Annotated in this window: 56 protein-coding genes; 24 read left to right on the top strand and 32 right to left on the bottom strand. The window is 47.2% G+C overall.

What is annotated here, in order from left to right; translation table 11 throughout:
- Positions 1-124 precede the first annotated feature (124 nt).
- The gene (locus tag GO493_RS02450) at positions 125-352 is read left to right on the top strand and encodes a hypothetical protein (RefSeq protein ID WP_157304500.1); all 228 of its coding nucleotides are present in this window, start codon (positions 125-127) and stop codon (positions 350-352) included.
- A 166-nt stretch (positions 353-518) separates the two neighbouring features.
- Here GO493_RS02450 and GO493_RS02445 read toward each other — a convergent pair whose 3' ends face one another.
- The 3 genes from GO493_RS02445 to polA all read right to left on the bottom strand — a co-directional run bounded on the left by GO493_RS02445 (position 519) and on the right by polA (position 5283).
- Positions 519-1655 carry a C1 family peptidase gene (locus GO493_RS02445; protein WP_157304499.1) on the bottom strand — a complete coding sequence of 379 codons (1137 nt, stop codon included), beginning with the start codon at positions 1653-1655 and terminating at the stop codon, positions 519-521.
- A gap of 119 nt (positions 1656-1774) precedes the next feature.
- Positions 1775-2293 (bottom strand): GNAT family N-acetyltransferase, encoded by a 519-nt coding sequence (locus GO493_RS02440; protein WP_157304497.1) that lies wholly within the window; start codon positions 2291-2293, stop codon positions 1775-1777.
- 170 nt (positions 2294-2463) lie between these two features.
- Entirely contained in the window at positions 2464-5283 is a 2820-nt protein-coding gene (gene polA, locus GO493_RS02435) for a DNA polymerase I (protein WP_157304496.1), read from the bottom strand.
- 167 nt (positions 5284-5450) lie between these two features.
- Here polA and GO493_RS02430 point away from each other — a divergent pair, with 167 nt between their 5' ends.
- Positions 5451-5807 (top strand): arsenate reductase family protein, encoded by a 357-nt coding sequence (locus GO493_RS02430; protein WP_157304495.1) that lies wholly within the window; start codon positions 5451-5453, stop codon positions 5805-5807.
- Between the two features lie 63 nt (positions 5808-5870).
- Here the strand turns inward: GO493_RS02430 and GO493_RS02425 are convergent, their stop codons facing one another.
- Positions 5871-6971, bottom strand: coding sequence for a glycosyltransferase (locus tag GO493_RS02425; RefSeq protein ID WP_157304493.1), 1101 nt, complete (start codon positions 6969-6971; stop codon positions 5871-5873).
- A gap of 375 nt (positions 6972-7346) precedes the next feature.
- Here GO493_RS02425 and GO493_RS02420 point away from each other — a divergent pair, with 375 nt between their 5' ends.
- The 3 genes from GO493_RS02420 (at position 7347) to GO493_RS02410 (ending at position 9836) form a co-directional block, all read left to right on the top strand.
- Entirely contained in the window at positions 7347-7595 is a 249-nt protein-coding gene (locus GO493_RS02420; protein ID WP_157304491.1) for a hypothetical protein, read from the top strand.
- A gap of 195 nt (positions 7596-7790) precedes the next feature.
- On the top strand, positions 7791-8930 hold the full coding sequence (locus GO493_RS02415) for a formimidoylglutamase (RefSeq protein WP_157304489.1): 1140 nt from the start codon (positions 7791-7793) through the stop codon (positions 8928-8930).
- An 18-nt stretch (positions 8931-8948) separates the two neighbouring features.
- Positions 8949-9836, top strand: a complete 888-nt coding sequence (locus tag GO493_RS02410) for a YitT family protein (RefSeq protein WP_157304488.1) — start codon at positions 8949-8951, stop codon at positions 9834-9836.
- Positions 9837-10072: 236 nt separating this feature from the next.
- On the opposite strand, the gene GO493_RS02405 is transcribed toward GO493_RS02410, so the two are convergent.
- The 5 genes from GO493_RS02405 to GO493_RS02385 all read right to left on the bottom strand — a co-directional run bounded on the left by GO493_RS02405 (position 10073) and on the right by GO493_RS02385 (position 15467).
- The gene (locus GO493_RS02405) at positions 10073-10486 is read right to left on the bottom strand and encodes a lysozyme inhibitor LprI family protein (RefSeq protein WP_157304486.1); all 414 of its coding nucleotides are present in this window, start codon (positions 10484-10486) and stop codon (positions 10073-10075) included.
- A 139-nt stretch (positions 10487-10625) separates the two neighbouring features.
- Positions 10626-11909 carry a M16 family metallopeptidase gene (locus GO493_RS02400; protein WP_157304484.1) on the bottom strand — a complete coding sequence of 428 codons (1284 nt, stop codon included), beginning with the start codon at positions 11907-11909 and terminating at the stop codon, positions 10626-10628.
- Between the two features lie 53 nt (positions 11910-11962).
- Positions 11963-13198: a M16 family metallopeptidase gene (locus tag GO493_RS02395; RefSeq protein ID WP_157304483.1), complete on the bottom strand. Its 1236-nt coding sequence runs from the start codon at positions 13196-13198 to the stop codon at positions 11963-11965.
- Positions 13199-13278: 80 nt separating this feature from the next.
- A complete protein-coding gene (locus tag GO493_RS02390) occupies positions 13279-14184 on the bottom strand; it encodes a retroviral-like aspartic protease family protein (protein WP_157304481.1) in 906 nt (301 codons plus the stop codon).
- Positions 14185-14231: 47 nt separating this feature from the next.
- Positions 14232-15467 carry an aspartyl protease family protein gene (locus GO493_RS02385; RefSeq protein ID WP_157304480.1) on the bottom strand — a complete coding sequence of 412 codons (1236 nt, stop codon included), beginning with the start codon at positions 15465-15467 and terminating at the stop codon, positions 14232-14234.
- A 175-nt stretch (positions 15468-15642) separates the two neighbouring features.
- Between GO493_RS02385 and mqnC the strand changes: the two genes are divergently transcribed.
- The 3 genes from mqnC to GO493_RS02370 all read left to right on the top strand — a co-directional run bounded on the left by mqnC (position 15643) and on the right by GO493_RS02370 (position 18198).
- Positions 15643-16767 (top strand): cyclic dehypoxanthinyl futalosine synthase, encoded by a 1125-nt coding sequence (gene mqnC, locus GO493_RS02380; RefSeq protein ID WP_157304479.1) that lies wholly within the window; start codon positions 15643-15645, stop codon positions 16765-16767.
- A 210-nt stretch (positions 16768-16977) separates the two neighbouring features.
- Positions 16978-17604: a hypothetical protein gene (locus GO493_RS02375; protein WP_157304477.1), complete on the top strand. Its 627-nt coding sequence runs from the start codon at positions 16978-16980 to the stop codon at positions 17602-17604.
- Positions 17605-17652: 48 nt separating this feature from the next.
- Positions 17653-18198, top strand: coding sequence for a GNAT family N-acetyltransferase (locus GO493_RS02370; RefSeq protein ID WP_157304475.1), 546 nt, complete (start codon positions 17653-17655; stop codon positions 18196-18198).
- Positions 18199-18229: 31 nt separating this feature from the next.
- On the opposite strand, the gene GO493_RS02365 is transcribed toward GO493_RS02370, so the two are convergent.
- The gene (locus GO493_RS02365; protein WP_157304473.1) at positions 18230-19123 is read right to left on the bottom strand and encodes a hydroxypyruvate isomerase family protein; all 894 of its coding nucleotides are present in this window, start codon (positions 19121-19123) and stop codon (positions 18230-18232) included.
- A 366-nt stretch (positions 19124-19489) separates the two neighbouring features.
- Here GO493_RS02365 and GO493_RS02360 point away from each other — a divergent pair, with 366 nt between their 5' ends.
- Positions 19490-19807 carry a hypothetical protein gene (locus tag GO493_RS02360; RefSeq protein WP_157304472.1) on the top strand — a complete coding sequence of 106 codons (318 nt, stop codon included), beginning with the start codon at positions 19490-19492 and terminating at the stop codon, positions 19805-19807.
- Between the two features lie 335 nt (positions 19808-20142).
- Here the strand turns inward: GO493_RS02360 and GO493_RS02355 are convergent, their stop codons facing one another.
- Together GO493_RS02355 and GO493_RS02350 are read right to left on the bottom strand one after the other, a co-directional pair.
- Positions 20143-23007 (bottom strand): TonB-dependent receptor, encoded by a 2865-nt coding sequence (locus GO493_RS02355; protein ID WP_157304470.1) that lies wholly within the window; start codon positions 23005-23007, stop codon positions 20143-20145.
- A gap of 43 nt (positions 23008-23050) precedes the next feature.
- Positions 23051-23863 carry a GLPGLI family protein gene (locus GO493_RS02350; RefSeq protein ID WP_157304469.1) on the bottom strand — a complete coding sequence of 271 codons (813 nt, stop codon included), beginning with the start codon at positions 23861-23863 and terminating at the stop codon, positions 23051-23053.
- A gap of 209 nt (positions 23864-24072) precedes the next feature.
- Between GO493_RS02350 and GO493_RS02345 the strand changes: the two genes are divergently transcribed.
- The 5 genes from GO493_RS02345 (at position 24073) to GO493_RS02325 (ending at position 29167) form a co-directional block, all read left to right on the top strand.
- Positions 24073-25479, top strand: a complete 1407-nt coding sequence (locus GO493_RS02345; RefSeq protein ID WP_198315436.1) for a sensor histidine kinase — start codon at positions 24073-24075, stop codon at positions 25477-25479.
- Between the two features lies 1 nt (position 25480).
- On the top strand, positions 25481-26167 hold the full coding sequence (locus GO493_RS02340) for a response regulator transcription factor (RefSeq protein WP_157304466.1): 687 nt from the start codon (positions 25481-25483) through the stop codon (positions 26165-26167).
- A gap of 16 nt (positions 26168-26183) precedes the next feature.
- A complete protein-coding gene (gene pheS / locus GO493_RS02335; RefSeq protein ID WP_157304464.1) occupies positions 26184-27212 on the top strand; it encodes a phenylalanine--tRNA ligase subunit alpha in 1029 nt (342 codons plus the stop codon).
- An 88-nt stretch (positions 27213-27300) separates the two neighbouring features.
- A complete protein-coding gene (locus GO493_RS02330; protein ID WP_157304463.1) occupies positions 27301-28161 on the top strand; it encodes a 3-hydroxyacyl-CoA dehydrogenase NAD-binding domain-containing protein in 861 nt (286 codons plus the stop codon).
- Between the two features lie 19 nt (positions 28162-28180).
- A complete protein-coding gene (locus GO493_RS02325; RefSeq protein ID WP_157304462.1) occupies positions 28181-29167 on the top strand; it encodes an NAD-dependent epimerase/dehydratase family protein in 987 nt (328 codons plus the stop codon).
- Between the two features lie 207 nt (positions 29168-29374).
- Here the strand turns inward: GO493_RS02325 and GO493_RS02320 are convergent, their stop codons facing one another.
- The 12 genes from GO493_RS02320 to GO493_RS02265 all read right to left on the bottom strand — a co-directional run bounded on the left by GO493_RS02320 (position 29375) and on the right by GO493_RS02265 (position 42469).
- Positions 29375-30049 (bottom strand): hypothetical protein, encoded by a 675-nt coding sequence (locus tag GO493_RS02320; protein WP_157304460.1) that lies wholly within the window; start codon positions 30047-30049, stop codon positions 29375-29377.
- A gap of 56 nt (positions 30050-30105) precedes the next feature.
- The gene (locus GO493_RS02315) at positions 30106-31050 is read right to left on the bottom strand and encodes a UDP-3-O-(3-hydroxymyristoyl)glucosamine N-acyltransferase (protein WP_157304458.1); all 945 of its coding nucleotides are present in this window, start codon (positions 31048-31050) and stop codon (positions 30106-30108) included.
- A gap of 454 nt (positions 31051-31504) precedes the next feature.
- Positions 31505-32863: an oxygen-independent coproporphyrinogen III oxidase gene (hemN, locus tag GO493_RS02310; protein WP_157304457.1), complete on the bottom strand. Its 1359-nt coding sequence runs from the start codon at positions 32861-32863 to the stop codon at positions 31505-31507.
- Between the two features lies 1 nt (position 32864).
- Positions 32865-33581, bottom strand: a complete 717-nt coding sequence (locus GO493_RS02305) for a sulfite exporter TauE/SafE family protein (RefSeq protein ID WP_157304455.1) — start codon at positions 33579-33581, stop codon at positions 32865-32867.
- Positions 33582-33588: 7 nt separating this feature from the next.
- Positions 33589-34026: a FixH family protein gene (locus tag GO493_RS02300; RefSeq protein ID WP_157304454.1), complete on the bottom strand. Its 438-nt coding sequence runs from the start codon at positions 34024-34026 to the stop codon at positions 33589-33591.
- Positions 34027-34056: 30 nt separating this feature from the next.
- The gene (ccoG, locus tag GO493_RS02295) at positions 34057-35439 is read right to left on the bottom strand and encodes a cytochrome c oxidase accessory protein CcoG (RefSeq protein WP_157304452.1); all 1383 of its coding nucleotides are present in this window, start codon (positions 35437-35439) and stop codon (positions 34057-34059) included.
- Positions 35440-35450: 11 nt separating this feature from the next.
- Positions 35451-36575 carry a cbb3-type cytochrome c oxidase N-terminal domain-containing protein gene (locus GO493_RS02290; protein ID WP_157304451.1) on the bottom strand — a complete coding sequence of 375 codons (1125 nt, stop codon included), beginning with the start codon at positions 36573-36575 and terminating at the stop codon, positions 35451-35453.
- A gap of 42 nt (positions 36576-36617) precedes the next feature.
- Positions 36618-36782: a CcoQ/FixQ family Cbb3-type cytochrome c oxidase assembly chaperone gene (locus tag GO493_RS02285; RefSeq protein ID WP_157304449.1), complete on the bottom strand. Its 165-nt coding sequence runs from the start codon at positions 36780-36782 to the stop codon at positions 36618-36620.
- Between the two features lie 18 nt (positions 36783-36800).
- Positions 36801-38918, bottom strand: coding sequence for a cytochrome-c oxidase, cbb3-type subunit I (ccoN, locus tag GO493_RS02280; RefSeq protein ID WP_157304448.1), 2118 nt, complete (start codon positions 38916-38918; stop codon positions 36801-36803).
- Between the two features lie 46 nt (positions 38919-38964).
- Complete coding sequence (gene ccoS / locus GO493_RS02275; RefSeq protein WP_157304446.1) at positions 38965-39180, bottom strand: cbb3-type cytochrome oxidase assembly protein CcoS; 216 nt, start codon at positions 39178-39180, stop codon at positions 38965-38967.
- Between the two features lie 91 nt (positions 39181-39271).
- Positions 39272-41662 carry a heavy metal translocating P-type ATPase gene (locus GO493_RS02270; RefSeq protein WP_157304444.1) on the bottom strand — a complete coding sequence of 797 codons (2391 nt, stop codon included), beginning with the start codon at positions 41660-41662 and terminating at the stop codon, positions 39272-39274.
- A 96-nt stretch (positions 41663-41758) separates the two neighbouring features.
- On the bottom strand, positions 41759-42469 hold the full coding sequence (locus tag GO493_RS02265; RefSeq protein WP_157304442.1) for a Crp/Fnr family transcriptional regulator: 711 nt from the start codon (positions 42467-42469) through the stop codon (positions 41759-41761).
- A 66-nt stretch (positions 42470-42535) separates the two neighbouring features.
- Here GO493_RS02265 and GO493_RS02260 point away from each other — a divergent pair, with 66 nt between their 5' ends.
- The 7 genes from GO493_RS02260 (at position 42536) to GO493_RS02230 (ending at position 48361) form a co-directional block, all read left to right on the top strand.
- A complete protein-coding gene (locus GO493_RS02260; protein ID WP_157304441.1) occupies positions 42536-43123 on the top strand; it encodes a pseudouridine synthase in 588 nt (195 codons plus the stop codon).
- An 80-nt stretch (positions 43124-43203) separates the two neighbouring features.
- Entirely contained in the window at positions 43204-44079 is an 876-nt protein-coding gene (locus GO493_RS02255) for a YicC/YloC family endoribonuclease (RefSeq protein ID WP_157304439.1), read from the top strand.
- Positions 44080-44164: 85 nt separating this feature from the next.
- On the top strand, positions 44165-44674 hold the full coding sequence (locus GO493_RS02250; RefSeq protein ID WP_157304438.1) for a gliding motility lipoprotein GldH: 510 nt from the start codon (positions 44165-44167) through the stop codon (positions 44672-44674).
- Positions 44655-45671 (top strand): sensor histidine kinase, encoded by a 1017-nt coding sequence (locus GO493_RS02245; RefSeq protein ID WP_157304437.1) that lies wholly within the window; start codon positions 44655-44657, stop codon positions 45669-45671. The genes GO493_RS02250 and GO493_RS02245 overlap by 20 nt, the downstream gene beginning before the upstream one ends.
- A 24-nt stretch (positions 45672-45695) precedes the next feature.
- Positions 45696-46403 carry a response regulator transcription factor gene (locus GO493_RS02240; protein ID WP_157304436.1) on the top strand — a complete coding sequence of 236 codons (708 nt, stop codon included), beginning with the start codon at positions 45696-45698 and terminating at the stop codon, positions 46401-46403.
- Between the two features lie 270 nt (positions 46404-46673).
- A complete protein-coding gene (locus GO493_RS02235; protein WP_157304435.1) occupies positions 46674-47390 on the top strand; it encodes a sensor histidine kinase in 717 nt (238 codons plus the stop codon).
- Between the two features lie 215 nt (positions 47391-47605).
- A complete protein-coding gene (locus tag GO493_RS02230; RefSeq protein ID WP_157304433.1) occupies positions 47606-48361 on the top strand; it encodes a LytR/AlgR family response regulator transcription factor in 756 nt (251 codons plus the stop codon).
- Between the two features lie 38 nt (positions 48362-48399).
- Here GO493_RS02230 and GO493_RS02225 read toward each other — a convergent pair whose 3' ends face one another.
- The 3 genes from GO493_RS02225 to GO493_RS02215 form a co-directional block, all read right to left on the bottom strand.
- A complete protein-coding gene (locus GO493_RS02225) occupies positions 48400-49161 on the bottom strand; it encodes an SH3 domain-containing protein (protein WP_157304432.1) in 762 nt (253 codons plus the stop codon).
- Positions 49162-49181: 20 nt separating this feature from the next.
- Positions 49182-51152 carry a BatD family protein gene (locus tag GO493_RS02220; protein WP_157304431.1) on the bottom strand — a complete coding sequence of 657 codons (1971 nt, stop codon included), beginning with the start codon at positions 51150-51152 and terminating at the stop codon, positions 49182-49184.
- 110 nt (positions 51153-51262) lie between these two features.
- Positions 51263-51967 carry an SDR family oxidoreductase gene (locus tag GO493_RS02215; protein WP_157304429.1) on the bottom strand — a complete coding sequence of 235 codons (705 nt, stop codon included), beginning with the start codon at positions 51965-51967 and terminating at the stop codon, positions 51263-51265.
- Positions 51968-52057: 90 nt separating this feature from the next.
- On the opposite strand from GO493_RS02215, the gene GO493_RS02210 reads away from it, so the two are divergent.
- Positions 52058-52756, top strand: coding sequence for a YjjG family noncanonical pyrimidine nucleotidase (locus GO493_RS02210; RefSeq protein WP_157304427.1), 699 nt, complete (start codon positions 52058-52060; stop codon positions 52754-52756).
- Between the two features lie 67 nt (positions 52757-52823).
- Here GO493_RS02210 and GO493_RS02205 read toward each other — a convergent pair whose 3' ends face one another.
- The 5 genes from GO493_RS02205 to GO493_RS02185 are packed head-to-tail and all read right to left on the bottom strand — an operon-like array spanning position 52824 to position 55866.
- Positions 52824-53036, bottom strand: coding sequence for a hypothetical protein (locus tag GO493_RS02205; protein WP_157304425.1), 213 nt, complete (start codon positions 53034-53036; stop codon positions 52824-52826).
- A 17-nt stretch (positions 53037-53053) separates the two neighbouring features.
- Positions 53054-53710, bottom strand: coding sequence for a phosphatidylserine decarboxylase family protein (locus tag GO493_RS02200; RefSeq protein ID WP_157304424.1), 657 nt, complete (start codon positions 53708-53710; stop codon positions 53054-53056).
- Between the two features lie 28 nt (positions 53711-53738).
- Positions 53739-54626, bottom strand: coding sequence for a phosphatidate cytidylyltransferase (locus tag GO493_RS02195; protein WP_157304422.1), 888 nt, complete (start codon positions 54624-54626; stop codon positions 53739-53741).
- 43 nt (positions 54627-54669) lie between these two features.
- On the bottom strand, positions 54670-54891 hold the full coding sequence (locus tag GO493_RS02190) for a putative signal transducing protein (protein ID WP_157304421.1): 222 nt from the start codon (positions 54889-54891) through the stop codon (positions 54670-54672).
- Between the two features lie 24 nt (positions 54892-54915).
- Positions 54916-55866, bottom strand: coding sequence for a CPBP family intramembrane glutamic endopeptidase (locus GO493_RS02185; protein ID WP_157304420.1), 951 nt, complete (start codon positions 55864-55866; stop codon positions 54916-54918).
- Between the two features lie 96 nt (positions 55867-55962).
- Here GO493_RS02185 and dusB point away from each other — a divergent pair, with 96 nt between their 5' ends.
- Entirely contained in the window at positions 55963-57024 is a 1062-nt protein-coding gene (gene dusB / locus GO493_RS02180) for a tRNA dihydrouridine synthase DusB (RefSeq protein ID WP_157304419.1), read from the top strand.
- A 31-nt stretch (positions 57025-57055) separates the two neighbouring features.
- Entirely contained in the window at positions 57056-57625 is a 570-nt protein-coding gene (locus GO493_RS02175) for a helix-turn-helix domain-containing protein (protein ID WP_157304418.1), read from the top strand.
- The last annotated feature ends 46 nt before the right edge of the window (positions 57626-57671 follow it).

Below are 57671 nucleotides of genomic sequence, written 5' to 3'. Positions count from 1 at the left end.
ATTTTGGCATATGTGGAGGAAGATGTTACTTACTGTTTTATTTCTGACTGCCGGATTGAGTGTCCTGAAGGCGCAGGATAAGGTGTTTTTGTATCCGTTGACTAAGTCAGGTAAAAGTGTTCTTATGCAAGATCAGCGTGAGATTGAGCCGGTTAATATACCTTTTTATGGTGCTTTGGAGAGGGCTTTACAACCTTCGGTGAAAAGGCCGGTTAATGCCAACGATTACTATCAGCAACATTTTGGATTTTTCTGTAAACAGGAGTGGGTTTGGGAGAAGAAAACGCAGCTGCCGGTGAAGGTGAGATTGGGAAGTTACCAGGAGGCGCAGCGAATAGAGGGAAAGTGGTGAGAAGAGGTTGGAATGAGCTGCAGGATTGAAATAAGATGAATTATGTTGACGTTGTCAAATTAATTTGTTGACAAGGTCATGTTTTTAAAAAGAGATAGTTTTGTATATAAAAAAGGGGGTATCAGACGTTGATACCCCCTCTTTTTATGGATCAGTTAATTTAATATTATTTGATGCCCATTTTCTTTGCGATATCGGCAGGGATTGCTTTTTTATTCAGCATGATGCTAGTGGTCTTATAAGCAAAGAAGGGTTCTGAAGCGTAGAAATAACCCTTATCAGGATTGCCTGTGCCCCATGAATTTTTTACGCGGAAGAACACTTTACCGTTCTGGTCTTTGGACATACCAACGATAAGCATACCGTGATCGTCCTGGGTCTCGTAGTTGTCAAATGCTTTCTGGCGAAGTTCAGGAGTGATGGTCAGTTCTTTTACCGGGTCGGTGAATGCTTTTTGTTGTTGTTCGGGAGTGAGGCTTTCCCAGTCGGGGGTGATAGCCAGTCCCTGTGCAAAGTTGAAGCCTTTCTCGCTCACGTCGGAAGCCCAGGCAACGGTGTATCCGTTCTGGATAGCGTTTTCTGTGATGGCGGTGAGGTCGTTCAGGGGAACGTTATATACTTTGTCCCAGTTCCAGTTGTCCGGTACTTCCAATACGAACTGCTGGTAGTAAGGATGGTGTGTGAAGGAGGTTACCAGCACATAATCATCTGCGTTCAGGCCCAGTTCTTTAGCGAAGGACTGGGGGGTATATGTTTTACCGTTATACTCGAATTTTTCAGGAGCAGCGCCCATGTAGGCATCCAGGACGCCATCCAGTGCTTTGGTCCAGCTGGGGTTGATGGTGCCTGTTGCATCGCCGGTCTTTTTCACCATACCTTCCATTAATCCCAGCATTTCTGCGTGGTTGTAGGTTTTTACGCGGTTGCCGTCGTATATGCTCTGAGGTACCAGGCCGTATTCGCGGAGACAGAGCAGATCGTCAGGGAAGCCACCGCCTTCGCCAAAGTTGGCTTTTCCGTGCATGCGTACGTAGTTGGCAGCTTTCAGGGGATACATTTTCCTTACTACGTACATTTCACTCAGGTTGACATCTTTTCCTTTACCGTTACGGAGGGCTTCCGCCTGGAAGAAGGAAAGGCCGGAGAATGACCAGCAGGTACCGGTACGACCCTGGTTTTCAACATCTCCTGCGTCCAGGTTCTTCACAACTGTAAACTGGTAATTACTCCCTTCTTTGTTTGTGTTTTGCGCTATGGCCGCTGTGGAATATAAAGCGGCCAGGCATAAAGCCCATGTCTTCATTGTAATGGTGTTTTGCTTTTGATTTATAATAAGGGAGCTAAGCTAAGTTAAAGCCGTCATTTTTAAGGAACAAAGATTGATGAATGGGGCTTACAATAGATTGCAGGCCGGGGTTTTCATTAATCCTGCGGCCATTGATATTGCGCCCGGGTTATTTCCCAGCGCCAGAGTTGTTCCGGGGCTTCGCCGACGAAGTGCATACCTGATTTCTGCAGTACTTTTACGGCGGCATTATATTCTTCTTCTGTATGTGCTATTACTTTCTGGACGTAGGAATGATTGAATGCAAAACGTACCAGCGCCTGGGTGAGTTCTGTGCCATAGCCCTGATCCCGGTATGCGGGCGTTATTTCATATCCTATTTCCACAGTCCCGTTATTGTCCGGCCGGCCTTTAAAGCCGCCAGCGCCAATGAGGCGTTTATCTTCCTGGTGGACAACGAGGTAAAAGAACCAGCCTAACATGGAGGGGTCATTACGCAGTTTATCGTACGCAACCAGGATAATTTCGGGGTATTCTGTCCATTCTTCAGGAATATCTATGTCCAGCAATTCGCCCAGTACATCCTTGCCCTGCAGCAACGCTTCGAAATATTGCAGGGTACAAGATAAGAGTTGTAGACGGGAGGTCAGGATCATGGCCGAAAGCTAGTAAAGGGTTTTGGAAAATGCAATAGGGGAAGTACCTGAATTATTGATAAGGTGCAATGGCGCTGCAATGAGGATTTATTATGAGGGAAAGGGGCCGTAAAAAAAAATCGCTTTCGCCGGATTGACGAAAGCGATCTGTATAAGAATATGTAAAAAAATCAATGGGCCTCCAGCCAGTTGATGCCGGTACCAATTTCAACATCGACAGGAACGGACAGGGGTAAGGCGTTGCGCATGCCTTCCTGTATGAGAGGTTTGATCAGTTCTATCTCATCTTTATGTACATCAAACACAAGCTCGTCATGTACCTGCAGGATCATGCGGGAGCGAAGGTTTTCCTGTTGCAGTTTTTTGTGGATAGAGATCATGGCAAGTTTGATCATATCTGCAGCGGTACCCTGGATAGGCATGTTGATGGCGTTCCTTTCAGCATAGCCTCTTACCACGGCGTTGGAAGAGTTGATGTCTTTCAGCCAGCGTTTGCGGCCCAGGATGGTTTCAACATAACCGTTCTGCTGTGCAAACTGTACTTGTTTGTCCATGTATTCCTTAATGGATGGATATTGAGCAAAGTAATTGTCTATCAGTGTTTTGGCTTCTCCCCTGGCGATGCCCAGGTTTTCTGAAAGACCGAATGCGCTTACTCCATAAATGATACCGAAGTTGACACTTTTGGCGTTGCGGCGCATGTCTGAAGTAACGTCGGCAATATCTACCCCATATACTTTGGCTGCTGTAGCGGTGTGAATATCCAGTCCGCTCTGAAATGCTTCCATCATGTGTTTGTCTTCACTGATGGCGGCAATAATGCGGAGCTCTATTTGTGAATAGTCGGCCGAAAGCAGGGTGAATTCTTCATTCCTTGCCACAAAAGCTTTCCTTACCTCGCGGCCTCTGTCTGTGCGGATGGGAATGTTCTGGAGGTTAGGATTGTTGGAGCTGAGACGGCCGGTTACAGCTACTGCCTGGTTGTAGGAGGTGTGTACGCGGTTGGTGCGTTTGTTCAGCATGAGCGGGAGGGCATCTACATAAGTAGATTTCAGCTTACTCAGCTCGCGGAACACGAGGATATCTTCAACTATCTGGTGTTTGTTGGAAAGTTTCTGTAACACGTCTTCGCCGGTGGCATACTGGCCGGTGCGGGTCTTTTTGGCTTTGGGGTCCAGCAGAAGTTTTTCGAAGAGCACTTCTCCCAGCTGTTTGGGGGAAGCCAGGTTGAAACGTACGCCGGCTTGTGTATATACGCTTTCCTCTGCTCTTTTTATTTCAGTTTCCAGTTCCCGGGAGTAGTCTGACAGGGCCTGGATATCCAGGGCGATGCCTTCGTATTCCATATCTGTAAGTACTTTTACCAGTGGGTTTTCCACTTCATAAAATACTTTTTCTACTTTTTTCAGGGGCAGCAGGGGGGCGAATTTTTCTTTCAGCTGCAGTGTAATATCTGCGTCTTCTGCGGCGTAGTCTTTGATCTTTTCCAGTTCCACATCGCGCATGTTACCCTGGCCTTTCCCTTTTTTGCCGATCAGTGTTTCTATGGATACCGGTTCGTACTGGAGGTACTGAGCGCTGAGCAGGTCCATGCTGCGGCGGCCTTCGGGCTCTATGAGATAATGGGCCAGCATGGTATCGAACACGGGGCCTTTGATATCTACTCCGTACCATTTCAGGACTATCATATCATACTTGACGTTCTGCCCGATAAAGACGATATGTGTGGTATCGAACAGGGGGCGGAATTGATCTACGATCTGCTGTGCGGCGGCTCTTTCCGGCGGAACGGGCACATACCAGGCTTCGCCGGGTTTAAAGGAAAAGCTCATACCTACCAGGTCTACGCTGTTGGCATCAGTGCCGGTGGTTTCAGTATCGAAGGAGATTTCCTGTTGCTGCAGCAGAAGTGTTAACAGTTCTGCTCTTTTTTCAGGCGTTTCTGCCAGGAGGTAGGTATGTGGAGTGTTGTTGATGTTCTTTTCTGCAATGAGGATGCTTACGGGAGTCGCTTCAATTTCTGCAGATGGCGGTGGTGTTACGCCTTCTATTTCGTTGCCGAAGAGGTCCAGCTGTCCTTTGGGGGGAGTGGCATTTTCTACAGAAGCGTTTGCGAAGTTATCTCCCAGGATGCGTTTGCCCAGGGTTTTAAATTCCAGTTCTGTGAATATTTCGGAGAGTTTTTCTTTGTTGGGTTCTTTGATGCAGAAGTCTTCCTCATGGAAAGTTACCGGTACGCTGGTGATGATGGTAGCCAGTTGTTTGGAGAGGATAGCGCTTTCTGCGCCGGCTTTGATCTTTTCCCCCATTTTCCCGCCAATGGTATCTGCGTTTTCCAGTATGTTTTCGAGGGAGCCGTACTGGGCCAGCAGTTTCATGGCGGTTTTCTCTCCTACTCCGGGAATGCCGGGAATGTTATCTACTGCATCTCCCATGAGGCCGAGGATGTCTATTACCTGGTGTACGCCGGAGATCTGCCATTTGGCGCAGACTTCATTGGGCCCCATGATCTCTTCTTTGTTGCCCATGTAGGGAGGCCGGTAGATGAATACGTTGTCTCTTACCAGTTGTCCGTAGTCTTTATCCGGAGTGACCATGTATACGGTGTAGCCTGCATCGGCCGCCTGCCATGCCAGGGTGCCTATTACGTCGTCAGCTTCATAACCGTCCAGTTCCACTACGGGAATGTTGAAGCCGGTGATGATGCGTTTGATATCGTCCAGCGAGTCGAGGATGTCTTCGGGGGCATCCATACGGTTGGCTTTGTAATCGGTAAAAGTGGTATGCCTTTCGGTGGGGGCATGTGTATCGAATGCCACCGCCATATGGGTGGGTTTTTCTTTATTGATAAGGTCCAGCAGCGTGGAGGTAAACCCAAACTGAGCGTTTGTGTTCTTTCCGGTGCTGGTAAGACGTGGGTTCCTGATCAGGGCATAATAGGCGCGATAGATGAGCGCCATTGCATCCAGTAAAAACAATTTCTTTTGCATCTGTCAAATGTAGTTATGAATTGCGAAATAACTTGTCTGTGGTATGTATCGGGTTGAGTTTTTTTATTAGGATCAGGCTGACCCGGAGGGCCAGCCGGGGATTGGGGAAGTAATGAATTTGGCAGTTGATAAGAGCGGGCGGATATTTGCGTGCAAAGAACATCAACATGAAAAAAATATATCATCTGTCAACGTGTAGTACCTGTAAGCGGATACTTGAATCTACCGGGGCGAAGGAAAAGGGGTTTGTTCTGCAGGATATTAAAACGGAGAAGATTACTCCGCAGCAGCTGGAGGAAATGCATAAGCTGGCGGGGAGTTATGAGGCGCTTTTCAGCAGGCGTTCGCAGAAGTACCGACCTATGGGATTGCATGAGAAGGAGTTGACAGAGAAGGATTATCATGATCTGATATTGCAGGAGTATTCGTTTTTGAAGCGGCCGGTGGCGATAGTGGGGAAGCAGATCTTTATAGGAAGTGATAAGAAGACGGTGGAGGGGTTGGAAGCAGCGGCGGGGAAATAGATTGTTGCTCAAAAAAGAGGTTTCGACTTTGGCGAAACCTCTTTTTTGAGGCCGGCTAAAAAATTAATTCAGCGATTGTACGAACTCTCTCACCACAGTTTTATACTGTTCCATATCTTTTTCATGTTCAAAGGATTTGAAAGGAAACGCCTGAACGGCTGCCAGGGCTTCTTTCAGATCGAAGACATGTTGTGAGACGTTGTAGAAATACCCTTTTTTCATCAGGAACTTTCCGAGATATTCCTGTTCTGACTGTCCCGGTGTGGGGATCAGGATGGCCCTTTTATTCAGTTTTACGAGGTCCATCAGGGTGGTATAACCTGAGCGGCTCAACACCATACCGGAGGCCAGCATGGCTTCATTCAGCTCTTTTGCGTTGAGGTGGTTCACCTGCAGGATGCGGGGTGTGATCTGTTGTTTTTCCGGGGTACCGGGTTTACCGCTTACTATCAGTGCGCTGATAGGCATTTCCCTTACCTGTTCAAGTACCATTTTCTCCAGGTTGGAACGTTGTGGCTCCGGTCCGGAAATGAGTACCAGCAGATCGTACTGGCGGGATATGCCTGGCTGGTTCTCAAAGCGGCTAAGACAGCCCAGGTAAGTGGTTTTGACGGGTGGCAGTTTAGCCGGGTGGGCCAGAATGCCGGACAGGTTATTGGCGTCAGCATAGTCTGGTATCCAACAGGCATTGTATTTGCGGATATAGCTATAGTTAAGATGTTGCAGGCATTTTTCTATGATGCCGCCGAAAGGTGTTTTGATCAGAAGCTGATGGGATATGAATACTGTAGGGACGGTTTTGTGATACAGGCCGAAGCGATTGTCTGATATCACAGCATCTATATGATGTTCTTCCACTACCTTTTGCAGCCAGCGCTGCTCATATTTTATAGTTTTTATGATCTTGGGGATCTGCTGGATGATCTTCCAGCCAAAGAGCCAGCCTTTTTGTGCATACTGGATCCTGTACCCGGGGAGCGGCAGAATGGTCAGTTGCGGGAATTCCTGTTGCAAAAGGGCGGCGTGTTTGCCCTCAGCAGCAATAACTACGTTGCAACCTGCGTTTAATAATTCATGGATAAGCGGGATGTCGCGGGTAGCGTGCCCTAGTCCCCAGTCGAGCGGTACTACCAGAATTGTTTTGCGCGTAGATTTTGTGGACAAATATTTGAAATTTTTACGAATTTAGCTTAATTTAGAAATGCGCACTGTTAAGAAAAGGTAAACTCTGTTGCAGACTGGCATTACAATCGAAAGAATAAAACTATCGTATGATTAATCGAAAATGGCTGATTATCTTTTTTCTTTGCAGTAGCCTGAGTATAATTGGGCAGGGATGTAAGATGTTGAAAAAGAACGACTGCGGATGCCCTACTATGAATAAGAAACGTATGCATTGATTTGTAGTTCAATTTTTTAACTGAGGAAGTCCCACTGAAAAGCTTGTAACATCCATCTTGTTGAGCACGCCAAATCGCTTACACTCCTATAAGAAAACACCATTGAACCTAATTTTAGGGATTTACTCAATTTTTTATAATGAAACAGGTAGAGAGGGATTTATTGATTTTGCTGCATGAGGATCGTTATAACGAACAGCAGATCCAGCATGCAGTAAAGCAGATAAGCGATATGCTGACTATGGTAGAGACCATGGAGTACCTATGTAACGTAATGGAGGTTGCTGATTGTAATAAAAACCGTATTACCAGCAAACTGACAATTCTGCAAAGAGCATTTGCCAGGAAAGAGCATAAGGCTTTTGAATTCATCGTACATAAGAACTAACAGTGAACAATATCGCCAACTGATCGTGGCCAACTATTTTGGTCATGCTATAACCGGTGCCATTAAAACGGAGTAATCTGATACTGACGCCACGTTATTTGTATAACAGAAATATTAATCCGTATTTCATTCCACTGCGGAAGATCATATTTCGCAATTGATTCGTAGGTTTGCCGGCAAACAAATATTGTTGAGATGGCAGACTTTACGCTCCTGCATGATTATTTACTTCCTATTTCCAGATCCGGCCTGAATGATGACGAGGAATATGATGAATACCAGATTGGTAGCATTGCAGACCTGTATGAGGAAGGTTATACGCCGAACCTTGATATAGCTGATATTATCTTACTGGGCGTGGGAGAAGACCGTGGATATGGTCCCGGAAAGAAAGGCGGAGATGCTGCAGATATTGTGCGCAAGGAATTTTACAGTTTATATTACTGGCATAAAGATGTTCGTATAGCCGATGTGGGTAACCTGAGAAGAGGTGTGAAACTGGCAGATACCTATGCTGCATTAAGAACGGTGCTGGCAGAACTTATCAACTCCAACAAAACGATTATCATCCTGGGCGGATCACATGATCTGACCTACGCACAATACAAGGCATATGCTTCACAGAAATATGTGATAGAAGCGACTGTAGCAGATGCACTGATAGACCTGAAAGAAGAATCTTCTATCCCGGCAGACAGCTTCCTGATGGATATGCTGACAGAACAGCCCAATTACATCCGCCATTACAATCATCTTGGTTTCCAGAGCTATTATGTGCATCCACGTATGCTGGAAACGCTGGATAAACTTCGCTTTGACTGCTACCGCCTGGGTAAGGTGAGAGAGAACCTGGAAGAGATAGAACCTGTGCTGCGCAATACCGACCTTCTGAGCCTGGATATCAATATCATCAAACATAACGACGCTCCTGCCAATACTCTCTCCCCTAACGGGCTGGGAGGCGATGAAGCCTGCGCGCTGTCACGCTATGCGGGGATGAGCGGAAGACTCAGCACCTTTGGTATTTATGGGTACCGCCCGGAAAAAGACAGGGACCTTCTTACGGCAAGACAGATAGCACAGATGCTGTGGTATTTTATGGATGGCTGTTCTGTGAAGAACAAAGAAGCTATTTTGCAGGACAGGGACGCATTTTGGGAGTTTAACATTGTATGTGCAGATATTGACACTGTGTTCCTCAAGAGCAAGAAAACTGGCAGATGGTGGATGCAACTTCCGGGTAAGGATTTTGTACCTTGTGCGTACAACGATTACCTGCTTGCCAGTAACAATGAGATCCCGGAGAGATGGTTGAGGCACCAGGAAAGAATGTAGTAATATCCGATAAAATATATGCAGACAAGGGAAACCCGGGCTCGTATCAGCCTGGTCCAGAACATACAGGACATTGTGCTGATAGCAATAGGCGTATTGCTGGCAGCAGTAGGATTGAAAGGATTTCTTTTACCCAATGGCTTCCTGGATGGAGGGGTGACAGGTATTTCCCTGCTGATAAGCCGGTTGACCGGCTGGTCTATCTCCGTATTGCTTATCATTATCAATATCCCGTTCATTTTACTGGCTTATAAACAGCTATCGCTCAGCTTTACGATAAAGGCGCTCTGCGCTATTCTGGGCCTGGCAGCTGCGCTGGTATTTATCAGTATACCGGCTATTACAAGTGATAAACTGCTGATCGCCATTTTTGGCGGGTTTTTTCTTGGGGCAGGTATAGGATTATCTGTAAGAGGGGGTGCTGTGCTGGATGGTACGGAGGTGCTGGCGCTTTACATCAACAGGAAAACGGTGCTTTCTATGGGGGAAGTGATCATGTATTTCAACATTGTCATTTTCGGGTTTGCGGCGGTACTGATCAATGTTGAGACGGCGTTATATGCTATACTTACTTACCTGGCGGCTTCAAAGACAGTGGATTATATTATCCAGGGTTTTGAGGAATACATTGCGCTGACCATAATATCTCCTGAGAGTGAGCTGATAAGGAAGACGCTGACACTTAGTTTGCGTAAGGGAGTAACGGTGTTTAAAGGGCAAAGTGGTTTTGGGAAGAGAGGGGCTGTGGATAGTGAGATCAATATCATTTATACTGTGGTGACGCGATTGGAAGTGCATAAGATCATTGATGAAATTGAGAAGATAGATGAGAAAGCGTTTATTGTGCAGCATAATATTAATGATACGCGAGGGGGGATGATTAAGCGTAGGGCGACGCATCATTAGAAAGAGTTTTTATGCGTGGAGCGGAAGAACTGCTCAAAAAACCTACATGAACAGGGTTTACAAAGGAGGATGAAAATCCTTAATTCTCCAGCAAAACATTATGTTAATCGAATAATCCTGTCGGCTCATTTTCAATTACCTGAGCTGTATTTTCAGAAAAAAATTGGGTTCGCCTTTGGCGAACCCAATTTTTTTGAGAGGCGGAATTTTGTTTTGAGTGCGGGCCGGCTGCGTGGTCAGGAACGGGTGCTGGCCAGCAGTTCAATTACTCTTGTTCTCAGGTACGCAGCCTTATTATCAGTAACTATCATATCGTCATCGAGGCCTGAGAGAGTCAATGGTCTTTTCTTCTCTACACGAAGGTCAATATCCCTGAAATAAGCATCTTTCTTTTGCACCCACTGTGCCTGGGATACCTGCAGTAATTCACGGCGGTTGTTATCCAGTTTGCCGTACAGCTGGCGGTACACGGCGTCTAACAGGCTATCCATTGCTGCATAATACTGAAGGGCGCAGTTGTAAGAGCTCTTACCTTCAGACAGGCATTGCTGATAACGTTTTTCGAGAGAATCTACGGTTGTTTTAGTGGTTTGTGCAAAAACAATGTTCAGACATAGGCACAATGGCAGGGATAAGAAGATATGTTTCATAGGATTTCGACAGTTAGGGTCGCAATATATATCAAATATATATTATACAAAACAAGTGCTCAAAAAAAGGGATGGGGGTATCGGTTAGTGTTTTATGAAGGGAAGGTTTGGCCCATAGGGCCAAACCGTGATAATAAGCTTATATAACAACCAGCTCGTAGAAATCTTCAGGAGTGAAGTATTCTTTAGCCAGTTCCTGCAATTCTTCGGCAGAGATGGTTTTGATGGTACGGATGTTATTGTAGAAGTAATTTTCATCCACGCCATTGAGAATGAGTGTTTTCCAGCGCTGAATGATCTGGAATGCGCCGTCAAGATCGCCCAGAATGGAACCTATCATGAAGTTACGCACCAGGTGCAGTTCATCTTCGGGAACAATTTCATTTTGAAGGGTACGCAATTCTTTATAGATCTCTTCGATGGTAGCCTCGCACACATCCCTTCCGGCTTCTGTCTGGATATTGATGGCGCTGGTTTGCCTGAAGTTATAGAGCTGCGAGTAGATACCGTAGGTATATCCTTTCTCTTCCCTGATGTTGCTCATGAGGCGGGAACCAAAGTAACCACCGAAGATGGTATTGAGCACCAGCATTTTCGGAAAATCAGGATGATAGCGGTTAGGGAATGGGCGTGCTACGCGTACGGCTCCCTGTACCCCGTTCTCATCATTGAAGATGCGGAACTTCTTCTCTTCTGCAGGAGCAACGGACAGTTCCGGTTTAATGAGGGTTGACTCACCATTCCATTTGGTAGTACCGAAGTACTGGTTGAGAAGGGCAATGAGATTTTCCGGCAGATGACCGGCAATAAATATCTTACAGTTATTGTAAGTATAATGTTGTTTGTAGAAGGCAGCCAGGGTGTCTGTTTGCAGTGCATCATAGGCATCCATGCTGCTTACGCGGCCGTATGGGTGAAACTCGCCGAACAGGTATTTATCTATATGCCTGTTGGCCACGAAGTCGCATTTCTGCAGGTTTACGGCGAGGCGTTGTTTCATGTTCTGCCTGAAAATGGCTAATTCTTCTTCCGGGAAAGAGGGATCCATGATCACTTCCTGCAATACGGGGAGCATTTCTGTGAAATGTTTGGTAAGGCAGTGCAGTGTGTAGGTGGCATTTTCATGATGGCAGTTACGGTTCAGGTGTGCGCCAAAGTAGTCAATGCTCTCGTTGATTTCCCGGGCAGAGTGTTTGCTGCTGCCGTTCTTCATGAGGAAATTGGAGGCAGATGCTACCAGGTTTTCCGTTTCATACCAGCTACCGCCGGGAAAAACCAGTTCCAGTTGCAGGGTGTCCTGCTCATCAGATTTTACTACGTAAACGGGGATGCCGTTATCCAGCGTAAACTTCTCGTATGGTTTAAGCGTGATATCGAAATCTACAGCATCTTTTATTTCGGGGGCAATTTTCCGGTTTATCATTAATCTTTCTGCGTATTTATTTACTACAAGGAAATTCAGTCTGCAAGGCAGTGTTATCCGGCGTAATAGTATATAGTATTGGAATTCTTTTCGTTGAACAGCAGCTGGGCTTCCCGGTGCATATCTGCTGTGGTGACAGCTTCATAGTTGCTGAACTCTGTGTTCATGAGCTCTGCGTCTCCTATCAGTTCATAGAAAGCCAGGTTGTTGGCACGGTTGAGCAGTCCCATATCTTCGAAGGCCAGCATGCTTTCCACGCGGTTCTTCACTTTTTGCAGTTCTCTTTCCGGGATCACTTCCTGCTGTACTTTATCCAGTTCTTCCTGGATAGCTTTTTCAGCATCTTTCATTTTCACACCTTTTACCAGTTTGCCTTCTATGGTGAGCAGGCCGGCATCGAGGGTACCGAAATGATAACATTCTATGTTGCTGAACAGTTTCTTTTCTTTTACCAGCACCTGGTTAAGGCGGGAGGACGCGCCTCCGCCGAGGATATCGGAGATCAGGTCTGTTGTATAGTATTGTTTGTCTGTACGGCCAGGCATGTGATAACATTTATACAGGGCGTCCAGCGGTACGTTGGCTTTTACTTCCAGTTTGTGTGCGGCTGCCTGTGGTGGTTCTACCGGCAGATTGCGCTGGATGCGTTGTCCGGAAGGGATATCGCCAAACCATTTTTCTGCCAGCAGCTTTACCTGGGCGGTGGTGACATGACCTCCTACTACGAGGATGGCGTTGGCTGGCCGGTAATATCTGAAGAAGAAGTCCTTTACTTCTTCCAGGCGGGCGTTTTCAATATGTGACAGTTCTTTGCCTATGGTCATCCATTTATAGGGATGAACGGAATAGGAAAGGTCACGCATTTTGTGCCATACATCGCCATAAGGTTTGTTGATATAGTGTTCTTTGAACTCTTCACAAACTACTTTACGTTGTACGTCCAGGCTCTTTTCGCTGAAGGCGAGGGAAAGCATACGATCGCTTTCCAGCCAGAAGGCGGTCTCTATATTTTCTGCCGGGAGTTGTATGTAGTAGTTGGTAAGATCGCTGGTGGTGTAGGCGTTATTTTCGCCTCCGGCCATCTGTAAGGGTTCGTCATATTCCGGGATGTTGACGGAGCCGCCAAACATCAGGTGTTCAAATAAGTGAGCAAAACCTGTCTTGTTCGGGTCTTCATCACGTGCGCCTACGTCATACATCACGTTTACCACCGCCATTGGCGTGGTATGGTCCTCGTGCACAATAACGCGCAATCCGTTGGACAGGGTGAATTTATTGTAATGGATCATACTTCCGGTTTTATGAAAGTTGCAAGTTATTAAAAGAATGGCAGAATGGGACGGGTCTATTTTCCCTGTAGGATACGGCGTTATCTTTCGAGGTAAACCTCTCTGGCGTCGTAATTGATAGTAATTGTCCGGAACTGTCTCCATACCATGAAGCCAATGGACCCGGCTACTTCAGACATAGAGCCTGCATCGTTCACTTCTTTGCAGTAGCTGGCGGCCACATCGTCCAGGCGTATGTTTCCCATGTTGAGATTGGGGATGGTGGTATTGGTATAGGTCAATTCCTGGTAAAGGTCCTGGACCTTATCTGTGCTGAGGACGGGCAGCTGGCTGATCAACTGGTATTTTTCCATATAGGGCCAGTTGAAGAGGATCCCATATTCGCCTCCGGTAATGAAATGGTAGCGGCTGGCAAGTGTTTTCCCGCTGGGGAGGCGGATGGTTGCTTCTATGGCCGGCGTGTCGAAGTTAAGGCTGAGGGGTAGTCTTTTCCCTACGGCATCCAGGGGACTTTTGCCCTGGCGGTAAAGTTTTAGTTCCTGTTTCTCATAGTCTATCTTCACTACAAATGCTTTCAGGAGATCTACACCGATAATGCCATCCAGCGGGACCGGTACGCTCTGGAATTCCCTGAGGGGCTCTATGTAGACCTTTACAAAGGGCAGCCGGGTCTTGTCGAGATAGAGTACGTTGATGGTGGCGGTGGGCACTCTGACTACAACGGCGTCGTTTCCGCTAAGGCCACCGTCATTCTTTGTTTCCAGCATGAGCTTATCTGCTGTTGCTTTACTGAGGGTGGTTACCTCGGCGCCGGTATCAAAGATGAAGTGCAGGCTGTCTGTTGTGCTGGAGAGGCAGGCGGTGATGACCATGTACCGGTCGTACAACCGGAATGGCAGTGTTGCCACCACTTTAGAAGTGGGGTCTCCCTGGGCAAAAGTGAAGACCGGCAGGCATGCAAGTATGGCAAAAAGGTACTTATTCACGTAACACATCTCTAACGGAAGATGTTGCAAGGTATTATATCAGTCCGCTATAATATGCTTTTGATCTGGATTTTTTTCAGTAAAAGATCTTTGTCGCGCATAATCAATAAAGTAGGACGGGTGCCGATATTTTTCAGCATGTCCCTGTACTGCTGCAGGTTGGAGGAAAAGGAATTATTGATGGCAACGATGATGTCTCCTTTTTTGAACCCGGCTTTTTCTGCCGGAGAGCCTTTGATGATATCGGTGACCTCTACCCTGCCGTTTATCAGGTAGATGATCAGGCCTGTGTAGGAGTAGTCGAACTGATCACGGAAGTGGGAATTGGGTATGATATAGATCTCTTTCCTGCCGTAGTTGAGAATGAGGTTGAAGCGGCGCAGGAGGTCATTGCCTACCATTCCGCCGAGGAAGGGGTATGCTGTTACGTTGGTGACATCGTCAAAGAGATAGACGGGTACGTTGCGGAAGGCATAGGAGCCGATCCTGAACTCCTGAATGGTGGTGATATCCATATTCATTTTTCCTCCCAGTCCCTGGGCTTCTGTCTGGATCACTTTCCTTTGTTTTTTACGGGAGGTGAGAATGGCGCTGTCTTTTACAAACTGGTGTGAGAGCAGCAGGCACATACCGGCGCCGGTATCGAAATAATAGCGGCTGTTGTTCTGCATTTTGCCATTGCGCAGCTGGGCTGTAACAATAGGGATCAGGGTGAGGGAAGGTCTGAGCAGGTTGCCGCCTTTGGGATAGGAGAAACGGCCTTTGGAGTAGATGCTGATCAGTTCTGTATCATAATCTACCTGGACAATATATTTGCTAAGGAGGCTGTACCCGATGATGCCGTCTATCTGTAAGCCGTACACCTGGCTGATCAGCTCATAGTCGTTGACGTGGAAATCGAGGCTGTCTACCTGTAATCCGGGCAGTGTGAGTGTACGGTCCATGGCAAAGGAGACTTTTTTGGAGCCGCCTACACCTCTTACCACTCTTTCAGTAGGTGTTAATTTGATGCCATAATGTACACAGGTGCCGGTATCCAGGGAAATGCCGGCGCTGCCGGTGTCGAGGATGAATTGCAGGGTGTCGGGAACACCTTCCAGCCTGGCGCTGACCACTACTACCCCACCGTAGTATTGTTTGAAGGGGAAACGGGTGATCAATACGGCGTCCCGGGTGGTGGTATCGAGGCCATACGGCTGCGTTTGTGCGGCAGCAACGTGGAAAAGGAAGATGGTGGCCAGCAGGGATAGCCAACAGTGCTTCAGCGAGGTTTTTTTTAACATACAGTACGCGACAGAGTGACGTGTTATAACGTGTTATAAATTTAACATTAAAATAGCAGCACAGGGCGGTTTTGTTTTGAGCGGCAGTTTGAATTTCCGGGAGGGAGGAAGTGGGCCTATGGCCGGTTAAAAAATCAAACTGAGGCGGTTTTGTTTTTTCCTACCTTTGTCCATCATGGAACTGAAAGATCTATACAGTAAAGCATTAAATTTTGAGTGGCTCACACCGGAAGAAGGGATCTATCTTTTTGAGAAAGCGCCACTTGCAGAGCTGATGCATATCGCGGATGAGCTCCGCAGGAAGCAGGTACCGCATGGTAAAGTGACCTGGCAGATAGACCGGAACGTGAACACTACGAATGTTTGTACGGCTAACTGTAAATTCTGCAATTTCTATCGTGTGCCGGGGCATGCGGAGGCTTATATCACCAGTATTGATGAATATAAGCGTAAGATAGAAGAGACCCTTAAATACGGAGGAGACCAGCTGCTGTTGCAGGGGGGCCATCACCCGGAACTGGGCCTGCAGTTTTATGTAGATACTTTCAAACAGCTGAAGCAGTTATATCCCAATGTAAAGCTGCATGCACTCGGGCCCCCGGAAGTTGCCCATATCACCAAGCTGGAGAAAAGCACCCATACAGAAGTACTGAAAGCTTTGAAAGAAGCCGGGTTGAACAGCTTACCAGGCGCAGGCGCCGAGATACTGAACGACAGGGTACGCCGTCTTATCTCTAAAGGGAAATGCGGCGCGCAGGAATGGCTGGATGTTATGCGTGCGGCACATAAGCTGAACATTGCATCTTCAGCAACCATGATGTTTGGCCATGTGGAGACGCTGATGGAGCGTTTCCAGCACCTGGCGGATATCAGGCAGGTACAGAGTGAGAAACCGGAAGGCCATTATGGTTTTACTGCGTTCATTCCCTGGACCTTCCAGGATGTGGATACGTTGCTGGCCCGTATACGTGGTGTACATAACATGACCACTGCAGAGGAATATATCCGTATGATAGCTATGAGCCGTATCATGCTGCCTAATATTAAAAACATCCAGGCGTCCTGGCTGACGGTTGGTAAGCAGGTAGCACAGATATGCCTGCATGCGGGAGCGAATGACTTTGGTTCTATTATGATCGAGGAGAATGTGGTAAGTGCTGCGGGCGCGCCTCACAGGTTTACTTACCGTTCTATGCAGCAGGCTATTAAAGAAGCCGGTTTTGAGCCGCAACTGCGTACACAGTTGTATGAGTTCAGAGAGGTGCCTGCCGGAATAGAGGAGCAGATAATAAATTATTGATTTTTGCAGATCACTATATGATGCCGCAAAAGACGTTTTAAAACGTCTTTTGCGGTTTTTCTTTTAAAACAGAACCCAACGTAAAAACGCTTCTTTTATTGCATAGTGAATCTTCGTAACGCATTGTTTATAAAAGGATTGTTAATTTTTGGCCCGCATGTAACCATCCTCCCTTTTCGCCGTCTAACGGGTATAGAAAATGGAGGATATATGAAAAGAATAGGATTATTTATCATGGCGATAGGGCTGCTTTCGATGGCGGCCTGTACCAGTACCAAACTGACTTCTTCGTGGAAAACGCCGGATGCCCGGTTACAGGAGGAGAAGAAGATAATGGTGATTGCCCTTGTACCCGCGAAGGAACGGACCCTGCGTGTGCAGATGGAAAGTAACCTGGTTTCCGAACTGAGGAAAGAAGGGTATAACGCTGTTTCTGCTTATGCTACATATGGTCCGGACGATGAATTGGGTAAGGGTGATGAAAAGGCTGCATTGCGTAAATTCCGTAACAGCGATGTAGACCAGGTAATGACCATTGCGATGGTCGATAAATCGCGTGAGAGAACATTTGTGCCCGGTTACGGCGGGTATCCTTATTACGGAGGCTTCTGGCCTTACTACAGGGGATGGTATGGACGGATGTATGATCCGGGATATTACCAGGTAAATACCAAATATCAGTGGGACACCAACCTGTATGACCTGAAGGAAAAGAAGCTTATCTACAATGCGCAGACTGACTCTGTAGATCCGCCTACAGCTTACAGGCAGGCTTACCTGTTTGCAAAGCAGATAGTAAAGGATATGCAGAAGCAACAGTTGATAGCAAAGAATTAGGATTTTATTAAATTTGAGGTTTGGCAATTTGCCAAACCTCAAATTTTTATGCTGGAGTTACCTGTAAATGAGTTTATTACGTTAAGGCAATTGCAACCGGAACATGCTCCTGCCCTTTATAGCCAACTTGACCAATCGCGCAAAAGCCTGCGCCGTTTCCTGCCCTGGGTAGATTATAATACCAACCAGGAACATTCTCTCCGATTTATAGAAATGATGTTACGTAAGGCGGAAGACCAGGAAGCCATTGCCTTTGGTATATGGGTGGGGGAACAGCTGGGTGGCGTGGTAGACCTGCATTCATGGGACCATCTGCTGGATAAGGCGGAGATGGGATATTGGCTGGGTGAAAAATTCCAGGGAAAGGGAATTGCAGTAGCTTCCTGCCAGGCCCTGATCAATTTTGCGTTTACCCAGCTGAAACTGAATAAACTGGAGATCCGTTTTGCGCTTCAGAATGAGCGCAGCGCCCAGATACCTATACGATTAGGATTTGCCAAAGAAGGCATTCTGCGCCATAGTGCCAAGCTGCATGGGCAGTACGTGGATACTGTGGTGATGGGTATATTAAAGCAGGACTGGAAATTCCGGTAGATGGACAATCAGTCCATCTACCGGAAAAAACTTATATATCGCAGATCTCTACGCCTTGTTTCAGGGAAGCCAGTTTATCAGCTCTTTTCGGAACGAATTCCTGGGCAACAAATCCTTTAAAGCCGGTTTCATGAATAGCTTTCATGATGGCCGGGTAGTAAAGTTCCTGTGTTTCATCTATTTCGTTACGGCCGGGAACCCCGCCGGTATGATAGTGGGCAAAGTAAGGATGGTATTTCTTAATGGTGCTGATCACGTCTCCTTCCATGATCTGCATATGATAGATGTCGTACAGCAGCTTAAAACGATCTGAGCCAATGGCGTTGCAGAGTTCTACTCCCCAGGCTGTATGATCGCACTGGTAATCGGGGTGGTTCACTTTACTGTTCAGCAGTTCCATTACCAGGTTTACGTTCTTTTTCTCGGCATAGCTGATGACCCGTTTCAGGCCTTTGGCGCAGTTTTCCAGGCCCTGCTGATCGTCCAGTCCTTCCCGGTTGCCGGAAAAGCAGATAAGATTGGTGAAGCCGGCTTTGGCGGTTTCGTCTATGAGGTGCTCATAGTAAGTGATCAGCGGATCATGGTGTTCTACCCGGTTCCAACCGCGGGTGATACTCCAGTCTTTATTGATGGAGGCAACCATGGCGCAGGTCAGATCGTACTTTTTAGCTGTGGCAAAATCCTTCGGATCAAGCAGGTCTATAGAAGCCAGTCCTATCTGTTTAGACGCTTTGCACAGGTCTTCCAGCGGAATATCGCTATAGCACCAGGCGCATACGGAATGGTTGATCTGCCCTTTCAGTTTTTCATCTACCGCACTTTCGTGTGCCAGTACACGGGTTGAAAGGGAAGCCAGGGAAGTAGAGGCAAACGCCATAGCAGCGGCTTTTTTGATCATATCGCGACGGGAATTTTGATGAAGCATGTTGTTATACGTGTTTACAGTTTTACGTGAAACTACGCAATTTCAGATTCTATAGAACTGTATGCCCAAATACTTCGTAACTTTATTATAAGGAATAACGTTTAATTACAGAGGAAGAGAGTAAAGAGAGAGGCATCTACCCCGAAGCGCCAATTACGTTCTGATAAAAAGAATTACGAATACACTGCAACGGTCAGGAAGCAGATCCAGGAAAAGAAATCAGCATTTTTTAAGCAATTGTATTACAGAGTATTACCCAGCAAATACCGCCACAACAGCATCCGTAATTCCTGTGCCACAGCCCCGTAATTGATTTTGGTAAGCTATTTGATTATATCATGTTAACAGTTAAAGCGGAGGTCTAATATGGAAAGAAGATTTACCCCTGCATTGTGGATTTGTATTTTAATGGACCTGATAGGATGTGCCAGCTATGCTGTGCCAATTTTAGGAGAAGTAAGCGATGTTATCTGGGCTCCCATTTCTGCAATTGTTTTTTACCGGTTGTTTGGTGGGAATCTGGGATCTTTCGGAAGTGCTTTTAACTTCCTGGAAGAGTTGTTCCCCGGCCTTGATTTCATTCCGACGTTTACCCTGAGCTGGGTTATCAGAAGAGTTACGCAGAATATCAGAGAAAGGAAATCAGCTACACAGAAAGACAGGTATAAAGTGGCTGGGTTATAATTATAACACCGGCAGGCAAAAAAATATTAAGGTTGTAAGGTTTCAAAGCTGGAAGTATGATGGAGGATGTACGCTTCCACCTTTGTTATCCTTTCAACCTTTCAAGAAAGAAGTAAGAGTGAACTACTCAAAAAAAAGCTTTCGCCTTTGGCGAGGGCACTGAAAAAGTAGTTTTCTTTAAAGAAATATTCGGGTAGGGGGTGGAGAATATTTTCGAATAGACGATTCTCAGAGCCTACGTAAGGACTTTTTCAGTGCCCTCGCCTTTGGCGAAAGCTTTTTTTTGAGTAGTTGGTAAAATAAAATTAAAACACAGGCATGGCATTTCTCTTTTATCAGCCTCTTGGGACCATGATCATACCACCGCCTGGAGGTCCTCCCGGTATGCGCATGGGGCCCATCCGCCGTCTTTCATTATTCCCCCCAAACTTATTGATGAAGTAAGTAAAGCTGATCATGAAATAACGTTGCAATACCATATTCTGTACGTCTTCAATATAGTTCTCTCCGGTATTACGGCTGATGCTGACATTCTGTTTCAGCAGGTCAAAACCGGAGAATTTGATCAGTCCCCTTTTATTCTTGAAAACGCTTTTGGAAACAAAAGCGTTCAGCATGGTAACGTCTACGTTGTAACCTGCAGCCCGGCCTGCATTAAGAGTATAGTTGATATCGCTGCCAATGATAAAGCCTAAAGGCAGATTTACATTATAATCGAATGAAAAGGCGTAGTTAAAATAATTGGTGTTGTTGCTGGGTTGAATATCGTACCTGGCGCCGGCGTAATTTATGCTGGCGGAGGTAGAGAAATCAAACAGCTCTTTATATGTATAATTGAAGCTGAGACCTTGTGTAACAGAAAAGTTCCTTGTAAAGCTTTTAACGGCGGAAGAGAAATCACGTCCTGTGGAGCTGAAACTTACGTCCCGGCCGTAGCTGAAATTTGTATTGATGTTGAGTGATGTGCTTGCCTTTTTAAGCGGTATAGTATTCACTACAAATGCGTTGAGGTTGTATGCGCCGTTAGCATTCATCGGTTTCGTATACTGCTTACCGGAAGTATCTGAACGATTGGCGTTCACAATTTTGTTGGTAGTAAAGCTGCTGTTCACATTGGCAAAGAACCCCCGGAAAGTAGTGTTGTTAAATACGTTGTAACCCAGCGTCATATTATGTGTAAAAGAAGGCTTCAGATCCGGATTACCTTCCTGTACATAGATGGAACTGCTGAGGTCCGGCAATGGTTGTAACTGCTGGACGGTAGGCTGGGACGTGCTTCCGTTGTAACGGAAGCGCAGGCGCTTGCTTCTTGCAAAGTTGTAGTTGAACGATGCAGAAGGATAGAAATTTACAGTGTTCTGATCAATACGTGTTTTCCTGCTTACGTTATCGTTCACCAGGCTGTTGAACTGAACGTTTAACCCTAACGTATAATCGTATTTGAATTTCTGTGTGCGGATGTCAAGACCAACCTGTTGTGTTGTGAATGTGTTTTCGAATATATTACTGAGGCTGTCGTTGAACTTATCATATTTACCGGAAGCGCCGTCTATATCGTAAGTGAGGTTCTTAGAAGAACTGTAATTATTGTTAACAGCGTAAGTCAGCTCCATATACCTATCTTTCATGAGTGGCTCGGTATATGTTAACCGCGCGCCCAGTGTTCTGCCGAGGTTATTGGCATTGGTAAGCCTGTCATATCCTGTGGTATAGGCATCTGTGGTATCTGTTGCGAGGTGTGTATCTGCTATTTTGTAGTAGTTCTGCCTGTCTGTGGTGTTATATCCAAAGTTTAGGTTAGCACTGAATGTGCGGCCCTGTTTGTTGAATTTTTTCCGGAACAGCGCATTGGTGGAAAAATTCGGAGAAGTGGCGTTGCTGGTATTGAGAGAGCTACCTTCTATTGTCTTTATCCTGTTCTGGTCCAGTGACTGATAGCTGTTCTCAGAATAGTTTGTACCATTATTGTAGCTGAACGTTGGCGTGAGGATCAATGAGTGCATGGAGTCTATTTCATATTCAACGCGCATGCTCAACCTGTGATTCTTATTATCTGCTACTGAGCCGGAGTTCTGGTTATAATAGTAAGATGTATCTGCCAGGAAGGTTTGTTTGTTGCTTAATCTTTGTGTTTGTGTACGTGTATCGTTCACAAAGTAGCTGCCATTCACTTTGAGCTTTGTACTGAAATCTTCGTTGAAGTTCAGGCCGGCGTTCCAGTTACGTGTAATACCGGTGGTATTGTTGCCGCCAAGGCTGTTGATGGTAGACTGTGCTGCGCCTCTGCGGCCGCCGCCACCGCCTCCTCCCCCACCGTTGCTACCGCTGTTGAAGTTGAATACGTCATTGAAAGTGTATCCGAGGTTATTTACGTTGTTGCCGCTGCCCAGGAAAGACATCTGGCGGTTGTCGCGGAAGCTGTTGAGGTTTGCATTGACAGCGAAGCGTTCATCGTCTCCGTAGCCTGCAGATGCCCTGCCAAAGAATCCCTTTTTTTTATCTTTCTTAATGGTGATGTTAATGGCTTTTTCCCCGTTACCGTCGTCTATACCAGTGAATTGCGCCTGGTCTGACTTACGGTCTATCAGCTGGATCTTATCAATGATATCTGCCGGAAGGTTTTTAGTGGCCAGTTTGGGATCATCGCTAAAAAATGGTTTACCGTCTACCAATACCCTTTTCACTGTCTCTCCCTGGGCGGTAATGACACCATCCTTATCTACTGTGACCCCTGGCAGTTTTTTCAGGAGGTCTTCCACCACGGCATTCTCTCTTGTTTTGAAGGAGCCGGCGTTGAATTCTACTGTATCTGTTTTGACAACGATGGGTGGTACTTCCTGTATGATCTCTACTTCGTTGAGCAGTAATCCTTTCCCTTTCAGATGGATAGTTCCCATATCGGCCGTTGGCTTATCTGCCGAAACGGTAACGGATTTAAAAACGGGCTGATACCCCAGGAAGGTGATATATACGCGATAGTTACCGGGTGTAACGCCGGTAAAGGAGAAGGCTCCTTTTTTATCGGTAAAGGAGGTTGCGGCAAGGGAGGAATCGCGGCCGTACAGAAGGGCAACAGTAGCGTCTGGTAAGGGGTGTGTTGCCGAAGAGTCAGTCAGCAGGCCTTTAATCTGTCCCTGTTGCGCCCGGGCACCGAGCGCAAACAGGAACAGTAATATGCTGATAAAGGCAGTTCTTTTCATGAAGAGGGTATTAATCAAAAGTAGATGCAAGTTAAGCGGTTAATTAATTGCCGTTTTGCCGTCCACGGAATTTCTGCATCTCTTCACGGCGAATATCGCGCAGCTGTTCTTCACTCACTTTTTCTGCGTTGGCGGGCAGGGAGATCTTAGCAGCGTCTACCGGTTTCAGGTCTACTTTTTTAGCTGTAAAGGAGCGGTTGCTGCTTTCTGCTGCCAGCACCACGCCGGAGCCTTCGGGCAGTAATCCGTTAACGGGGCTGTAGCTGAAAGGAAGTTCCTGGGTGTACCATACGGTGTATGTTTCGTCCCGCAGGGTCAAAGTTGCCTTTTTGCAGTTGTAGCCGGCAATCTTTTTGGTTTTGTCTGTCAGCTTAACGTCTTTGGGAGCGGTGAAGTCTTCTTCGGCGAAGTAAGTCTTTGTACTGTCGCTCGGTTTGGTGAAGATCTGTATATACTTCTTATTAGCCAGGTCTACGTAAGCATTGCCGAACATGCCAAACATGCGTGGTCCACGGCCCCGGAAACCGCCACCCTGACGGGGACCCTGGCCATCGCCACCACCCGGAGGAGGGCCATCAGGAGCACCCTGAGGGCGATTGCCCCCACGACCACCACCACCGGCAAAGTCAGGACGGTCTGTTTCCAGTTTACCTTTCCCGGAAGAAAAGTAGAAGTGCTGGTTTAGTGTGATGACCCTGTCTTCTGCTTCTTCATCGCCGCCGCCGCCACCACGGGAAGGCATTTTAGCGTTTACCTCATAATCTATTACCCCGGTATTCTTGTCCTGTGCAAATGCTGTTGTGCCGGTAAAGGCGATCAATGCAGCGCTGAGCAGTGTTTTTGATAAATTCTTCATGATTTCAGGATTTTTTTCTGCTACAAAAGTCATTATTCGGTTTTCATTAGTTGGTTAAATACCATTATTTACTGTTAATTATTGTTAAGGATGTAGGGAGGGTAAGCATGGAATCCGATAGATTTGCATTACACCCGCATGGGGAGAAGGCTTAAACAGCATAAAAGTTTACCATAATGCGTCAGCGGATCCGCAATATTCTGATATTAATGTGTATATGTATCCTGGGAATATACCTGTTCCAGGGATACTGGTTATATAACTCCTATCATATACAGCTTGAGCAGTTTGGAAAGGACATCAATGAATCTTTACGTACAGCGGTTTTCAATAAGCAGTTTGCAGATGTGCGCCGGTACTTCAGGACATATGGCCGGGGCGACCATGATCCTGACAGAAAGCGTGATATGCCGCCGCCGCCGCCGGAGATAATGATGAGGGGGCAGGCTGTTATTGGCATAAAAACGGATGATGTAACTGATATGGGCATACGTAAAATGTATTTCAGGGGCGGTCCTGATTCTGCCGGCCGTTATTATGCAGATACGCTGGCAAGGCAGATATCGGACCTGCTGTTGCTGAACAATGTGCTGGGAGATAGTATGAAGCTGGTGAAGCTGGATTCGGTGTTCAGTGTAGAGCTGCATAACCGGCGGATCATGATGGACTACCGGCTGGATACTTTCCATATCAATTTTAACGGGTATTCGCGAGATAGCTTCCGGGACAGTTTGCGAAGGAAAAGTCCGCTGAAGACTTCGAAGATACCTTTTAATCCTGCCAGCAATCTGTTTGTGCAGGCAGTGTTTGAATCTCCGCTGCAATATATCCTGGCTAAAATGATGTGGACGCTGATAGGGTCTTTCGTGTTGCTGGTGCTTACCACCATCTGCTTCATTTATATGTTGCGTACTATCCTGAAACAGAAGAAACTTTCAGAGGTAAAGAATGATTTCATCAATAACATGACGCATGAGCTGAAAACCCCCATAGCAACGGTTTATGCTGCTGTGGAAGCCATGCAGAACTTCAATGCCCTGAATGATCAGCGGAAGACGCAGACCTACCTGGATATTTCCAAGCAGGAACTACAGCGGTTGTCTGACCTGGTGGAAAAAGTACTGCACATTGCAGCAGAGGAGAAGGAAGAAATAGAGCTGTTCAGGGAGGAGACAGATCTGCCGGAAGTGATAGACAGCATTATTACCAACCATCAGCTGAAAACCAACAGGACGGTACAGTTCAGGTATGATAACCTGCTGGGCGACAGGATGGTGTATGTAGACCGCACACATTTATCCAACGCTATCAGTAACCTGGTGGATAATGCCATTAAATATTCAGGGGACCATCCTACTGTACATATTGTAAGCGCTATTGAGAACGGGAAGCTGGTGGTGAAAGTAAAAGATCATGGCATTGGCATTCCGCGGATGTACCAGGAGAATATCTTTGATACATTTTTCAGGGTGCCTACCGGCAATCTTCATAATGTAAAGGGGTTTGGCCTGGGATTGAGTTATGTGAAGAAGATAGTGATGCTGCACGGAGGGAATATTTCAGTTAACAGCGAACCAGAAAAAGGCAGTGAATTTATCATTCAAATACCGGTATAATATGGCTAAAGTACTATTGATAGAAGACGAATGGCAGCTGGGGCAGATCGTGAAAGACAGCCTGGAGATGAGGGGGTTTGAGATGTTATATGCTGCAGATGGAAAGGAGGGGCTTCAACTTTACCGGGAGCATAACCCGGATGTAGTGGTGCTGGATATTATGATGCCTAATATGGACGGATTTACTGTTACCTCAGAGATACGCAGGCAGGATAAGACCACCCCTATCATTTTCCTGACGGCCAAGTCACAGACCACGGATGTAGTAAAGGGATTTGAGCTGGGAGGGAATGATTATCTGAAAAAGCCTTTCAGCATGGACGAGCTGATTGTGCGCATCAAGGCCCTGCTGCAAAGGTTCAGTGAGCAGCAGGGAACGCCGGGGCCGGTGGCAGATGAGGTGCAGATAGGGCAATATGTGTTCAATTATACCAAACAGACGCTTACCAGGAACAGTAATACCGCATTTCTTTCTCACCGGGAGGCTGAGATACTGAAGAGGCTTTCGGAGAACCTGAACCAGGTAATGGAGCGCAGGACAGTGCTGCTGGACCTCTGGGGCGATGATAGTTTCTTTAATGCCCGCAGTATGGACGTATTTATCACTAAATTGCGACGTTACCTGAAAGACGACCCACGGGTACAGATCGTGAATATAAGAGGGGTGGGTTATAAACTGATCTTTTAAATTATCTTTGCCCCCTATGGAGCAGATAGAACAGCAGATTGCTGCCTACAAACAAGAAATACTGGCTTTTGAACCGGCCACAGCGGCGGACTTAGAACAATACCGCATTAAATTCCTGGGTACAAAAGGAATTGTAAAGGCTATGTTTGGCGAAATGAAACAGGTGCCGAACGAGCGTAAGAAAGAATTCGGGCAGGTGCTGAATGGATTTAAGCAACTGGCAGAGGAAAGATATGCGCAGTTTGAACACCTGAAAGACGGCGACGGCGCTGTGACTTCAGACGTAGACCTTACCCTGCCTGCGGAGCCACACCGCCTGGGTACCCGCCATCCTATCAGCATTGTAAGAAATAATATTATCAGCATATTTGAGCGCCTGGGTTTTGCTATTGCAGAAGGCCCGGAAATAGAGGACGACTGGCATAACTTCACCGCTCTGAACCTTCCGGAGAACCATCCGGCCAGGGATATGCAGGATACTTTTTATATCAGCAAGAACCCCGACTGGCTGCTGCGTACCCATACCTCTTCCGTTCAGGTGAGGGCTATGGAGTCTGGCAAACTGCCTATCCGTATCATCTGCCCGGGACGTGTATACCGCAATGAAACCATTTCCGCCCGTGCACACTGCTTCTTCCACCAGGTAGAAGGGTTGTATATTGACGAGAATGTTTCCTTTGCCGATCTGAAACAAACGCTTTACCATTTTGTAAAAGAGTTGTTTGGAGAGGATATCCGTATCCGCTTCCGCCCTTCCTACTTCCCTTTCACGGAGCCAAGTGCGGAAATGGATATTTCCTGTCATATCTGCGGTGGTAAAGGATGTTCTGTGTGTAAACATACCGGCTGGGTAGAGATACTGGGTTGTGGTATGGTGCATCCGAAAGTGCTGGAGAACTGTGGCATAGACCCGGAGAAATACACTGGTTTTGCCTTTGGTATGGGTATAGAACGTATTACCATGCTGAAGTACCAGATCAAGGACCTGCGTCTGTTCTCAGAGAATGATACCAGGTTCCTGGAGCAATTTGAAGGAGCCATCTGAGCATATACCATGAACTGATTGCAAGGAGAAAGCGTGCAGAGTAATACCGGCCGTTTTCTCCTTTTTTTATACCCCAACCAATCTTTCAATGATCACAACAGACCACATTAAGGTAATAGCTGTTTGCGGGGCCGGCACCATGGGAGCAGGCATTGCGCAGGTTGCCGCTATGAGCGGGTTTCGGACCATCCTGTTTGACGTACAACCGGCCATACTGGACAAGGCCAGACAGCAGATCATGCAGCAGCTGGATACAGCTGTGGCTAAAGGGAAACTGGCAGCTGCAGAAAAAGACGCCGTTTTTCAACGGATACAGTTTACAGAAGATGTGAACAGCTGTAAGGCAGATGTGGTGATAGAGGCAATAGTGGAAAAGTTAGCTGTTAAAACGGCGTTGTTTAACCAGCTGGCAACTATTAACAGTGAAGAAACAATACTGGCATCCAATACATCTTCCCTGTCAGTGACGGCCATTGCAGCAGCGACCACGCATCCTGAGCGGGTGGCTGGCATGCATTTCTTCAACCCTGCCCCTGTTATGAAGCTGGTAGAGATTGTAAGCGGAGAGCAGACATTGCCTGTAGTGGCGCAGCAGTTATACCAGCTGGCAGTGAGGATGGGGAAAACGGCTGTAATGGCAAAGGATACGCCTGGTTTCATTGTGAACAGAGTAGCAAGGCATTACTACCTGGAAGCAATGGAAATAGCTGAAGACGGGGTGGCAGATTACAGAACAATAGACCGGCTGCTGGAAAGCGCGGGGTTCCGCATGGGGCCATTTGCGCTGATGGACCTGATAGGCAATGATGTGAACCTGGCTGTTACCCGTTCTCTTTATGATGCCTATGGTGGTGCGCCGCGGTTTGCGCCTAACAGGCTGCAGATAGAAAAGGTAGAGCAGGGCCAGCTGGGGAAGAAAAGCGGGAAGGGATTTTATAATTATCTTTGATGCAAACGGGACTTATTTCATGATATTAGTTACGGGTGGAACAGGATTTTTAGGCAGTCATTTATTACGAAAGCTGGTGAGTGCAGGAGAGCCTGTGCGGGCGTTATACAGGAAACAGATACCAGGGCAGCTGAATGATATAAAAGACAGGATAGAGTGGGTGAATGGAGATGTGCTGGATGTGTGTGTGCTGGAGGATGTAATGGAAGGAGTAGATAAGGTATATCATTGCGCGGCTGTTGTTTCCTTTCATCCCAGCACCCAGGCGCAGATGATGAAGGTGAATGTGGAAGGGACTGCCAATGTAGTGAATATGGCGCTGGATGCAGGCGTGAAAAAGCTGGTGCACGTAAGTTCTGTTGCTGCGATAGGAAGAGCCAAGGCTGATGGTGTGATAGATGAAAGCTGTGAATGGCAGGAAAGCAGGAATAATTCGAAGTATGCAGTCAGCAAATACCAGGCGGAAATGGAAGTGTGGCGGGGGATTGCGGAAGGCTTGCCTGCGGCGATCGTAAATCCTTCTATTATCCTGGGTAGTGGTTACTGGAATGATGGTTCCGGTATGCTGGTGAAAAATGCGTGGAAGGAGTTTCCTTACTATACGCAAGGCATCAACGGATTTACGGATGTGAATGATGTGGCGGAGGTAATGATCCGGCTGATGGAAAGCGATATACAGGCGCAGCGTTTTATTGTTTCTGCAGATAACTGGAAGTATCATGATCTGTTTACAGAAATGGCTGTGCAGCTGGATAAGAGGTCTCCGCATATTGCGGTTAAGCCGTGGATGGCTGCTGTTCTCTGGAGAGTAGAGGCGGTGAGGAGTAAGATAACAGGGAAGAAAGCTTTAGTAACGAAAGAGACGGCGCATACTGCGCAGTTGAAAGTGTATTATAACAGTAATAAATTATTAAAAGCACTGCCGGGTTTTGAGTTTACTCCTTTGAAAGAAACGATCAGGGAGATGTGTGGGAAGTATAAGGAATATAAGCAGAAGGAAGGGTAAGATTGTTGAGGAAATTGCTCAAAAAAAATGCTTTCACCTTTGGTGAAAGCATTTTTTTTGAGGGGGAGCTGGCCTGCGGCCGGCTTGAGGTGAATGGTGAAAGCGATTTTAGAGAGAATAGTTGGTCTGCAGCCGGTTTAAGGTAAAGAGTGAAAAGCGATTTTTGAGAGGGGCAATCCGGTGGACAGATAAGAAACAGAAATTGTTTTACCTTGACAGGATAGCGCCGATGGCTGCTGCCAGTATAGGCACAACGCTGGTATCTTTCAGCTCTGTGCTTAGCCATACGCGTGGATGCTCCCCTCCTATCACTGCGGCCGCTACCTGGCGGCGATAATGAAATTCATAACAGATATTCTCATAGGAATTTCTTGTTCCGAAACGGTTATGCGCCGTTATACGCAGTTCTTCGTCAGGAGAACGGAGTATGCCTGCCTGTTTGTTATCATTCAGTTCCAGGTAGGTAACATTTTTCAATACCATTTCCCAGCGTTTCAGAGGGGCCTGGCGGGTACCGTTGATAAGCACATACCAGAATGACGCTGTTGCCGGCATATTATCGAGAAAAGAAGGCAGGGAATGGCCTGAAAAGGCGATATGGGATGTTGTTACTGTTTGTACCAGTATATCTTCTTCCTGCCCCGTTATATGTATGTTATAAGCATTTTGCGGGTCTTTGATAAAGCTGAGGGATGTAGCATCCGCTATCCCGTTTTTCCGGGAGCTGGTGGTATATGCGCCGTAGGAAATGGTCTTTGCGGTGAACCAGCCGTCGTTGATCTTAACGGGCCATTCCTGTGCGGGGGTATAAAGGCCTTTCTGGGAAAAAACATTAAGGCTGCATGCCAGGAAGAAGGTAGTAAGGAAGATGCGAAAATTCATTGTAGCATGTATTATAGCAGGAAGGGTGTACCTGTTGTGATACACCCCTCCGTTTTTTATTTGCTGTTCAGCTTTTGCCATATTTCAGGGATGCGCTTGATCCAGCTGAGCTCTTTCATTTTTTCACGGGCATCCTGTACAGGAGAACCGAAGTAAACCTTGCCGCCTTCGAGAGAGGCTGGTACACCGCTCTGTGCCAGTACAACTGCGCCCTTACCTATTACAAGGTCTTTGGATACTCCTACCTGGCCCCAGAGAATAACATTGTCTTCAATATGTGCTTTACCTCCTATACCTACCTGGGCGGCAAAGAGACAGTTACGTCCTATCACGGTACCGTGACCTATATGGATCATATTATCAAACTTAGTGCCGCGACCAATGATGGTATCTCCACTTACTCCTTTATCGATAGTGCAGCCTGCACCTATTTCCACATCATCTTCAATGATGACACGACCGCAGCTTTCCATTTTATCATACATCACTTCCCTGTCTGCCCGCTTTTTGAAGTAAAAAGCATCTGCGCCTATCACTGTGCCGGCGTGAATGATCACATTATTGCCGATCACGGTATGATCGTAAATAGTAACATTGGGATGTATGATGCAGTTGGTACCAATGGTAACATGGTTGCCTATGAAAACATTGGGCTGGAGAATAGTGCCTTCGCCAATCACTGCAGAATCGCTGATGGGTTTGGTGGCAGGTTCAAAGGGGCGGAAACGCTTTACCAACTTAACATATGCGCTGAAGGGATCTGGTAAAACAAGTAATGCTTTGCCGGGAGGGCAATCAACTTTTTTATTAATGATGATGATAGTAGCTGCAGATTGCAGACAGGCGTTATAATATTTCTCAAAGTCTACGAAAGAGATATCTCCGGGTTCAACCTTGTGTATCTCGTTGATGCCTGAAGCCATCAGCTGATCGTTGCCAACCAGCTCTGCGCCTATGAATGCTGCTATTTCCGTTACCGCGAGCGGTTCTTTAAACTTCATGTGTTCTGCTGTTTAGTGAGGCAAAGGTAAAAGAGAATCCGGATGCTCAATCAAGTTTTAACGCTTCCTTTTAACTGTTGTTATCCACACTTTTTTTAGTGGTGTGAATAAAAAAGTTTGCATTTTTTTTCTTTTGTCATGAAATTCTTTTTAATATTGTGTAGGGAATTTTTGTTCCCTGTACTTACTAACCCATTCACATAACAAGAAAGTCTGATTGTAAACACGGTCAGACTTTTTTAATGCCCCTAGAAATCCGCTCCTGCTCAATGTTTCAGCCTTATGCATAGTTTTACTTTATCTGTGTGGGCAAGTGATAAATAGATGAAGAGGCAATAACATTTTTTCAGAAACCATCTTTTTAAGAATGCCGGATCCGGATGTGTAAAATTCCATTTTTTGGAAAAATGATTTCTTCTTTCCTGCTAAAGTGATAATAATGAAGAGAATAAAGTCAGATAGCCTGGCTAAACAATTGTGATTGTGGTAATCTGCGCCATAAGCGGGCATCGAAAGCCATACAGATATTCCGGATAAAGGGGCGTCCTTTAGCTGTGACATAGATCTTGCCGGGAGTAGTATGTACCAGTCCATCCTTTTCCAGTTCCTGTAGTCTTTGCAGTCCTTCCACGATAGCGTCGCATTGTGTATCTGCTTTATTCCAGGTGGTTTCAAAGCTGCACATGAGTGCATGTATGTGGCGGCGCAGCAGGAGATCTTCCTTGTTGAGAATATGACCACGCACAACAGGGAACTGCCCGCTGTTGACCAGCTGCTGCCAGGCAGCTACCTGTTTTTCATTCTGACCATAAGCAGTCCAGCTATCGCCGATAGAAGATGCACCCAGGCCTATCATGAGGGTAGTGTGATGGTCTGTATATCCCATAAAATTGCGATGCAGGGAACCGTTATTGAAGGCTTTATAGAGCGTATCGTGCGGGAGGGAAAAATGGTCCATGCCTATTTCTGTATATCCATTCTGTGCAAACATTTCTTTTCCCAGTTCATAGAGCGCTCTTTTTTCTTCGTCTTTAGGCAGGTCTGCTTCTGAATAACGGCGTTGTCCGGTTCCTTTTATCCAGGGTACGTGTGCATAGCTGTAAAAGGAGATGCGGTCAGGGCGTAACTGCATGACCTGGTTAATGGTAGCCTGGACGCTTGAAAGAGTCTGGAGAGGTAAGCCATATACAAGGTCGTAGTTGATGGAGGTAAAGCCTATTTCCCTGGCCTGTTCAGTAACACGTGCCACTGTTTCATATGGCTGTATGCGGTTGATAATATCCTGTACGCGGGGATCGAAGTCCTGTATGCCCAGGCTTATTCTTCTGAATCCGAGGTTATGCAGGGTTTGCATATGTTCGGCTGTGGTATTGTTGGGATGTCCTTCAAAGCTGAGGGTGGCATCCTGAAGGAGGTCAGCATGGCGGTAAAGGCCGGTTATAAGCCTGTGCAGGTTCTCTGAGCTGAAGAAGGTAGGCGTGCCCCCACCCAGGTGTATTTCCCGGATACGGGGCTTTGTTTCAAAGAGATTGAGGTACAGGTCCCATTCATTGAGCAGCGCCTGAATGTAAGGTCCTTCCAGGCCGTGATTTACTGTGATGTGTTTATTGCATCCGCAATAGGTGCACAGGTGTTCGCAGAAAGGGAGGTGTATGTAAACGCTGATACCTTCTGTTGTGTTGGTGGCGTGGAATGTTTGCAGCACAGATTGCTTCCATGCGTCCATACTGAAAGTATTTTCATCCCAGTAAGGAACGGTTGGATAGCTGGTGTAACGGGGAGCTGCTGTGTTGTATTTCCTGATGAGTTGCATGTTATGATGGTTTATAACAGTGTTCTGTTACTTTCTCATTTTGAGAAGGTATGGATGGACTTAAATAAGGAATGCCGAGGTTGAGGCCGCGCATGATAAGCATCATGGCCATGATGCCTACTGCGAAAGGTATACATCTGCGAAGGCGGTTCCTGACATTGATGCTGATAAGATCATTGAACCAGGAGATGGCCACCATTGCGGGTAGTGTTCCGGTCCCGAAGGCGGCCATAAAGAGGGCGCCCTGCCAAATATTACCTGTGGCTACAGCACCTGTGATGGCGAAGTATACCAGTCCGCAGGGCAATAATCCATTGAGTATCCCTATAGTATAGAGCGTACGTAGCTGTTGTTTGCGAAGCAGTTGTCCGAGAAGGTCTTTCACCGGTTTAGTATAGAAGCTGGTCTTAAAAGGGAAGCGGGTGCTGCGTACGCCATACTGTAGTATGATGATAAGCAGCAGCCCGCAGCCCAGGGCAACAGAGAGCCCTTGTTGTAACCCTCCGAGAAAGAACTGTCTGCCAAGCCATCCTGACACACAGCCCAGGGCTGCATAGGTGGTGATCCGTCCTGCATTGTAGAGCAGGATGCCTGCCTGCTGCCTGACGCCGCTGAGGTGCCTGACGGGCAGGGTGAGAGCAATCGGACCACACATACCGATGCAGTGGAAGCTTCCTATAAAGCCAAGGGATAAAGCGTATAATAAAGTGAGCAGCATAAGACGATCAGTTAACCGTTACATAGCTTTCCTGGTAGTATTCTTTTCCTCCGGCCTGCCATTGCAGCTGTACGCGGTAGTTGCCTTTCAGGAAGCGGGATTTGCTGATCAGCATCTCTCCTTTTTCATCCGGGTTGAGTGCAACATTGACATCCCGGCGGGAATCGGACGCTCTGTAAAAGAGCACATTGCCGGTAAGCGGAAGTCCATGCATTTCCTGTGGGAAGAGAATGGAGAGCGCTGCGCCGGACTGGTTTACAGCAACAGGAGCAGAGAGTGTCTGTGCCTGTTTGCGGCCGTCTATTACATGCTGGTATTTCAGTTCTTCTGCATAGTAATTGGACGTTACCATATCTACCGGCGTGCGCATGCTTTTGCCTACCAGGAAGAAAAGGCCGGTGGCGAAAAGAGTGAATACAATGATGATTTTGTAACCCCAGTTCATGATCAGTAATTTGAGTGAAAGGATGGTTGTTTATTGTACCGGTCCCAGGAAAGTGGTTTTGATAGAACCGGTTTTTTTATTTCCCGCATACAATGCTATGTGCAGGACCGTTTTACGCGTTTTAATACTGTTTTTGGGCAATACAATGAAGAAAAGGCCTTCTCCCTGGTCTTCTGCCTTTACCTGGATCTGTTTATGTCCCAGCAGTTCTATTTTGCCCTGTGCATCTTCCAGGCGGAGGGTAAGAGGAATATTATCTGTTGTTTTATTTACCAGTTTGATGCGGTAAAGGTTGGTGACGCTGTCCTGTCCTCTTTCCTGGTAAAGCATGCCTGCGGTGCGAATGATTGACCCGCTTACAGGCTCACGGCTTATGAGCAGCCAGGTAATGGCAGAAAGGATAATGAGCAGCACGGCTGAGTATACTCTCATTCTTGCTGTAAAGCGCAGCGGCTTTTTCTCTGCTATGCCATTTTCAGAGGCGTAGCGGATAAGATCGAGCGGGCGTCCGGTCTTTTCCATCATGAAGTTGCAGGCATCTATACAGGCGGTACAGCTAACACATTCCAGCTGTGTGCCGTTACGGATGTCTATTCCTGTAGGGCAGACCTTTACACATTGCATACAGTCTATACAGTCGCCCAGGTCAGTACTTCCTTTTTTGAATTTACCTCTGGGCTCTCCTCTTGTATAGTCATATGCCACGACGACGGAGTTCCTGTCCAGCAATACACCCTGTAAGCGGCCATAGGGGCATACGATGGTGCATACCTGTTCCCTGAAGAATGCAAATACGCCGTAGAAGACGCCGGCAAAGATGAGCATGGCGGTAAACCCGGTGGTATGTGCGGTAAAGGGGCCGGTAACGATCTTCTGCAGCTGGTCTATCCCGATAACGTAGGCCAGGAATGTATTGGCTATAAGGAAGGAAAGGAGGTAAAAGAGGATGTGTTTACTGACCTTTTTGATGATCTTTTCTGTATTCCATGGAGCATGATGCAGCATTTTCTGAGCGGGAGCATCTCCTTCTATCCAGTATTCTATTTTCCTGAACAGCATCTCCATGAAGATGGTTTGCGGGCATGCCCAGCCGCAGAAAAGGCGTCCAAATGCCATTGTGAACAGCACTATGAACAATATGAAGGCCACCATTATCAGCCCGAAAATAAAGAAGTCCTGGGGCCAGAAAATGGCGCCAAAAATGATAAAGCGTCCTTCTGTTACATCCATTAAAAACAGGGGCCGGCCATTTATTTTAATAAATGGGCCGGCAAAGAACAGAATAAAGTAAAGGTAACTGAGCACGCTCCTTGCATTATAGAGCCTGCCCTTTGGCCTCTGGCTGTATATCCAGTTACGTTTCCCCTGTTTATCAACAGTGGCAAGACTATCTCTGAACGTTTCTTCTTCCATCACTGATGTATTTATTCTTTTTCTTCAGTACCCTGCGGCTCTTTAGGATTGGGCGGATTAGACCCGTGAATGCTTTTTATGTAGCTGGCCAGTTGTGCCAGTTGTTTGGGAGAGAAGTCGTCTTTCCAGGACTTCATACCTTTATCAGGCACCCCGTATTTGATCGTAGAAAATACTTTTTTGATATCGCCACCATGCAGCCAGTAGCTGTCTGTCAGGTTGGGGCCTACTACACCTTGTCCCTGCGGGCCATGACATGCGGCGCAGTTGGCGGCAAAAAGCTTTTGTCCGGAAGAAATATCGTCTGCAGCAGTGAGCAGGGTCACACTGTTCTCATCTACATTGTTAGCAGCATTTTTCAGGTATTCTTCTTTGGCAGCGGCAGCTTCAGCTTCGGCCATGCTCAGCTCTTCCAGCTGGGTGGGAGCAGAATGAGCCACCTGGTAGCGCCAGAGATAAACGGCGGCGAAGATCATACTGCAGTAGAAGCCCCATCTCCACCATGGAGGTGTTGGGTTGTTCAGTTCACGGATGCCATCGTAATCATGGCCCATGTCTGCTTCTGCTTCTGATGTGGCGTCGAGGCTTTTGGTCTTGTTGAGTTTTTCCAGCCAGGAGACAGAAGGTTTGCCGGGAACAGCGGCTTTTTTCTTCCTGGTGCTTCTGCTTTCAAGTCCGACGAGGATGCGTAATGTGAAGAGCAGGCAGATGATAATAAGCAGCTCCAGTACTATCACTGATACCAGCAGGTAGAAAGTGAATGGCGCCAGGCCACTGATGGTATGGGAAACGGCGGGAGCTGCTGCTTCGGCCGCTTCAGCAGCGTCCTGAGCCCAGGAGCTGTGGCTGCTGAGTAGTGCTGTTGTCAGTATCAGTCCGCCGGTAAGGAGGGCAGTTTTGCTGCCCCCCTCTTTTTTCATTCGTTCACGGTAAATATCCATTGCACTGAGTACGGCGCTGCCCAGTATGGCAATAGCTATAAACAGGCCGACGATGACGGTGAGCAGTACGATAGCTACAGGATTAGCCAGTGATGACGGGCCTTCCGGTTTGTATTGTGCTGCTGCCGGCAGGCTGTTCAGCAGGCATAGGAAAAATAGGAGCAGGCCGGTTATGCTGATTGATCTCTTGTTCATGTGTTGTTGCTATTAGGTGATGATGGTATGAGCGTACAGCGTTCAATTGTCATCCAGCGGTATATGGCGGATATGATCTATCATGCGTTTATCTGCCCTGAAAGCCCAGAATGCAGCTGCTGCAAAGAAAACGGTGAATATGACCAGGGACGCCAGCGGATAAATACTTATGCCGCTGATGGATTGCAGATAATTGATGAATTTCATGTGGTGTTGTTTTAGTTTTTATTTGGCGGCAGTGGTTTTGATATCTGTTCCCAGTCTCTGCAGGTAAGCTATCAGTGCAACAATTTCCCTGTCTGGCGCTACGGGCAGCTTGTCTTTCTGTAACCTGTCTGCTATTCCTTTTGCCTGTTCTGCCATATCTGCGTTGGCCTGCTGTTCATATCCGGCGGGGTAAGGAACGCCTATCTTCCGCATTACATTGATCATGGCCGCTGTTTTTGCTTTATCTATCTTATCGTCAAATAACCAGGGATACTGTGGCATAATAGAACCGGGAGACATGGACGTAGGATCCAGCATGTGATTGTAGTGCCAGGAGTCCGGGTATTTACCTCCTACCCTTGCCAGGTCAGGGCCTGTGCGTTTGGAGCCCCACTGGAAGGGGTGATCGTATACGAACTCGCCGGCTTTGGAATATTCGCCATAACGGGCCACTTCATCACGGAAGGGGCGGATCATCTGTGAGTGACAGGTATAACAGCCTTCACGGATGTATACATCACGACCATGCAGCTCAAGTGGTGTATATGGTTTTACGGTAGTGATAGTAGGGATATTGCTTCTTACCAGGAAAGTAGGGACCAGTTCAAGGATACCTCCTATGCCTACTACTATCAGGCTGAATACGGTAAGTTGAATTGGTCTTCGTTCTATCCAGTTGTGCCAGTGTGATGTGCCGTGAGTAACGATGACTTTAGGCAGCGGAGCAGCTTCTGCAGGTTCGTTAGCTACGAATGAGCCGCGGCGTACAGTTTTGGTGAGGTTCACGATCATCAGCACTACACCGGAAACATATAAGAGGCCACCTAATGCGCGAAGCGCGTACATGGGAACGATGGTATTCACTGTTTCGAGGAACTGGAATTTAAGCTGTCCTTCGGGGGTGAACTGTTTCCACATCATGCTTTGTGTGAAGGCTGCCCAGTAAAGGGGGATCACGTAGAAGATGATGCCCAGTGTACCGAGCCAGAAGTGTGTATTAGCCCATTTGCGGGAATAAAGCTCTGTAGAGAAAAGGCGGGGCAGCATCCAGTAGAGTATACCGAAGGTCAGGAAGCCGTTCCATCCTAATGCGCCTACGTGCACGTGAGCAATGGTCCAGTCTGTATAGTGGCTGATGGCGTTCACGTTCTTCAGGGAGAGCATTGGTCCTTCGAGGGTTGCCATACCATAACAGGTGAGCGCCACTACAAAGAATTTCAGGATAGCGTCTTCCCTTACACGGTCCCATGCGCCACGCAGTGTGAGCAGGCCGTTCAGCATACCGCCCCAGGATGGAGCGATCAGCATGATAGAGAATACTGTGCCGAGTGATTGTGCCCATTCAGGTAATGCTGTGTACAGCAGGTGGTGAGGGCCGGCCCAGATATAGATGAAGATAAGCGCCCAGAAGTGAATGATAGACCAGCGGTAGGAATATACCGGCCTGTTGGCAGCTTTCGGAACAAAGTAATACATGAGGCCCAGGTAAGGTGTGGTGAGGAAGAATGCCACTGCGTTGTGACCATACCACCATTGTACCAGGGCGTCCTGTACACCGGCGTACCAGGAATAGCTTTTCAGAAAGGACACCGGCATTTCAAAGGAGTTCACGATGTGCAGCATGGCAATTGCCACCCAGGTACCGATGTAGAACCAGATGGCAACATAGAGATGCGCTTCTCTTCTTTTGATGATAGTGCCCAGCATGTTGGCGCCGAACACGACCCATACCAGTGTGATGGCGATGTCAAAGGGCCATTCCAGTTCTGCATATTCTTTACCGGTAGTACAACCCATGAGGAGGGTGAGTGCGCCGCCGGCGATGATAGCCTGCCATCCCCAGAAGTGGATCTTGCTGAGCAGATCGCTGAACATGCGGGCTTTACAAAGGCGTTGCAGTGAATAGTAAACGCCCATGTAGATACCATTACCTACAAAGGCGAAGATCACAGCATTTGTGTGTACAGGTCTGAGCCTGCCAAAGGTGGTGGGTGCATAGCCAAGGTTAAGGTCTGGCAGCACCAGTGCCAGCGCCGCCCATAGTCCTGCCAGCATGCCTATAAGGCCCCAGAAAACACAGGCGTACGCGAACCATTTCACGGTACGGTTGTCGTAAGAAAATTTTTCGAGAGACATATTTGTTCAATTACGATTGAGAAGTGACGGTTTAACAGGGAGGTAACTACTGCTTACAGATGCGTGACTTGCAGGAGCCATTGTCACAGTTCTTACCGGAAGAACTGCAGACATTTTCAACTGGTTTGGATTCAAACAGCATGCGGTGGGCGGGGGAAAAGTCATCTTCAAATTGTCCGTTCCTTACCGACCATATAAATGCGGCGAGGAAAAAGATGGCCACCAGCAGGCTGGCTCCCAGGAGAATTATGATCACGCTCATAGTATTTTGTTTTAAATGAGTTCTATGAGCAAAGCTAGATTACAGTGGATGGGGGTACGATGATACCGCTCAACCGGAATACTGATTCCGGTCAGTGTTTACCGGACCATTCGCTTAAAATATATGTGAGTATGACGATACTTATCGAGCTTGCCGGCATCAGGATAGCGGCGGTAAGCGGGGATAAGATGCCTTGTACGGCGAAGGACAATCCTATGAAATTATAGAGAAGGGAAATGATGAAGGTAATGATGATGATGCGTTTGTTAGCTTTGCAGATACCGATGAAACGCGGCAGCAGCGTGAGTTGTGCGGCTTCCAGTATGCCATCGCTGGCGGGTGTGAAGTTGTTGCTGCTTTCTGTAAGAGATACGCCGATATCGCTTTGTTTCAGCGCTCCGGCGTCGTTGAGCCCATCTCCTATCATCAGTACGCGTTTGCCTTGTTGTTGCAGGGACAGTACATAGTTGAGCTTATCGGCAGGCTGCTGGTTGAAAAGCAGGGTGGCTTTGGGGCCCATGAGTTTTTGCAGGTAAGGCGCTTCCCGGTCATTATCGCCTGAGAGCAGGGAAATGGCATAATTGTTTTGCAGTTGCTGTAGCAACTGTGGCATACCTTCCCTGTAGTGGCTGCCTATGCAGAAATATCCCGGGCGTTTGCCATCTATGCTTACAAAAACCACGCTGCCGTTAGTAGTAACGTGTTCAGCGCCGGTAAATGCGGCACTGCCCAGTTGTATAAAATTGAATCCTGCCCAGCCGCTGATGCCCCTGGAAGTAAGCGCCCTGAAATTCCTTACCGGCAGGCTGGTGTCCTGTCCGCAATGTGCTGCTATCATTTTGTCAAGCGGATGTGTGGATTGAGCTGCGAGGGTGCCTATGGCCATCATTTCTTCTGAGGTCAGCTCTTGTCCGTGCCAGCTGATAACCGCTGCTGTTTTACCTGTAAGTGTTCCTGTTTTATCGAAAACGATATGATCTGCATTGGCCAGCTGTTCTATAGCATCTGCATTTCTGAGATAGAACTGCCGTTTACTGAGAATGCGTAGTATATGTCCGTTTGTGAAAGAGGCGGCCAGCAGAAGAGCGCAGGGGCAGGCAATGATGAGGATAGCGGTAACTGCAGGCCAGATGCGCGAAGGGTCATGCTGCCACCAGTAAATAGCCGATATAACTGCTATGCTCAGCACTACCCAGGTGAAGTAGCGGCTGAGGAGATGAATGAAAGAAGGCTGGCGTTGTGCGCCTTGTTTCAGTTCATCGCGGTTCCACAGGCTGGTAAGATAACTCTGGGCTACTTCTTTGATGGTGAGGATCTCGATATTCCCTTCCAGTTGTCGCCCGCCGGCATATACGATCTCTCCGGTAGCTTTTCTTACCGGTGCAGATTCTCCTGTTACAAAGCTGTAATCAATGACAGCGCTGCCTTTTATCAGGATGCCATCTGCCGGTATCAGTTCATTATTGTGGATAAGCAGGGTGTCGTTCACGTTGATGTCAGGCAGTGCTGCCGGTATTTCCTCCCCTTCTTTCAGCACGGACACGGCAAGAGGGAAATATGCGGTATAGTCACGATCAAATGATAGTCCCTGGTAGGTCTTATCCTGCAGGATCCGTCCTACCAGCATGAAGAATACAATGCCTGTCATGGAATCAAAATAGCCGGCGCCGGTACCGGAGAAAACGTCTGCCAGGCTGCGGATAAAAGTGACAATGACAGCCAGTACAATGGGTACATCTATGTTCAGGAACCCGCTTTTCAGGCTGCCCCATGCCGAGCGGTAAAACACCTGTGCGCTGTAGAAGAACACCGGCAGGGACAGGGTAAGGTTGAGGATGCGGAATATTGCGTTCATCTTAATATCTGCATATCCATAACCGGAGAAGTATTCAGGAAAACTGAGCAGCATGATATTGCCGAAGCAGAATCCTGCTACTCCCAGTCTGTAAACAAGTCCTTTCCGGATACGTGGCTTTTGCTGTTTAAGGTCCTGTAAGCTGATATAAGGTTCATATCCTATGCTGGTGAGCAGTTCTGCTATATTACGCAGCGATGTGCGTGAATGCAGGAATATTACCCGGGCTTCTTTGCGGGCGAAGTTGACGGTGACGCCTAATATGCCGGCGTCAAGCCGGTGCAGGTTTTCCAGTAGCCAAAGGCAGGAGCTGCAATGTATGTAAGGGATGTAAAAGGTAATGTGAACCTGCGCATCGTCTTTGAACTGGATCAGCTGCTGTTGTATCTTTTCATCGTCCAGGAAGGCGAATTTATCTTTCCTGACGGGTATTCTGCGGGACTGGCCCGGTTTGTTATTCAGGGTATAATAATCACACAGGTCATTTTCATTCAGCAGTTCATATACGAGTTTGCATCCTTCACAGCAGAAGTGCTTTTCTCCCAGTGAGATCTGATCATTTGCACAGTTTTCTCCGCAGTGATCGCATTGCAGTAAGGTAGTGGGGTTAGCGGTGTTTGTTGCCATGAATAAAGGATTTGGTACAAAACTACCGGCACTATGAGGGGAGGGCAATGATAGTGGTCAAAAGAAAAACTGATCTGCGTCAGTTGATGAGGGGGGTTAGTCCTGGAGGTTGGCGGCGCGGGTAATTTCTTCCAGGTCCAGTAAGCGGATCTTTTTTCCCTGAAGTTCCAGCAGGCCTTCTTTTTTAAATTCGGAGAGGAGGCGGATGGCCGATTCTGTGGCGGTGCCAACGAGGTTGGCAATTTCTTCGCGGGAGAGGCGGACGTTGAGGGTGGCGCCGTCCTGTTCTACGCCGTAGGTTTCTTTTATAAAGAGCAGTGTTTCTGCAAGGCGTTCACGTACAGGCTTTTGTGCAAGATGGGTGATCTTGAGTTCTGCTTTACGTAGCTCACTTGCCAGGATGCGCATCATTTCCAGGGAGAGGCTGGCATCTTTCTGGAGTATGCTCATGAAGAGGTCTTTTGGAATAAAGCAGACGGAAGAATCGTCCAGGGCGATAGCGGATGCGGTATAGCGTTCTGCGCTGAGGAGGGCTTTATACCCGATAATATCTCCTGGTTTGGCGAGGCGGACAATCTGTTCGCGGCCGTCATCGCCGCAATGGGAAAGCTTGATCTTGCCGGTATTGACACAATAGATACCGAAAGGATAAGCGCCTTCCTGGAATACTATCTGTCCTTTTTTGTATGTGGTACAGACCTTGGAGGCTTCGATCTCTTCGAGATTGCACTTTTCCGCTTTGAACAGAATTGATCCAAAGCGGTCCTGGCAGTTCTTGCAAGAGGCATTATGGTAAGGTGTACACATAAATAATTTACAGTTGGCAAAATTACTAATTTACGGGCAAATTAGTTCAACAGAGGTATTTCGTACATGCCATTTAATTATTATATTATATATAAACCATTCCAGGTCCTTACCCGTTTTGGCCGTGAGGAGGGAAAAGCCAGCCTGGCAGACTATTTTGATGTACCATCGGATGTTTATCCGGTTGGCCGGCTGGATTATGACAGTGAGGGGCTGCTGGTCCTGACCAATGATAAGTCCCTGAATCACCGGTTACTGGATCCTAAATATTCCCATGAGCGGGAATACTGGGTACAGGTGGACGGTGCAGTGACCCCGGAGGCCGTGCAGCAGCTAAGGCAGGGTGTGAGCATTGCTGTAGACGGCAAACAATATAAAACGCGCCGTTGCCAGGCAGAGGTCTTTGAAGAAGAGCCTGCCGTGCCGGAGCGGAATCCTCCTATACGTTTCCGTAAGAGCATTCCGGCCCCCTGGATCCGTCTTACCCTGCAGGAAGGGAAGAACAGGCAGGTAAGGAAAATGACGGCTGCCGTGGGTTTTCCAACGTTGAGACTTATACGTTACCGCATAGCGAAAGTGACCATAGAGGGGCTGCAACCCGGGCAGATGCTGCAGTTGGAGCAGAAGGAGATATATGGGCTTTTGTTTAAATAAGAGAGAAGATACCACCGGAAAAGGCTATTCTTTGTGCTTTGATCTAATTTAGGTAGGTTTGTTGCCTACAAATCTCTATTATGCTTAAATCAATGACCGGCTTTGGAAGGGCAGAAAACACCAGGGGGGAAACTACTATTGTGGTAGAAGTAAAGTCCCTGAATGGTAAGCAGTTTGAGGTAAACCTTAAAATATCCCCGCTGTTGAAGCCTTATGAGTTTGACATCCGTAACAAGCTGCAGCAGACATTGCTGCGTGGGACACTGGATGCAACGGTAAACATCAGGCAAAACGGGGCTACCCGTCCGGTGGTCATTAACACTGACCTGGCGAAGTATTATCATCAATCCATTACAACGCTGGCGACTGAATTGAACCTGCCGCAGGAGGATATGCTGAATGTGCTGATGAAATTGCCTGAGGTGGTAACGCCGGCAACAGAGCAGATCACAGAGGATGACTGGCAGGAAGTGGAGAAAGTGATAACCCTGGCTGTGGCAGACCTGGATGCACACCGTCTTGACGAGGGACAAATGCTGGCGGCAGACCTTTTGCTGAGAATAGAGAACATAGAATCATATACCGTAAAAGTGCGTGAGCTGGACCCCCAGCGTAAAGACAGGGTGAGACAGCGACTGGAAGGTCTGCTGGCAGAGTATGTAGGAAAAGAGAATGTAGATGAGAACCGCCTGGAGCAGGAACTGATCTTCTACCTGGAGAAGCTGGATATCTCTGAAGAGCTGGTGAGACTGGAAAACCACTGCCGTTACTTCAAGGAGATACTGGCAGAACAGGACCCTTCAAAGGGAAAGAAACTGGGCTTTGTGTTGCAGGAAGTGGGCCGTGAGATCAATACTACCGGTTCCAAGGCTAACGATGCCAGCATACAGCAATGGGTGGTACTGATGAAGGATGAGCTGGAAAAGGCCAAAGAGCAGGTGCTGAACGTACTGTAATAAAGGAGAGTATACCTGTCTGCGCTGCTCATGATAAAGAGGTTCAGACCGATGTACTGTCTAACAATAAAGTATTTTGACAAGTATGAATAAATTTTGCCGGACTATTATGGCCGCAGGAATGTTCCTGGCAATGGCATCCTGTGAACCCTTAACGATGGATACCTATGAAAAGAACCTGGAGATTCCGGGACATGAGTGGGCCTATACATACAAACCTGTATTTGAGGTAACCGTGCAGCCTCAGGATACGGCATATCTTTACAATATTTATGTGAATGTGAGGCATAGGGACTCCTACCCTTACAGCAATATATGGCTGCTGGTGAATACGCAGTTTCCGGGCAATAAGCCTGTTCCCCAACGGGTAGAACTGCCCCTGGCAGATATGTCGGGGAAATGGCTGGGCAGCGGGCTGGATGATATCTATGAGCATAAGATACCTATTCAGCAAAATGCAATACTGAACAAACCGGGTTTATACCGGTTTACTTTTGAACAAAACATGCGGCAGAATCCGTTGCCTGCTATTATGAATGTAGGCCTGCGGATAGAGAAAGCCGGGTTACGAAAAAATGAGAAAGCTATTCCGTAAAATGCAGGGAGGGAAAGGAATTCCCTTCATTTATCTTTTTGTACTGGCATACACGATCCTGGCACTGCTATGGTGGGGGGTATTACTATATAATCAAAGTGAACAGATCACCCGTTTCGAGAAGCAAAACCTGGTTTTACGTACTGACAATATTACACATCCTGCAGAGTACCAGCAGGAGCTGCAACGTATAGAAGAAACCGAAAAAAGAAGGTCCTTCATGTTTTTCAGTGAGGGCATTATCTTCCTGGCAATTATAATACTGGGTGGGTTCTTTGTATACAGGTCCATCAAAAATCATATCCGTCTTTCCCAGCAACAACAGAACTTCATGATGGCGGTGACGCATGAGCTGAAATCTCCTATAGCGGCTGTAAAGCTGAATCTTGAAACCATACGGCGGCACAAGCTGGATGAGGAAAAGCAACAAAAGCTGCTGGATAATACCGTGAGGGAGACCAACCGCCTGGACCAGCTTTGCAACAACATTCTCCTGGCTTCCCAGATGGAAACGCAACGCTATCAGCTATTCCGGGAAGATGTAGATTTTTCTGCCCTGCTGGAGATTGGTGTAAAGGAAATTCAGGCCAGAGTGTCATCTCACACCATACAGGCACATATTTTGCCAGATGTGTGGCTGAACGGGGATAAATTCATGTTGCAGATACTGCTGAGCAACCTGGTAGAGAATGCCATCAAATACGCGCCCAAACAAACGGTGATAGATGTACGACTGGAGGAGACTGCCAACCAGCTGAAATTAAGCGTGAGAGATGAAGGACCGGGCATTCCTGCAGATGAACGGGAGCGTATATTCCTTAAATTTTACAGGATAGGAAACGAGAATACACGTAAGGCAAAAGGATCGGGCCTGGGCCTGTTCCTTTCCAGGAAGATAGTGCAGCAACATGGAGGATCCATTACCGTAAAGGATAATACGCCGGCAGGCGCCTGTTTTGAAATAACGTTGCCGGTATATTCCATACAAACAGTGTAAATTAGCTTATCGCAATTCTAAACTATGAAGGAAGCTACTAAGGCATCCATACTACTGGTAGAGGACGAGGAAAACCTCCAGGAGGCATTGAAGCTGAACCTGGAGCTGGAGGGGTATGAAGTGACAGCTGTGGATAATGGCACCGCCGCTCTGAAGGCGGTAAAGAATGAATACTTTGACCTGATCATACTGGACATTATGCTGCCGGAAATGGATGGCATAGCGGTCTGTGAAAATATACGCATACAGAACAATGAAGTGCCCATTCTTTTCCTGAGCGCCAAGAACAGCAGCGCAGACAGGGTGCTGGGCCTGAAAAAGGGCGGGGATGATTATATGACCAAGCCTTTTAACCTGGAGGAGCTGCTGCTGCGCGTGGAGAAGCTGATAGTCAAGAATAAGCGCATCCAGGATAAAGACAGTATTTCAGGAGTGTACCATTTTGGTAATAACGAGATCGATTTTGCTGCACAGGAATGTATTGGCAAAGACGGGAAACACTATGAGCTGAGTAAGAAAGAAACCATGCTGCTGAAGCTCCTGATAGAAAATAAGGGGGAAGTCGTGCCCCGTGAAAAGATATTGCAGGTGGTTTGGGGGTATAATGTATATCCTACTACCCGTACTATTGACAACTTTATACTGAACTTCCGCAAGTATTTTGAGGAAGACAGCCGTAATTCGCGTTATTTCCATTCTGTAAGAGGAGTGGGTTACAAGTTTACGGAATAGCAGATAACCGGAATACCATTTACCCTGCTTTTTGCCCCGGTTTTGGCTTAAATGCTGCCTTGTAATAATTGCCACTTTCCCATCAACCGGATTTGACAGATATTTAACCCAGGTCTTAACTCCGTTGCATACCGTGCTGCTGAAAGAACAACAACATGTGTCTGTAAGGTGCTTTTGAAACCCTCAAATTATTTGAACTTGCATTTTTGCACTGACATACTCAATGCAGCGGGTTGGCCGTACTGGGTGCTTTTCTTGTTGAGCCTGACTATGATAAGCGTTGTTTTCTACCAACGCGAAAGACGGATCAGGCAGAATACAGCAAAAGAGATTAACAGGCAACAATCGCTGGTTCACCTGGAAATGCATGCTTTCCAGGCGCAGATGGACCCCCATTTTATTTTTAACAGCCTGAACGCTATACACCACTACATTCTTACTACCAGTACGGATATGGCTTCCCTGTACCTGACGCGGTTTGCCCGTCTGATGCGTCTTATTATCCGGAATTGCAACAAGGAGTGGGTGAACCTGGAAGAAGATGTGGAAGCGCTGGACCTTTACCTGCAACTGGAACAACTTCGTTTTGGTCCTCAGTTTGAATACAAGGTGGAAATAACGTCTAAGGTCTTTCAGCATGTCACTTTTGTTCCTCCCCTGATCATACAGCCTTACGTGCAGGAAGCCATATGGAGGCGTTTATTATTGCGTCCCGGTAAAACCGGCGGCCGGTTACAGATCATTATCAGCCGGGAGAAGGAGCAGTTATCTATTTGCATAGAAGATAATGGTGTACACCAGGATATGCCACGTGAAGAAGCTCATCTTACCAGGGGGATCTCTATTGCCGCTGCCCGTCTGCAGGCGTTGAATGAGCGGTATAATATGCAGGCTGGTATTACGGAGAAACAGTTGTTTGATGAGAAGCAGCAACCATGTGGTTACCAGGTAGTTATTGTGATGGATCAGGCGTCTTCGAGGTTATAACAGCTAAAAGTGTTCAAAAAAGGAGTTTTCGCCTTTGGCGAAAGCTCCTTTTTTGTGGGAGGGGGTGGCCTGCGGCCGGCCAGAAAATTAACATGAGGCGCCGCCTATCCAGGAACTTTTCCCATCTTTACAGGAAATTTCGTATTTTTTACTACTCTCACCTATGCTTGTAATGCTGACTGAGAGGGTACTTTGGGACAACGAACATACAATACATGCGCACTATTATAGTGGATGATGAAAAACTGAGCAGAAGTGTTCTGAAGCTTTTGCTGGAAAAACATTGCCCTGCGGTAGACATAGTGGCTGTTTGCGCGGATGGGGCATCCGCATTGGAAGCAATAAAAAAGTATCAACCTGACCTGATATTTCTCGATGTGGAAATGCCGGGCCTGAATGGTTTTGAAGTATTACAGGCATGCCGGGAAGCCTCTTTTGCCATTATAGTAACCACCTCTTACGACCATTACGCGCTGGACGCCATCCGGCATAATGCCCTGGATTACCTGATGAAGCCTATTATCAGGGAAGACCTGCAGGAAGCGGTGCACAAAGCCATGATAAAGCTGGCAGACAGGAAGGAAGCGGCCGCCGGAAAGACAGATATGCTGATGGAAATGCTGCATCAGCATCTGTACCCGGGAGAGCGGCTGGCATTGCCCAGTCCTGAGGGGCTCCGTATGATACTGGTAAAGGACATCCTCTATTGTATGGCGGACGATGTGAATACAAAAATATTCCTGCGGCAGGAAGAAGGGCCGTCATTGGTATGCCGTTCATTGAAAGAAGTAGAGAGTCTCCTGAAAAATAAAGGGTTTTTCAGGGTGCATCACAGCTATGTGGTGAACCTGAACTATATGGAAAGATACATTAAGGGGGATGGAGGGGAGATCATTATGTGCAATGGGAACTGTATACCTGTATCCCGTAACCGTAAGCAGGAATTTATGGAAAGAATAGAAAAGCTTTAAGTTGCAAGCCACACGTTGGCCTGCGGCCTGCAACTTATCTACAACCTCTTTATCTCTGCACAAGCCAGCCAGCCGGTCTTGCCATCCGGCAGCAATATTTTGCAGTATTCCTGGGTGGAATCTGTGACCTGTACTTTAACTCCTTCATGTAATTCGAAAATGTCCCTGCTCTCCTGGTCAGGAGCGGACTTCACTTTCGCGGCAGCGTTCAGCACAATACCGGAGCTGTTGGTATGGGACGATCTATAGAAAGCACTGATACTCAGGCTGAGATAACATAGAAAAAAGAATGCGGCCACCCCGGTTGCCCAGCGTAAAACAGCTGGCCTGAATGCAGGCGCCAGCAATATGGCGATAATGCCTGCAATGGACAGCCAGAAGAAAATGACAGCACCTGTGGCCCAGCCATTGGGGGTATGCAACTGTAATACCTGCAGCCACCATTGCTGGAAGAACAGTAATGGCAGGTCATTTACATAACCTTCTACCCGCTGGTTGGCAATAGAAAGATTGTGGGCTGCCTGTTTGCTGAACGGGTCTTCAAACAGTGCTTTTTCATAGTTGTAAATGGCCATGCCCGTACGGTTGGCTTTGTACCAGGCATTGCCTGCATTGAGGAATAGTTCCGGCTGATGGTATCCTTCACTGATCAGCTGCTGGTAAATAGCTGCAGCTTCACTATACTGTTTCTGCCTGAAGAGGCTGTTGGCCTTTTCAAACTGCTGCTGTGGCTCAGAAGCGGCCATCATTGACTGACATGCCAGGAACAGGAAGCAAATGGCTGTTAATATTGTTTTCATCCGTTGATAGTTGTCTTATTTCACACAACACTCTTTGCGCGTTGCAGTTCATCTTCCAGCTGACTGATAACAGTTACGGCCTGCTGGTAGGTGCCCTGCATTCTGTCATTGTTATGCATGGGTGTGTACAGGGCCATTTCGCAGTTATCCAGCAGATCAAACAATGCAGCGGTATGCTGACCGTTGATCTGTTGCTGTGCAAGCCTGTCCTGGATGAGCTGTTTGCTGAGATCTGCAAAGGGAATATGCAGCTTGTTGCTCAGGTAACCCCATACTGCACGGGAAGTCTCTTCATAGAAGGCTTTATCTTTTCCTTCTTTCAGATAACGGGCCGCGAGTTCCAGCCGCTTCAACGCCACCTTATTGGCAAAACGGTGTTTCAGGAAGGCTGCGTTATTCTGTTTGTAATCCTGTCTGCGCCTGTAGAGAATAGCGGCAATGAGCAGCAGTACAGGTATGAGCAGCAGGATATAGAATAACGGGCTGGTAAGCAGGAAACGGCTTTGTTTTACCCATTTCAGTGCTCCGTTATAGTTGGAGGTGATGGTATTGCCTTTCAGGCTGAAGTCTTCTTTATCGCGTTTGGTCTGTTTGCCGGGAGTTACATGCAATGTAAACGGTTGTGACCGTATTGTCTTGTAGCTGTTGGCGGCAGGATCAAAGTAAGAGAATTCCACAGCGGGAATGGTCTGATCGCCCGCTTCCAGTGGCATCAGCACAAATTCAAACTGGCGGGTGCCGGAGAGCGGGTTGCTGTTCTTTTCTATATTATCAGTGACCTTGGGATCATATTTTTCAAACCCGGAGGGGATATCCACTTTCGGGGCGTTCAGGAGGTTGACGTTGCCCTGCCCGGATATAACCACTTTCAGGGTGAGTGCATCGTCTGTGCTGAGCGTTTGCTTGTCAACAGAAGCTGTCATGCTGAATTTCCCTACTGCGCCGTTGTAGCTGACAGGGCGGTTATCAACAGGCAGTGGTTTTACGGTTACTTTTACCGGGGCTGTCTGGATCTTGTAGGGAACATCTTCATATGTCACTTCCGGACGGTTGAAGAAATCGTCAAAGAAGGGATCATTGAAAGAGGGATCGTTGAAGAGATCTGCGAACGGGTCCCTGCTTTTTTGTTTATTGTTATTCTTTACCAGTTTTACCAGTCTTACATGATTGTCTACCTCGACCGGGTCAAGTTCCAGTGTACCTGACTGCATGGGGAAGAGCAATGTTTTGCGGATGGTGAAAACCCTGTAGGGAATGCCATTAACTGTTTCTTCGGAGGCCTGCGGCGGATTAGGTAATTCTATGTCTTTGGCAGAGAAGCCTTTGAAGGCCGGCACTTTGGTAACGCTGGAGTTGGTGGGAAGGCGGGTATACAGCTTATAGGTGGCAGTGAGCTGTTCGCCTTCATATAAAGTGGTTTTATCCACATCTACTTTCACGAAGATGTTCTTGCGTAGTTTGGCATTTACATCTTCTCCGTTCTTAAGCACCCCTTCCATTTCTTCCTGCTGGCTTCTACCCTGCTGGCGCTGTGGCGGCCAGCCATTGGGCATTTGCTGCACAGGCTGTTGCTGGCTTGCACCGCCGCGGGAAGCTTTTGTAACTTCTATAGTGACCGGGTTGGAATGTACAAGGTTGCCATTCACCCGGGCTTCGGCGCCCCTGATGGTGAAGTTGCCCACCCTTTTGGGCTGCAGCACGAAGATAACAGAGAAAGATTCAGAACGGCGGCCGTTCATGATAGATTGACTCTGCATCTGGGATGGTCCCTGCAGCACATCAAAATCGTTAAGGGAGGGGATTTTGAAATTATTAACGTCACTGCCGTTTTCCAGCATGAACTGGATCTGGAACGGCTCGTCCAGAGCTACCTTATTGTTACTTACAATGGTGGTAAATCTGACATCCTGCGCCTGCAGGCATGTTACTATGCCCAGACAAAAAAACAGGGATAGCACAATCTTCCTTATACTAACAGTGGTGACCTTCATAATGCTTAACAAATTTAGCCAAAGCCTTTCCTGTTGGCGTTCCGTGCCCAGTTAAAAGTTAGTTAAAAAAAATGTAGATATGAATGGGGAAGTACTTGCTGGTTAAGGGTTTATGAGATATCTCCCAGCATAGGGCGCATCAGCACCTCTTCTACAACCGCCTGTTCTGAGAGGGTATATGCTGCCCATAGCAGGTTGGCTACGTCTTCCGGTTCCATCATACGGCGGGGTGGGGCATCAAAACCTTCCCATGAGGCGGTAAGTGTAGGGCCGGGGCTCAGGGATGTGACTTTGACGTTGTGTGACTTCAGTTCTTCACGCAGGTTCCGGGAAAAGCCCAGCAGGGCAAATTTGGTGATGCTGTAAGCGCCTCCGTTGGGGTGAGAGGTATAGCTGGCGGTAGAGCACATGTTGAAGATATGTCCTTTACGTACGGCTTTCATACCGGGTAACAGCTGCCTGGTAAGGTGATAGGCGCTATATACGTTGGCTGCCATCATATTTTCCAATAAGCCTTCCTCCTGTTCTGCCAGTGCGCCGGGTACAAATACCCCGGCGTTGTTTACCAGGATGTCTATTGTATTAAAGGCAGCTTTGACCTTTTCTGCAAAAGCCAGTACATCTTCTTTCTTACCCATATCTGTTGGAATGGCTAATACCTGTATGGCAGGGTTATGGGCACGGATCTCTTCTGCCGTCTGCTCCAGTGTTGCGGCGTTCCTTGCGCATATAGCTACGTTAAATCCTTCAACGGCCAGTTTTATGGCAACAGCCTTGCCTATGCCTTTACTGGCGCCTGTTATTACTGCATTCATAAGTTCCCGTTAATCAAAGAGGGAAAATAGTAAAAAAATAGCTGAGAAACTTGAGTAACCTATCTTTGTACTGCAAAGGAGAACCGGAAGATGAAATACAAACACATATTTTTTGACCTGGACCATACCCTATGGGATTTTGAAGCCAACGCATACCAGGTATTACAGCAACTTTACAACGCACATAACCTGGAAGGCCGCGGGGTACCTTCTTTTGAGCTGTTTCACCGCACATATATGGTGCATAATGATAAACTGTGGGACCGTTTCAGGAAAGGGTTCATTACCCGGCATGACCTGCGTACAAAACGTTTCAGGTTAACATTGATAGATTTTAAGATAGGGGATGAAAAACTGTCTGAGGCATTGAGCGATCAGTTCCTGGAATTACTGCCTACACAGACGGCTCTTTTTCCGCATGCAAAAGAGGTACTGGAATACCTGGCTACGAAGAACTATCCTATACACCTGATAACTAACGGGTTTGAAGATACCCAGCTGAAAAAGCTGAAAAGTTCAGGGATAGATCATTTTTTTACACATATCATTACTTCAGAGACGGCTGGCAGTCTGAAGCCCTATAAGGAGATATTTGAATACGCTATTACCAAAGCGGAAGCAACTACGGATACAAGTATTATGATAGGGGATGCACTGGAAATAGATATTCTTGGGGCATTCAATGTGGGGATGGACCAGGTGTATTTTAACCCGCTGGTGCCGGCTACAGAGGAGATAAGGCCTACTTATACTATTCAGAGCCTTCATGAACTGAGGGAAATATTGTAAAAAGGTTTTCAAAAAAAGAGGCTGCACATGTAGGTGCAGCCTCTTTTTTGAAAAGATTCAGGCTATGTTACTTACCCGCAGGCTTTGCATTCTGCATTACCTTCGGCTTAGTTCTTAAGCTAGCTGTTTTTGAGGGCTGTTTACAACAAGCCTTCGCATCTTTATCCTTCTTACAGCAGGAGGCAGTCTCCTCTTTTTTGGACTTTTCTTTCTTTTCCTGTGCAAAAGCAGCGCTGGTCATGAATAATACAGCAACTGCACCGATAAGTAATCTTTTCATAGCTGTTTTATTTTTAGTTAGATGGTGGCAATAACAGTTTGTCCTGCACGCACTACCTGGTTCATTTCTACTGAAACAGGGGTACCTACCGGCAGGTAGATGTCTACCCGGGAGCCAAATTTAATAAAACCCAGTTCTTCATTCTGTTTTACCTGCATGCCGGGTTTCAGATAGTTTACAATACGGCGGGCCAGTGCACCGGCGATCTGCCTTACCAGTACTTCTGCTTTATCATTACCGATCACTACGGTGTGACGTTCGTTTTCGGTAGATGATTTAGGGTGCCAGGCTACCAGGTATTTACCGGAATGGTACTGAGACAGCTTTACCTGTCCGCTGATAGGGTTCCTGTTCACATGCACGTTGGCCGGGCTCATGAAGATAGATACCTGCAGGCGTTTGTCCTTGAAATACTCAGGTTCATAGGTTTCTTCAATTACCACTACTTTACCATCGCAGGGGGCAATAACCAGGGACTCTCCCTGTTTCATGGCCCTTGCCGGAATACGGAAGAAGGAGATGATAAACAGGAACAAAGCAAGGGAAACAGCTGCTATGATCCTTGCCAGCAGCGGAAAATTCTCTCTCAGGAAAAAAGTTACTGCTACGTTGATCAGTGTCAGGACTACAAATGTCAGTAAAATGGTGGCCAATCCTTCTCGATGGATCCTCATTGTGATGTTTTTATTTTATAATGCGAAGTTAATTCATTGCAAAGAAATGTATGTATAGCCAGGCGAAAGGCGCTGCCAGCAGCAGGGAATCAAAGCGGTCCAGGAAGCCGCCATGTCCGGGCATGATGCTGCCGGAATCTTTTACACCCGCCATACGTTTGAGTTTGGACTCGATAAGATCTCCGGCAGTGCCAAACACAGCAGCAATGCCTGCCAGTACCAGCCAGTGCTGAAGGGCAAGCCACTGCGTACCCCAGAAATGGCCATATACACCCGCCGCGGCAATTGCCAGGATCATACCTCCTACGGTACCTTCTATGGTCTTTTTAGGAGAGATGGTGGGTGCAAAGGGGGTACGTCCTATGAGAGAGCCTACAATGTAGGCCATTGTATCGTTGATCCATATAAAGGCGATGAGCAGCATGGGAATGAGCCAGCCGGGGCCGGTACCTATGGCGGTATTGGTAAAACGGATGGTGTCATAGTTCAGGGCCAGGTGTACCAGCAGTCCCAGGGAAAGGGTGATGTATGCCAGTCCCAGGGCGGAATATCCCATATTTTTCAGGGAAAAGTCCTTGCTGAGCAGGATCTCTGCTATTGGTAAAATGAGGAGGAAGATAACAGCGATCCACCAGCCCAGGAATCCGAGGGAGAGGTTCATGGAGGAGGAAAAATGCTCTCCTGTGAAGGACATTACCAGTGCGCAGCTGGCTATCAGCAATCCTGTTTTATGCCAGTCTGAGATATTGTTGTAATCAGGGTCAATATGCCTGATCAGCTTGAAGTATTCCTTCAGGGCAAAGAAATTTACCAGGAGGAAAAGCAGGAAAAATGTAAAGGGACTATAGAGTATCCCGCCCAGCATTACTGCTACAAAGACCAGTGCTGTTGCTGTCCGGGTGAAGAATGTTTTCATGCAGACAAGTAAAATTGTTTATACAAAAGTGCGTAAAAATGAATTATCCCTCGTTTTCGGGATCTGCCATCAGGAGTTTTCTGGCTTCTTCTTCCTGTGAGATATGTACATAGAGCTCGGCCATTCCTGGCAGGGCTACAAGGTAAGAGGAGTCCTGCCGGTTCAGTAATACAACACCGATTCCGTTTTCTTCGAGCATGCCTCTTACGATCTCAGCGCGGAAGAATTGAGAGGTATTATAAATTTTCACCCAGTCTTTTTCCATAATAATCTTTTTGTTATTGCAAATTTACAAATTACCGCCTATAGAATTGATACTATCTGAAATCTTATCGCGGGGTGGCAGGCCGGGAAGTTCATCCTGGGGGGATTGTTTTTTGAAGTACCATAGCAGGCCGGTGGTCACTGCCAGGCTGATCAGGGCAAAGTACCAGGCAGTGGGTTCTGACTTCATAGGGTCTTCCTTCATCACCTTTATTGAGTAGAGGAATACCATTACCACCTGGGAGCCGTTGTTGAGCATGTGGGCCAGTATGGACAGCCATAGGTTGCCGCTCAGGAAATAGATGGCTCCCAGCAGGAAGCCCAGGATCACCCTGGGAATAAAGTCCATCCATTGCATGTGTACGGCGCTGAAGAGTATGGCTGTTTCCAGCACAGCCAGCCAGGGCAGTTTGGGTTTCATGTTGATGAAAATGCGCTGTAATACTCCTCTGAAGAAGAATTCTTCTGCTATGGCGGGCATGATGGCTATGAGCACGAGGTTGACGATCAGTGACCCGATACCGGTACCGCTCAGCAGTGTCCTGGTCAGTTCTTCCGCCATTTTTTCAGAGGCGCGGGTGGCGGCAGAGAAGTGCCAGGTATGGTTCCAGTCTGCCGAGAAGCCTACCAGCGGCAGGGCGGCCACCATGATAAATATAGCCAGTACTACCGGGAAAAGGCGGGGTTTCCGGGTAATGTGCAGCCATTGGGCCGGTTTTGGGGCTGCCAGCCAGGCAAAAACGACGGCGGGCATCAGATAAACCAATAAAGTGTATAAAAATTGCGTTAATTTCAGATAGCCGAGAACTTTAGGATCTGAAGTATCGCCATTTTGGAGTATTTCCAGTGTGTAACCCGTAAGCATAGGGAAAAAGACCAGCAGGAAAACGAAGTTCAACAGGAAAAAAGCGATGAACAAGCTGATAAACGTTACAAACTGTAAAGCGGGCGAATGCTCCTTCAGGTAGCCTCTCATAGATTAAATTTGCGTAAATTTACATTGTGAAATCGAGTTGACAATTGCATTCCGGCGTTTTTGGGGGGAATGGAGGGTCGGCCACTAGTTAATAAAATGGTAAAGATCGGGAATATAACATTAGGCAATTTTCCGCTGTTGCTGGCTCCGATGGAGGATGTTAGTGATCCGCCTTTCAGGGCGGTTTGTAAAGATAATGGTGCGGACCTTATGTATACAGAGTTCATCTCATCGGAGGGACTTATACGTGATGCAATAAAGAGCCGGCAGAAGCTGGATATCTTCGAATATGAGCGTCCGGTAGGGATACAGATCTTTGGAGGGGATGAGGAACCTATGGCAATGGCTGCCCAGATAGTGGAAACGACCAATCCTGACCTGCTGGATATCAATTACGGATGCCCCGTAAAGAAAGTAGTCTGTAAAGGAGCTGGCTCGGGTATCCTGAAAGATATTCCTAAAATGGTTAAACTTACGGAAGCGGTGGTGAAGGCTACCCGTCTGCCAGTAACCGTGAAAACACGCCTGGGATGGGATGATAATACCAAGAATATCGAAGAAGTAGCAGAACGGCTGCAGGATGTGGGAATCAAAGCCCTGACCATTCATGGCCGTACACGTACGCAGATGTATAAGGGAAATGCCGACTGGAGCCTTATCGCCAAAGTAAAGAACAATCCCCGTATACATATTCCTATATTCGGCAACGGTGATATCTGCACTCCTGAGCAGGCTGTTGCCGCCCGGCAGAAATACGGGGTAGACGGAATAATGATAGGCCGCGCTGCAATAGGATATCCCTGGATCTTTAACGAGATCAAGCATTTTATGCAAACGGGTGAACATTTACCATTGCCAACTGTTCTGGAACGTGTAGAGGTCTGTAAAAAACACCTGAGACATTCCGTAGCCTGGAAGGGCGATGTTGTTGGTATCCTTGAAATGCGCAGACATTACACCAATTACCTGAAAGGGCTACCGCATATAAAAGAATTCAGGCAACAATTAGTAACTTGCAGTACACTGGCATCGGTTGAAGAAATATTAGACAAAGTAGCAGAACATTACAAAGATCATATAATAGAAAGGGTTTCCCCTCTTGCTGATAATAGCCTGCCAGTAAACAATGAAGTAGCAGATTGTAACGTTTACGGATAGACCCCAGGTTCAACTATTAAATTTCTTTCACATGGCCACGATTAAAAATCTGAAAAATGAAGTCTGGAAAGACTTGCAGATTAAAAACAAATCTGCCCTGCGTAAAAAGTATGCAGTATCTAACATGGGAAGAGTGATCAGCTATTATGAGGACATTTCAGACGGGAAATTGCTGTCTGGTTCAACTGTAGAAGGGTACACAGTATTGAACGTTAAGCCCGCGGACACTTATCAGTCCCTTTACCTCCACCGGGAAGTGGCGAAATTGTTCAATAAGCGGCCCGGACGTAACTACAAGTACGTTATACACAAAGACTACGACAAGAAGAATAATAAGGTCTCTAATCTGCAATGGGCTACCAAGGAAGAAATGGAAGCTCACCAGCAATTCAGCCCTGCCAAGCTGGCTTACAAAGAAAAGCAGCGTAACCGGATAAAAGGGCTTAAATTAAACATCACCAAAGTAAAAAGCATTAAACGCCTGCTGGCTAAGCCCGGCAGGAAAACCATGAAGCAGATCGCTGAACAGTTTGATATCAGCGAAATGCAGCTCTACCGCATCAAAAGCGGAGAAAACTGGAGCCATGTAACATTGGATTAAAGCCTGGTTTCCCAGGAATGATCATAATGATGTTGTCTGACATAAG

Origin of the sequence: Chitinophaga tropicalis, assembly GCF_009758205.1 — a bacterium.
GTDB classification, from domain to species: domain Bacteria; phylum Bacteroidota; class Bacteroidia; order Chitinophagales; family Chitinophagaceae; genus Chitinophaga; species Chitinophaga tropicalis.
The sequence above is the reverse complement of the archived record's forward strand: the minus strand, read 5'-3'. Positions and strand labels throughout refer to the sequence as shown.

Bases quoted from the DNA above. Each gene is read 5' to 3' on its own strand.
- GO493_RS02450 (WP_157304500.1), top strand. From the start codon at position 125: ATGCAAGATCAGCGTGAGATTGAGCCGGTTAATATACCTTTTTATGGT.
- GO493_RS02445 (WP_157304499.1), bottom strand. From the start codon at position 1,655: ATGAAGACATGGGCTTTATGCCTGGCCGCTTTATATTCCACAGCGGCC.
- GO493_RS02440 (WP_157304497.1), bottom strand. From the start codon at position 2,293: ATGATCCTGACCTCCCGTCTACAACTCTTATCTTGTACCCTGCAATAT.
- polA (WP_157304496.1), bottom strand. From the start codon at position 5,283: ATGCAAAAGAAATTGTTTTTACTGGATGCAATGGCGCTCATCTATCGC.
- GO493_RS02430 (WP_157304495.1), top strand. From the start codon at position 5,451: ATGAAAAAAATATATCATCTGTCAACGTGTAGTACCTGTAAGCGGATA.
- GO493_RS02420 (WP_157304491.1), top strand. From the start codon at position 7,347: ATGAAACAGGTAGAGAGGGATTTATTGATTTTGCTGCATGAGGATCGT.
- GO493_RS02415 (WP_157304489.1), top strand. From the start codon at position 7,791: ATGGCAGACTTTACGCTCCTGCATGATTATTTACTTCCTATTTCCAGA.
- GO493_RS02410 (WP_157304488.1), top strand. From the start codon at position 8,949: ATGCAGACAAGGGAAACCCGGGCTCGTATCAGCCTGGTCCAGAACATA.
- GO493_RS02405 (WP_157304486.1), bottom strand. From the start codon at position 10,486: ATGAAACATATCTTCTTATCCCTGCCATTGTGCCTATGTCTGAACATT.
- GO493_RS02400 (WP_157304484.1), bottom strand. From the start codon at position 11,909: ATGATAAACCGGAAAATTGCCCCCGAAATAAAAGATGCTGTAGATTTC.
- GO493_RS02395 (WP_157304483.1), bottom strand. From the start codon at position 13,198: ATGATCCATTACAATAAATTCACCCTGTCCAACGGATTGCGCGTTATT.
- GO493_RS02385 (WP_157304480.1), bottom strand. From the start codon at position 15,467: ATGTTAAAAAAAACCTCGCTGAAGCACTGTTGGCTATCCCTGCTGGCC.
- mqnC (WP_157304479.1), top strand. From the start codon at position 15,643: ATGGAACTGAAAGATCTATACAGTAAAGCATTAAATTTTGAGTGGCTC.
- GO493_RS02375 (WP_157304477.1), top strand. From the start codon at position 16,978: ATGAAAAGAATAGGATTATTTATCATGGCGATAGGGCTGCTTTCGATG.
- GO493_RS02370 (WP_157304475.1), top strand. From the start codon at position 17,653: ATGCTGGAGTTACCTGTAAATGAGTTTATTACGTTAAGGCAATTGCAA.
- GO493_RS02365 (WP_157304473.1), bottom strand. From the start codon at position 19,123: ATGCTTCATCAAAATTCCCGTCGCGATATGATCAAAAAAGCCGCTGCT.
- GO493_RS02360 (WP_157304472.1), top strand. From the start codon at position 19,490: ATGGAAAGAAGATTTACCCCTGCATTGTGGATTTGTATTTTAATGGAC.
- GO493_RS02355 (WP_157304470.1), bottom strand. From the start codon at position 23,007: ATGAAAAGAACTGCCTTTATCAGCATATTACTGTTCCTGTTTGCGCTC.
- GO493_RS02350 (WP_157304469.1), bottom strand. From the start codon at position 23,863: ATGAAGAATTTATCAAAAACACTGCTCAGCGCTGCATTGATCGCCTTT.
- GO493_RS02345 (WP_198315436.1), top strand. From the start codon at position 24,073: ATGTGTATATGTATCCTGGGAATATACCTGTTCCAGGGATACTGGTTA.
- GO493_RS02340 (WP_157304466.1), top strand. From the start codon at position 25,481: ATGGCTAAAGTACTATTGATAGAAGACGAATGGCAGCTGGGGCAGATC.
- pheS (WP_157304464.1), top strand. From the start codon at position 26,184: ATGGAGCAGATAGAACAGCAGATTGCTGCCTACAAACAAGAAATACTG.
- GO493_RS02330 (WP_157304463.1), top strand. From the start codon at position 27,301: ATGATCACAACAGACCACATTAAGGTAATAGCTGTTTGCGGGGCCGGC.
- GO493_RS02325 (WP_157304462.1), top strand. From the start codon at position 28,181: ATGATATTAGTTACGGGTGGAACAGGATTTTTAGGCAGTCATTTATTA.
- GO493_RS02320 (WP_157304460.1), bottom strand. From the start codon at position 30,049: ATGAATTTTCGCATCTTCCTTACTACCTTCTTCCTGGCATGCAGCCTT.
- GO493_RS02315 (WP_157304458.1), bottom strand. From the start codon at position 31,050: ATGAAGTTTAAAGAACCGCTCGCGGTAACGGAAATAGCAGCATTCATA.
- hemN (WP_157304457.1), bottom strand. From the start codon at position 32,863: ATGCAACTCATCAGGAAATACAACACAGCAGCTCCCCGTTACACCAGC.
- GO493_RS02305 (WP_157304455.1), bottom strand. From the start codon at position 33,581: ATGCTGCTCACTTTATTATACGCTTTATCCCTTGGCTTTATAGGAAGC.
- GO493_RS02300 (WP_157304454.1), bottom strand. From the start codon at position 34,026: ATGAACTGGGGTTACAAAATCATCATTGTATTCACTCTTTTCGCCACC.
- ccoG (WP_157304452.1), bottom strand. From the start codon at position 35,439: ATGGAAGAAGAAACGTTCAGAGATAGTCTTGCCACTGTTGATAAACAG.
- GO493_RS02290 (WP_157304451.1), bottom strand. From the start codon at position 36,575: ATGAACAAGAGATCAATCAGCATAACCGGCCTGCTCCTATTTTTCCTA.
- GO493_RS02285 (WP_157304449.1), bottom strand. From the start codon at position 36,782: ATGAAATTCATCAATTATCTGCAATCCATCAGCGGCATAAGTATTTAT.
- ccoN (WP_157304448.1), bottom strand. From the start codon at position 38,918: ATGTCTCTCGAAAAATTTTCTTACGACAACCGTACCGTGAAATGGTTC.
- ccoS (WP_157304446.1), bottom strand. From the start codon at position 39,180: ATGAGCGTGATCATAATTCTCCTGGGAGCCAGCCTGCTGGTGGCCATC.
- GO493_RS02270 (WP_157304444.1), bottom strand. From the start codon at position 41,662: ATGGCAACAAACACCGCTAACCCCACTACCTTACTGCAATGCGATCAC.
- GO493_RS02265 (WP_157304442.1), bottom strand. From the start codon at position 42,469: ATGTGTACACCTTACCATAATGCCTCTTGCAAGAACTGCCAGGACCGC.
- GO493_RS02260 (WP_157304441.1), top strand. From the start codon at position 42,536: ATGCCATTTAATTATTATATTATATATAAACCATTCCAGGTCCTTACC.
- GO493_RS02255 (WP_157304439.1), top strand. From the start codon at position 43,204: ATGCTTAAATCAATGACCGGCTTTGGAAGGGCAGAAAACACCAGGGGG.
- GO493_RS02250 (WP_157304438.1), top strand. From the start codon at position 44,165: ATGAATAAATTTTGCCGGACTATTATGGCCGCAGGAATGTTCCTGGCA.
- GO493_RS02245 (WP_157304437.1), top strand. From the start codon at position 44,655: ATGAGAAAGCTATTCCGTAAAATGCAGGGAGGGAAAGGAATTCCCTTC.
- GO493_RS02240 (WP_157304436.1), top strand. From the start codon at position 45,696: ATGAAGGAAGCTACTAAGGCATCCATACTACTGGTAGAGGACGAGGAA.
- GO493_RS02235 (WP_157304435.1), top strand. From the start codon at position 46,674: ATGATAAGCGTTGTTTTCTACCAACGCGAAAGACGGATCAGGCAGAAT.
- GO493_RS02230 (WP_157304433.1), top strand. From the start codon at position 47,606: ATGCGCACTATTATAGTGGATGATGAAAAACTGAGCAGAAGTGTTCTG.
- GO493_RS02225 (WP_157304432.1), bottom strand. From the start codon at position 49,161: ATGAAAACAATATTAACAGCCATTTGCTTCCTGTTCCTGGCATGTCAG.
- GO493_RS02220 (WP_157304431.1), bottom strand. From the start codon at position 51,152: ATGAAGGTCACCACTGTTAGTATAAGGAAGATTGTGCTATCCCTGTTT.
- GO493_RS02215 (WP_157304429.1), bottom strand. From the start codon at position 51,967: ATGAATGCAGTAATAACAGGCGCCAGTAAAGGCATAGGCAAGGCTGTT.
- GO493_RS02210 (WP_157304427.1), top strand. From the start codon at position 52,058: ATGAAATACAAACACATATTTTTTGACCTGGACCATACCCTATGGGAT.
- GO493_RS02205 (WP_157304425.1), bottom strand. From the start codon at position 53,036: ATGAAAAGATTACTTATCGGTGCAGTTGCTGTATTATTCATGACCAGC.
- GO493_RS02200 (WP_157304424.1), bottom strand. From the start codon at position 53,710: ATGAGGATCCATCGAGAAGGATTGGCCACCATTTTACTGACATTTGTA.
- GO493_RS02195 (WP_157304422.1), bottom strand. From the start codon at position 54,626: ATGAAAACATTCTTCACCCGGACAGCAACAGCACTGGTCTTTGTAGCA.
- GO493_RS02190 (WP_157304421.1), bottom strand. From the start codon at position 54,891: ATGGAAAAAGACTGGGTGAAAATTTATAATACCTCTCAATTCTTCCGC.
- GO493_RS02185 (WP_157304420.1), bottom strand. From the start codon at position 55,866: ATGAGAGGCTACCTGAAGGAGCATTCGCCCGCTTTACAGTTTGTAACG.
- dusB (WP_157304419.1), top strand. From the start codon at position 55,963: ATGGTAAAGATCGGGAATATAACATTAGGCAATTTTCCGCTGTTGCTG.
- GO493_RS02175 (WP_157304418.1), top strand. From the start codon at position 57,056: ATGGCCACGATTAAAAATCTGAAAAATGAAGTCTGGAAAGACTTGCAG.